General features: G+C 46.0%; 43 protein-coding genes (2 of these 43 only partly in view). 11 read left to right on the forward strand and 32 right to left on the reverse strand.

Annotated elements, in window-relative coordinates; genetic code table 11:
- Positions 1-795, reverse strand: partial view of a LacI family DNA-binding transcriptional regulator gene (locus CRO25_RS06775; RefSeq protein ID WP_079694427.1) — the 5' portion only. Its footprint begins 189 nt before the window's first position; 795 of the gene's 984 nt are visible here — the first part of the coding sequence; its start codon is at positions 793-795; the stop codon falls past the left edge of the window.
- A gap of 579 nt (positions 796-1,374) precedes the next feature.
- Here CRO25_RS06775 and CRO25_RS06780 point away from each other — a divergent pair.
- Positions 1,375-2,457, forward strand: a complete 1,083-nt coding sequence (locus CRO25_RS06780) for a bifunctional 3-deoxy-7-phosphoheptulonate synthase/chorismate mutase (RefSeq protein WP_063563501.1) — start codon at positions 1,375-1,377, stop codon at positions 2,455-2,457.
- A 142-nt stretch (positions 2,458-2,599) separates the two neighbouring features.
- Here CRO25_RS06780 and CRO25_RS06785 read toward each other — a convergent pair whose 3' ends face one another.
- From CRO25_RS06785 to CRO25_RS06865, 17 genes are all read right to left on the reverse strand, one after another.
- Positions 2,600-4,273: a ribonuclease J gene (locus tag CRO25_RS06785; protein ID WP_079694428.1), complete on the reverse strand. Its 1,674-nt coding sequence runs from the start codon at positions 4,271-4,273 to the stop codon at positions 2,600-2,602.
- A gap of 160 nt (positions 4,274-4,433) precedes the next feature.
- Complete coding sequence (gene rhaA, locus CRO25_RS06790; RefSeq protein ID WP_079694429.1) at positions 4,434-5,705, reverse strand: L-rhamnose isomerase; 1,272 nt, start codon at positions 5,703-5,705, stop codon at positions 4,434-4,436.
- 18 nt (positions 5,706-5,723) lie between these two features.
- On the reverse strand, positions 5,724-7,793 hold the full coding sequence (locus tag CRO25_RS06795; protein WP_079694430.1) for a bifunctional aldolase/short-chain dehydrogenase: 2,070 nt from the start codon (positions 7,791-7,793) through the stop codon (positions 5,724-5,726).
- 246 nt (positions 7,794-8,039) lie between these two features.
- On the reverse strand, positions 8,040-8,972 hold the full coding sequence (locus CRO25_RS06800) for a glycoside hydrolase family 5 protein (RefSeq protein ID WP_372828762.1): 933 nt from the start codon (positions 8,970-8,972) through the stop codon (positions 8,040-8,042).
- 429 nt (positions 8,973-9,401) lie between these two features.
- A complete protein-coding gene (gene treR, locus CRO25_RS06805; RefSeq protein ID WP_079694432.1) occupies positions 9,402-10,112 on the reverse strand; it encodes a trehalose operon repressor in 711 nt (236 codons plus the stop codon).
- Between the two features lie 134 nt (positions 10,113-10,246).
- Positions 10,247-17,791, reverse strand: a complete 7,545-nt coding sequence (locus CRO25_RS06810; protein WP_079694433.1) for a fibronectin type III domain-containing protein — start codon at positions 17,789-17,791, stop codon at positions 10,247-10,249.
- Between the two features lie 174 nt (positions 17,792-17,965).
- Positions 17,966-18,622 carry a prolyl oligopeptidase family serine peptidase gene (locus tag CRO25_RS06815; protein ID WP_063563494.1) on the reverse strand — a complete coding sequence of 219 codons (657 nt, stop codon included), beginning with the start codon at positions 18,620-18,622 and terminating at the stop codon, positions 17,966-17,968.
- Between the two features lie 9 nt (positions 18,623-18,631).
- Complete coding sequence (locus CRO25_RS06820; RefSeq protein ID WP_063563493.1) at positions 18,632-19,654, reverse strand: SDR family oxidoreductase; 1,023 nt, start codon at positions 19,652-19,654, stop codon at positions 18,632-18,634.
- A gap of 97 nt (positions 19,655-19,751) precedes the next feature.
- A complete protein-coding gene (locus CRO25_RS06825) occupies positions 19,752-20,177 on the reverse strand; it encodes a cupredoxin domain-containing protein (RefSeq protein ID WP_063563492.1) in 426 nt (141 codons plus the stop codon).
- 202 nt (positions 20,178-20,379) lie between these two features.
- The gene (locus CRO25_RS06830) at positions 20,380-21,333 is read right to left on the reverse strand and encodes a DMT family transporter (RefSeq protein WP_063563491.1); all 954 of its coding nucleotides are present in this window, start codon (positions 21,331-21,333) and stop codon (positions 20,380-20,382) included.
- A 335-nt stretch (positions 21,334-21,668) separates the two neighbouring features.
- Positions 21,669-23,882 (reverse strand): DEAD/DEAH box helicase, encoded by a 2,214-nt coding sequence (locus CRO25_RS06835; protein ID WP_079694434.1) that lies wholly within the window; start codon positions 23,880-23,882, stop codon positions 21,669-21,671.
- On the reverse strand, positions 23,879-25,222 hold the full coding sequence (locus tag CRO25_RS06840; protein WP_079694435.1) for an ATP-binding protein: 1,344 nt from the start codon (positions 25,220-25,222) through the stop codon (positions 23,879-23,881). The genes CRO25_RS06835 and CRO25_RS06840 overlap by 4 nt, the downstream gene beginning before the upstream one ends.
- A 7-nt stretch (positions 25,223-25,229) precedes the next feature.
- Entirely contained in the window at positions 25,230-26,870 is a 1,641-nt protein-coding gene (locus CRO25_RS06845) for a TerB N-terminal domain-containing protein (RefSeq protein WP_179800934.1), read from the reverse strand.
- 154 nt (positions 26,871-27,024) lie between these two features.
- The gene (locus tag CRO25_RS06850; protein ID WP_079694437.1) at positions 27,025-29,565 is read right to left on the reverse strand and encodes a diguanylate cyclase domain-containing protein; all 2,541 of its coding nucleotides are present in this window, start codon (positions 29,563-29,565) and stop codon (positions 27,025-27,027) included.
- Positions 29,566-29,610: 45 nt separating this feature from the next.
- Positions 29,611-30,216, reverse strand: coding sequence for a biliverdin-producing heme oxygenase (locus tag CRO25_RS06855; protein WP_063563486.1), 606 nt, complete (start codon positions 30,214-30,216; stop codon positions 29,611-29,613).
- 295 nt (positions 30,217-30,511) lie between these two features.
- A complete protein-coding gene (locus CRO25_RS06860; RefSeq protein ID WP_079694438.1) occupies positions 30,512-33,631 on the reverse strand; it encodes an MMPL family transporter in 3,120 nt (1,039 codons plus the stop codon).
- A gap of 78 nt (positions 33,632-33,709) precedes the next feature.
- On the reverse strand, positions 33,710-34,282 hold the full coding sequence (locus CRO25_RS06865) for a TetR/AcrR family transcriptional regulator (RefSeq protein ID WP_063563484.1): 573 nt from the start codon (positions 34,280-34,282) through the stop codon (positions 33,710-33,712).
- A 157-nt stretch (positions 34,283-34,439) separates the two neighbouring features.
- Between CRO25_RS06865 and CRO25_RS06870 the strand changes: the two genes are divergently transcribed.
- From CRO25_RS06870 to CRO25_RS06885, 4 genes are all read left to right on the forward strand, one after another.
- Positions 34,440-35,237: a Nif3-like dinuclear metal center hexameric protein gene (locus CRO25_RS06870; protein ID WP_079694439.1), complete on the forward strand. Its 798-nt coding sequence runs from the start codon at positions 34,440-34,442 to the stop codon at positions 35,235-35,237.
- Positions 35,238-35,405: 168 nt separating this feature from the next.
- The gene (locus CRO25_RS06875; RefSeq protein WP_024633836.1) at positions 35,406-35,831 is read left to right on the forward strand and encodes a DMT family transporter; all 426 of its coding nucleotides are present in this window, start codon (positions 35,406-35,408) and stop codon (positions 35,829-35,831) included.
- Between the two features lie 34 nt (positions 35,832-35,865).
- Positions 35,866-36,564, forward strand: a complete 699-nt coding sequence (locus CRO25_RS06880; RefSeq protein ID WP_063563482.1) for a Crp/Fnr family transcriptional regulator — start codon at positions 35,866-35,868, stop codon at positions 36,562-36,564.
- Positions 36,565-36,582: 18 nt separating this feature from the next.
- A complete protein-coding gene (locus CRO25_RS06885) occupies positions 36,583-37,068 on the forward strand; it encodes a DMT family transporter (RefSeq protein WP_063563626.1) in 486 nt (161 codons plus the stop codon).
- Between the two features lie 94 nt (positions 37,069-37,162).
- Here the strand turns inward: CRO25_RS06885 and CRO25_RS06890 are convergent, their stop codons facing one another.
- From CRO25_RS06890 to CRO25_RS06910, 4 genes are all read right to left on the reverse strand, one after another.
- Entirely contained in the window at positions 37,163-37,879 is a 717-nt protein-coding gene (locus tag CRO25_RS06890) for a YebC/PmpR family DNA-binding transcriptional regulator (protein WP_064640900.1), read from the reverse strand.
- Between the two features lie 209 nt (positions 37,880-38,088).
- On the reverse strand, positions 38,089-39,810 hold the full coding sequence (gene cysI, locus CRO25_RS06895; protein WP_063563481.1) for an assimilatory sulfite reductase (NADPH) hemoprotein subunit: 1,722 nt from the start codon (positions 39,808-39,810) through the stop codon (positions 38,089-38,091).
- A gap of 54 nt (positions 39,811-39,864) precedes the next feature.
- Positions 39,865-41,706, reverse strand: a complete 1,842-nt coding sequence (locus CRO25_RS06900) for an assimilatory sulfite reductase (NADPH) flavoprotein subunit (RefSeq protein WP_079694440.1) — start codon at positions 41,704-41,706, stop codon at positions 39,865-39,867.
- A 213-nt stretch (positions 41,707-41,919) separates the two neighbouring features.
- Positions 41,920-42,309 (reverse strand): helix-turn-helix domain-containing protein, encoded by a 390-nt coding sequence (locus CRO25_RS06910; protein ID WP_064638784.1) that lies wholly within the window; start codon positions 42,307-42,309, stop codon positions 41,920-41,922.
- 177 nt (positions 42,310-42,486) lie between these two features.
- On the opposite strand from CRO25_RS06910, the gene CRO25_RS06915 reads away from it, so the two are divergent.
- Positions 42,487-43,047: an NAD(P)H oxidoreductase gene (locus tag CRO25_RS06915; protein ID WP_063563477.1), complete on the forward strand. Its 561-nt coding sequence runs from the start codon at positions 42,487-42,489 to the stop codon at positions 43,045-43,047.
- An 89-nt stretch (positions 43,048-43,136) separates the two neighbouring features.
- Here CRO25_RS06915 and CRO25_RS06920 read toward each other — a convergent pair whose 3' ends face one another.
- The gene (locus CRO25_RS06920) at positions 43,137-44,693 is read right to left on the reverse strand and encodes an ABC-F family ATP-binding cassette domain-containing protein (protein WP_063563476.1); all 1,557 of its coding nucleotides are present in this window, start codon (positions 44,691-44,693) and stop codon (positions 43,137-43,139) included.
- A 245-nt stretch (positions 44,694-44,938) separates the two neighbouring features.
- Between CRO25_RS06920 and CRO25_RS06925 the strand changes: the two genes are divergently transcribed.
- Complete coding sequence (locus CRO25_RS06925) at positions 44,939-45,412, forward strand: SET domain-containing protein (RefSeq protein WP_079694911.1); 474 nt, start codon at positions 44,939-44,941, stop codon at positions 45,410-45,412.
- Positions 45,413-45,610: 198 nt separating this feature from the next.
- Here the strand turns inward: CRO25_RS06925 and CRO25_RS06930 are convergent, their stop codons facing one another.
- The 6 genes from CRO25_RS06930 to CRO25_RS06955 all read right to left on the reverse strand — a co-directional run bounded on the left by CRO25_RS06930 (position 45,611) and on the right by CRO25_RS06955 (position 51,947).
- Positions 45,611-46,219, reverse strand: a complete 609-nt coding sequence (locus CRO25_RS06930) for a DUF1349 domain-containing protein (RefSeq protein WP_079694442.1) — start codon at positions 46,217-46,219, stop codon at positions 45,611-45,613.
- Positions 46,220-46,248: 29 nt separating this feature from the next.
- Positions 46,249-47,592 (reverse strand): NAD(P)/FAD-dependent oxidoreductase, encoded by a 1,344-nt coding sequence (locus tag CRO25_RS06935; RefSeq protein WP_079694443.1) that lies wholly within the window; start codon positions 47,590-47,592, stop codon positions 46,249-46,251.
- A gap of 39 nt (positions 47,593-47,631) precedes the next feature.
- Entirely contained in the window at positions 47,632-49,146 is a 1,515-nt protein-coding gene (gene opuFB, locus CRO25_RS06940; protein ID WP_079694444.1) for an osmoprotectant update ABC transporter permease/substrate-binding subunit OpuFB, read from the reverse strand.
- Positions 49,139-50,182 (reverse strand): ABC transporter ATP-binding protein, encoded by a 1,044-nt coding sequence (locus tag CRO25_RS06945; protein WP_079694445.1) that lies wholly within the window; start codon positions 50,180-50,182, stop codon positions 49,139-49,141. Before CRO25_RS06945 ends, opuFB begins: the two co-directional genes overlap by 8 nt.
- 199 nt (positions 50,183-50,381) lie before the next feature.
- A complete protein-coding gene (locus tag CRO25_RS06950; RefSeq protein ID WP_372828756.1) occupies positions 50,382-51,233 on the reverse strand; it encodes an NAD(P)H-binding protein in 852 nt (283 codons plus the stop codon).
- 129 nt (positions 51,234-51,362) lie between these two features.
- On the reverse strand, positions 51,363-51,947 hold the full coding sequence (locus CRO25_RS06955) for a TetR/AcrR family transcriptional regulator (protein ID WP_079694446.1): 585 nt from the start codon (positions 51,945-51,947) through the stop codon (positions 51,363-51,365).
- Between the two features lie 167 nt (positions 51,948-52,114).
- On the opposite strand from CRO25_RS06955, the gene CRO25_RS06960 reads away from it, so the two are divergent.
- Entirely contained in the window at positions 52,115-52,477 is a 363-nt protein-coding gene (locus CRO25_RS06960) for an iron-sulfur cluster biosynthesis family protein (RefSeq protein ID WP_072732612.1), read from the forward strand.
- Positions 52,478-52,723: 246 nt separating this feature from the next.
- A complete protein-coding gene (locus tag CRO25_RS06965) occupies positions 52,724-53,500 on the forward strand; it encodes a D-alanyl-D-alanine carboxypeptidase family protein (protein WP_064638795.1) in 777 nt (258 codons plus the stop codon).
- A 163-nt stretch (positions 53,501-53,663) separates the two neighbouring features.
- On the opposite strand, the gene CRO25_RS06970 is transcribed toward CRO25_RS06965, so the two are convergent.
- Complete coding sequence (locus CRO25_RS06970) at positions 53,664-53,903, reverse strand: hypothetical protein (protein ID WP_079694447.1); 240 nt, start codon at positions 53,901-53,903, stop codon at positions 53,664-53,666.
- 130 nt (positions 53,904-54,033) lie between these two features.
- Here CRO25_RS06970 and CRO25_RS06975 point away from each other — a divergent pair, with 130 nt between their 5' ends.
- Both CRO25_RS06975 and CRO25_RS06980 read left to right on the forward strand, forming a co-directional pair.
- On the forward strand, positions 54,034-54,666 hold the full coding sequence (locus CRO25_RS06975) for a nitroreductase family protein (RefSeq protein ID WP_079694448.1): 633 nt from the start codon (positions 54,034-54,036) through the stop codon (positions 54,664-54,666).
- A gap of 211 nt (positions 54,667-54,877) precedes the next feature.
- On the forward strand, positions 54,878-55,342 hold the full coding sequence (locus tag CRO25_RS06980; RefSeq protein ID WP_079694449.1) for a GyrI-like domain-containing protein: 465 nt from the start codon (positions 54,878-54,880) through the stop codon (positions 55,340-55,342).
- Positions 55,343-55,433: 91 nt separating this feature from the next.
- On the opposite strand, the gene CRO25_RS06985 is transcribed toward CRO25_RS06980, so the two are convergent.
- The gene (locus CRO25_RS06985) at positions 55,434-56,678 is read right to left on the reverse strand and encodes an aminopeptidase (protein ID WP_079694450.1); all 1,245 of its coding nucleotides are present in this window, start codon (positions 56,676-56,678) and stop codon (positions 55,434-55,436) included.
- Between the two features lie 50 nt (positions 56,679-56,728).
- Positions 56,729-57,671 carry the 3' portion of an acyl-CoA synthetase MbcS gene (mbcS, locus tag CRO25_RS06990; RefSeq protein WP_072732607.1) on the reverse strand. The gene runs 668 nt beyond the window's last position, so the window shows 943 of its 1,611 coding nt (coding positions 669-1,611); its start codon lies beyond the right edge, outside the window — the gene reads right to left on this strand; its stop codon occupies positions 56,729-56,731.

The following is a 57,671-nucleotide window of genomic DNA, read 5'->3' on the forward strand; positions in this document are numbered from 1 at the left end:
AACCGATAAATCCTGCGGGATTTGTATCTTATTGGAAAAAGCAATCTTCATCACACCCAGTGCGATGTTATCTGTTGCGCCCACAATAATGGTCGGTTTGCTTTCTTTCAAAATCGCTTCTGCGGTAATGATAGCCTCGGACATTTTGAAGCTTGTCTCGTAATACGTCACATCACATCCGCCACATTCGTCGATCGCACGCTTGAACCCCTGTTTGCGATGGATACCCACCGCCTGATCTCTCTCGGTAACACCAATATAGACAATTTTCCGATGGCCCTTTGTCACAACATGCTTCCCCATCTCATACCCCGCCTGATCATCATTATGAACCAGACTGTGTAACTGTTCATGCTGCTGCCCTACCAATAGCACCGGAATTCCGATGTCTTCAACAGCTTTGAGATGTGCATCGGTCACTTCTGCGGCAAGCAGAATAATGCCGGATACCTTCTGTCTGGCAAAGTCATATATGGCATCAATCTCGCGCTGCATATCCTGGCTCGTATTCGCGATCAGCATCTGATACTGATTATTTCTTAATTCTTCATCGATGCCGATCAATGTCTGAGAGGTTGCAAAGGAATCCAGACGAGGAACAACCGTTCCAATAATACTGGTTTTTTTGGCTTTAAGACTCTGTGCGAACGTATTGGGTACGTAATTGTATTGTTTAATAATGCGCTCAATTTTCTGCCGTGTATCGTCACTAACAGAACCACCATTCAGGAAACGAGAGACGGTGCTCTTCGCCACGCCTGCCATTTGGGCGATATCCGAAATCGTTTTATTCATAACTTCTCCTCTTATTCTCATTCGCTTGAATTCACTTATATTACCTTTTATTATACTTCGAATGGCAAACCCTTGCGAATACTATTCCCACGGAGATATTAGTAAATCTCACGCAACTCTGAACGTGCATGTTCAATGTGTCACGGTAAAGCGTTATTGATGCATGGCATTAATTCAGCTTCTTGCAGACATGGAACATGAGATGCTAGTATAACTTCAATTCATAACGTGCATCATGAAATACAGAACCGAATATCATTATTCATACAGGCTATGACGGAAAGAGTACGCGGAGTTATCGTTCATTACAGGGACGCGGTGCCGAAGACTGAGAGCACCCGAAAGGAACATGCCGCCGAAGTTCACTCCCGAGCCGATTGCTGAAGAGCTGCTCCTCATGGATATAGCTTCTAGGACAATCCGTTCCTTGCGTTAAAAGGTCAAAGTGAGAAACAGATCGGCTGTATTCAATCAGCAGGACCGTTTCTAATTAGGGTGGTACCACGGCTTCTTCGTCCCTTACGGATGAAGGGCCTTTTTGTGTTTTTTCATAAATTTAAATTAAAGGAGTGGATCAGCATGGATCAAAGCATGAACTTGGAACAATTAAGAGGCCGATTGAGTGAGATTAATCATAACCTTCTGCACTTGTTGTCAGAACGGGCCCAAATTACACAGGAAATTGGTCAAATCAAGGAAAAACAAGGTGTACCCAAATTTGATCCGGTTCGCGAAAAAGAAATGCTGGAGGAACTGACAGCCGCCAATCCGGGGCCTTTCCAAGACGATGCCATCAAACTTCTGTTCAAACAGATTTTCCAGGCTTCCCTGAACCTTCAGGTCGACGAACATAAGAAACAACTGCTCGTTAGCCGCAAAAATCAGCAGGAAGATACTGTCGTCTCCATCGGAAACGTCAAGGTTGGCGCAGGCAAACCCATTATGATCGCTGGCCCATGCTCGGTTGAAAGTTATGAGCAGGTACGCGAGGTCGCAGCAGCGCTGAAAGCGGCCGGCATTACCGTAATGCGCGGAGGTGCATTTAAACCTCGTACTTCTCCATATGACTTCCAGGGACTCGGAATCGAAGGATTGAAAATTCTGAAGGAAGTTGCCGACGAGTTCGGACTGAAGACAATTAGTGAGATTGTGCATCCAAGTCATATTGAATTGGCTGGCCAGTATATTGATGTCATCCAGATCGGTGCCCGTAACATGCAAAACTTTGAACTGCTCAAGGCTGCCGGGGATGTTAAGATTCCTATTCTGCTGAAACGTGGTTTGGCGGCAACCATTGATGAATTCGTTCATGCTGCGGAGTACGTTGTCTCCCGCGGGAACAAACAAGTTATGCTGATTGAACGCGGCATTCGCACCTATGAAAAAGCAACACGAAACACACTAGACATCTCTGCTGTGCCGATTCTGAAACAGGAAACCCACCTTCCTGTGCTTGTGGACGTCACCCACTCTACCGGGCGCAAAGATATCCTTGCGCCATGTGCCAAGGCAGCTCTTGCTGCGGGTGCAGATGGCGTTATGGTTGAGGTTCATCCGAATCCGGCCGTAGCCCTCTCCGATAGCGCACAGCAATTAAATATCGAGCAGTTCCACCAGTTCCTCTCCTCTGTGAGACAATCTGGATTGCTGAAGGATCAATAGGTTAGTTAACAATAAAAGCCTGACTGAAATGTGTGGTTCATACGAAAAACGGTATGATCCTACATTTCTCAGGCTTTTGACTATCTTAATCTTAATTTTAATCCACATCTTAATCTCTATACATCGGCTCTGCTCCACTTTCTCAAACCTCAATAATAATGGGCAGAATCATTGGTCTTCGTTTTGTTTGGGCGTAGATGTAATGACCGATCTCGTCTTTCAGCTTTCTTTTGATCACATTCCACTGATTCGCTCCGCTTCCGGTTAACTCATCCATCTTGTTCTGAACAAGCTCATGAATCTCTTTCATGAATTCCTCGGAATCCTTCACAAACACAAAACCTCTGGAAATAATCTCAGGTGCTGTCACCATATGTTTCTCCGTTTTGCTCAGCGTAGTCACAATCACCAGCATTCCATCGGATGACAGTTGCCGGCGATCACGCAGCACGATATTCCCGACGTCGCCCATGATCAGACCGTCGACCAGACTGTTGCCTGAAGCAATTTTGGGACCAGGAGATGCCACGCCATCTTTGTACTGAATCATATCCCCATTGTTCACGATGAATACATGATCCCGTTCGATCCCCACGGACTCCGCCAGTTGTCTATGCTGATACAGCATGCGGAACTCACCGTGAACTGGAATTAGATAATCAGGCTTCATCAGGGTCAGCATCAGTTTGAGTTCTTCCTGGCTGCCGTGTCCTGATACATGCATGCCTGCTGCTCCGCTTGAACCGTAAATGACGCGTGCTCCGAGCACATACAGATTATCAATGACATGCGCAAGATTGCGTTCGTTCCCCGGGATCGCCCCAGCGGCAATAATGACGGTATCTCCAGGTGCAATCTTCACATGAGGATGTTTGGAGGCCGCCAAACGGGATAAAGCAGCCATCGTTTCACCCTGACTTCCCGTACAGAGCACAACGACCTCATCAGGTGGAAACTGGTCCGAATCAATGGCCTCAATGAGCAGCCCCTCTGGTACATCCAGGTATCCCAGTTCACTAGCTACGGACACTACATTAAGCATGCTTCTACCCAGCAGAGCCAGCTTGCGCCCCGTCTCGAATGCTGCATTTACAATCTGTTGAACCCTGCTTACGTTGGACGCAAAGGTAGAAATAAACACTTTTTGTTTGGCACGAATAAACGCGTCCAATATGTGGTCACCTACGACACGCTCGGAAGGGGTGAACCCCGGTCTCTCTGCATTGGTGCTCTCGGACAACAGCACGTGTACACCTTGTTTGCCAATCTCGGCCATACGGTGCAGATCGGGATACGGCCCATTTACAGGTGACATATCAAACTTGAAATCCCCGGTATGGACTACATTTCCTCCAGGTGTTTGAAAGAAAATACCCAGGCAATCCGGTATGCTGTGACTGGTCGCAAAAAAAGAAATCTGAATTCCACCCAGCGTAATGCTGGATTTGGAATCAACCGTATGCAGATCTGCTTTGCGCAGCAGCCCATGCTCTCTCAGTTTCAGTTCAATTAATCCTCGTGTCAGTCTGGATGCATACACCGGGATATTGATTTGTTTTAACAAATAGGGAATGCCGCCAATGTGGTCTTCATGTCCATGGGTAACCACAAGCGCCCTCACCTTGTCCTGATTTTCCAGCAGATATGTCACATCCGGAATGATGAGATCAATACCCGGCAGGGTTTCATCCGGGAATTTGGAACCACAGTCGATGACAATGATGTCCTGATTATATTGGATCAGATACATGTTCTTACCTATTTCATTCAAGCCGCCAAGTGCCGCGATATACAATTTGTTGTGGGCGAGATTCAAATCGGATGCATCCTCCTCTACGTTGCAGTACTAGCATTGAAGCTTTGCATTTTTCTATGTATTTTTAGTATGGAAATTCTGACCGCAGTTATGCATTTCGCAGCTGTTTCCATGCAAAAAAGCCACAGTGGAAAACTTCTCCACCGTGGCCTGCATCATCCTATACGAAAGATTTATCTCGTTGAAGTAAAACTTCCTGCTCATAGGTTTTGATCTCAGCAATCCACTGTTCGCGTACAGGTATTTGCTGCTGAGCGCAATAATAATCCCAGATCGCGCCGAAAGGATAGGACTTAAACTCTTCTGTCAAAGCAAGACGAAGGGTGTAATCCCCTTCCAGCTCCGCTGATTTCAGAGCATCCACAGGTTCCAACATCGCACGTAGCAACGCTTTAATCGTGTTGCGTGTGCCAACTACCCACGCAGCAACTCGATTGATGCTTCCATCAAAGAAATCGAGTCCGATATGTGTCGTTGGAAGCAGATCATGACGTACCAATTCGCGAGCAATTTCCAGCAGCTCATCATCCATAATGACAACATGGTCACTGTCCCAACGCATTGGACGGCTGACATGCAGCAGAATGCCGTTGGTAAACAGGGCCAGTGAAGATAGTTTGTTAGAAATAACTTCCGTTGGATGAAAATGTCCGGCATCAAGGCAGATTAACGTATCATTTTGCAGTCCATAGCCCATATAGAATTCATGAGAACCAACGACATACGCTTCGGAGCCGAGGCCAAATAGCTTACTCTCGACCGCATCCAGATGATACTTCGGATCAAGCTTCTCGGCAAACACCTCATCAAGTGAATCCTTCAGCCGCTTCCGCGGTGTCATGCGATCGACCGGATTATCCTTGAACCCGTCCGGCACCCAAACATTGGTTACACAAGTCTGGCCCAGCTGCTCGCCAAAGTAAGCGCCAATGCGGCGGGATGCTTTGCAGTGATCAATCCAGAACTTGCGAATCGCCGGATCGGAATGACTTAGCGTGAAACCGTCACTTGATTTTTCATGTGAAAAACAGGTTGGATTGAAATCCAGACCGAGCCCTTGTTCTTTGGCCCATTTCACCCAGTTCTCATAATGCTTCGGCTCAATCCGATCCAGCTCTACTTGTTCGTCCGTATCCGCATAGATCGCGTGCAAATTGACCTTATGTTTGCCGGGAATCATTGAGAAGGCTTGCTCCAGGTCTGCCCGAAGCTCTGAGGGTGTCGTTGCAGCCCCCGGATATTGACCTGTAACGGATATTCCACCCGTAAGTTCCCCATCTTTATTCAGAAAACCTTTTACATCGTCCCCTTGCCAACAGTGAACAGACACTTTGATCTCCGCGAGCTTCTTCAGCACTTCATCCGTATCAATTCCATGCTGAGCATATAATGATTTGGCTGCTTCATATGCTTGCTTGACCTGATTTTCCATGTGCGAGAACCCTCCTTATTATCGTGTAAATGCTGCTGGCACACCGCCATCAATCGTCATCATGCAACCGGTTGTTTTTTCTGATTTGGAAGAGGCAAAAAAGGCGATGCCTTCCGCAATATCTCTCGGATAAATATTGACGAGCAAAGTTGTACGTTTGCGATAGTACTCTTCCAGTTGATCTGGTTCGATACCATAGGCTGCTGCACGTTCATTTCTCCATGAACCGTTCCAGATCGCTGAACCTTGCAGGATGGCATCCGGGAGAATCGTATTTACACGAATACCGTATTCCCCACCTTCAGCCGCGATGCAGCGGGCCAAATGAGCCTCAAGTGCTTTGGCCGAGCTGTAAGCTGAGGCGCTTTTACCCGCATAGACTGAGTTTTTGGACCCGATAAATACCATACTGCCGCCAATCCCCTGTTGTTTCATCAACTTGAAGGCTTCGCGTGCCACGAGGAAGTACCCTGTACCCAGCACATTCATGTTCAAGTTCCATTCTTTTAATGATGTTTCGTCGAATGGACTGGAGGTGGCCAGGCCTGCATTGTTCACGATAATATCCACGCCGCCATATTGTACGGCAACTTCAGCATACGCAGATTGCACGGCCTCTTCATCGGTTACATCCATCTTCAATGCATATGCACGATTGGCACCATATTGGTCGTTAATTTCCTGAGCTACTTTCTGTGCTCCTTCAAGGTTGAGGTCCGCGAGAACGACATGTGCCCCTTCAGATACCAATCTGCGTGCGGTTTCACTTCCAATTCCACCGGCCCCCCCGGTAATAAACGCAACTTTGCGGGAAAACTCAGTCTCCGCCGGAGCCAGCGATAATTTGTAAAGCTCAAGCGGCCAGTACTCCACATTGTAGGATTCATTGGCGCTGAGGGATACGAATTGGCCCAGACTTGTCGCACCGCGCATCACGGCAATGGCTCTATGATACAATGCCCCGCTCACCTGGGACAGTGCCCAGCTCTTGCCTGTGTTGATCATGCCCACACCTGGGATAAGAATGACGCGAGGTGCAGCTTCGAACATCACGTCACCATCATTTTTGTTGCTCTCAAAATATTGTTGATATTGTTCTTTGTAGGCGGCTACGCCTTCCACCAGTTTGGATTTCAGCCCTTCAATATCCTCCGCGTCCGGTGTCCAATCGATGAATAGAGGTACCACTTTGGTGTGCACCAAATGATCCGGGCACGCCGCGCCTACCTGTGACAGCTTCGGCGAATCCACTCCTCCAACGAAGGCAAGCACATCCTCCTGATCGTCAAAGGACAAAATCATTTTTTTGCTATCCGATACCGCTCCCCGAATGGTCGGCATTACTTTGGATACGATCTGGCGACGCACTTCTGCCTCAAACGCAGGATGCTTCTCTCCGCCAAACAGGCTTCCTTCGTCAACACGTGCTTCAATGAAGGCTTCCGCTTCATTAATAATTTTGATCGTCTGGGCGTAACATTCTTCCGAGGTTTCTCCCCAAGTCACAAGTCCATGCTTCTCCATCAGAACCAGTTCGGCATTGGGATTCGAGAATACGCTTTCAGCAATCATCTTGGATAGTGTGAATCCTGGACGCACATAAGGAACCCATACAAATCGATCCCCGTAAATCTCTTTCGCCAGTTCTTTTCCGTTATCTGCACAACACAGACTAATAATCGCATCTGGATGGGTATGGTCCACATGTTTATATGGAAGGAATGCATGCAGCAACGTCTCAATGGATGCACGCGGGTGTTTGGAATCGATCATGCAATGACCCAGGTATTCGACCATCTGTTCATCCGACATGGATTCCCGTTCGATTAATGGACGAATATCTTCGAGTCCAAGGCCTGTAAAATGCTTCGCCTGCATAGAAGCCAGATCAGATCCGCTGCCTTTTACATACATCACTTCTATATCACGGCCGCGAAAATCTTTCACCGTCGTTTTGGTAGACGTATTGCCTCCGAAAATGTTACATACACGGCGATCTGACCCAATCAGATTGGATCGGTAGACCAGTTGCTCCAGTCCGGTTGTTTTCTCCGAAGCCTGTGATGAATTCCATAAACTCTGTACCATTTGTTCCCCTCCGATAATGTTTGTTTTATTCCTAATCAGAGTTTATCATCTTTGTTTTGTTTTGAAAACAAAAGATTTTAAATATAAACGGAAAAATTCAAAAGAATTCTGTTTTGATGATTTTTCTTTCAAAAAAACACCCTGACGTGTTGGTCAGAGTGTTTGGAAGAGATTTGTGGTCACAACAAGCTTAATGTCGCTAGTGGATTGGATGAATCATTTTAGCAAAACTAGACCCTATAGACCCTAGTAGATCCCTGCTTTTTTTGAAGTATTTTTGATTCCGTAATTGTCGTTGACGACTGTGTTTCCAAAGCTTGTCAAACTTCCGTTAGAACCCGTAGCCAAGTCCAAATAGTTCAAATCGGAACTGTTGCCATACCAGGACCATGCGAGCCAGCCGACCCCTTTTTCCTGACCATATTTCATGATCGCATATTCATCGACATCTCCGTTCGTGTGGTATCCGCCGAATTCACCGATGATCAGGGCCAGACCTTTGTTTAATACGCTTTCCATGTTGGCTTTTACGGTTGCCGCGTCTTTACCGGCATATTCATACATGTGAATCGAAAACACAGTATTTTTCTGTGTATCTGCTGCAAATACACTTTGTCCATAATCCACGATGGATTGTGGGTACTGCCCCCAGCCCGCTGCATCCACGATCAACGTATTGTTAATCCCGGCATTTCTCAGCTTCGGAATCGCTTTTTTGTATCCGTCAGCCCAAGCACTACCGTTCCATGTTCCATACCATTCGTTCGCGATATTTACGATAACTCTGTCTTCTTTGCCAATGAGTGCTTCCTTGATGCTAATCCAGTAATTCACTGCTGCATCCAACGAATTATAGTCATCCTTACCTGTTGCATCATGTACTTCAAGCACCGCAATCATTTTGTTTGCGCTCACAACATTAATGATGTTTTTAACGGAGTTCAGATCGTCTTTGGTGTACTGCACGCCATTGGAGAGCACAATCCGTACGGTGTTGGCACCTGTTTTGGCAATTGCAGGAATAGCCGTGTTCAGGTCGTTCTTAAACCATGAATGTCCATGATTGACACCTCTCATCACAAATGCCTTGCCAGTGGAATCGTACAATTTGCCTCCGCTTACATAAAATCCTGTAGCAGCAGACGCTTTGGGTGCAGCACTCCCCAGAATCACCAACATAAGTGCAGCTATTACGGTAAAGACTGTACACTTTTGCAACTTGACCATTCGCTAGAACCTCCTACATTTTTTATTTATTTCAATTAACCCTGCTCAAGGCAATAAGTTAACTAAAATCAAGAGTATCCCATAATTTTATAAAGTTATTATTTATAAATAAATAACTTTATGTAAGATACATAATTTAATTTTATTTACTTAATCGTTAAGGTTATGGACATATAATAAAATGAAAACGCTTACCGGTCAAGTTATTTTTTCCATGATAAGGAATTTATTTTGTACTCGCTACCTCCCCCATCAACACTCCTTATTTGGCAATCGACCCCCTAAACACTTCAAATCGTTTTCAAAACAAAGAGAGCACCTCGTTCACCCCTAAAAGAAGTGAATAGGTACTCTCTGTTTCATATCCATGGTCAATGGATATCATCTACGCCGGGCAAAGTCCACAAATCTGAACTTGTCCGGGCGATGCCTTGCCTCTGTGAACTGGAATTGACTTGCATCCTCCAGGTAAACCTGACTTCTAACCACAACTACATTGTGGAATCCTTCGAGATCAAGCAATTCCCTATCCTCAGCAGTAGGCTCCTCCACCAAAATTTCCTTTTTGGCAAAAGAGATAGTCAGCCCGAGCTCTTCCTCAATGTACTCGAAGATGGAGTCATTACATATTTCCTTGCTCAAACCGGGAATAAGCCTCTGGCTTATATGGTCCTTGTCGAGAATGACATGTTCGCCATCCACTTGCCGTACACGTCTGATCTCCCAGACCTTTTCATTCAGGCCAAAATTGATTTTCTTGAACAAGGCCTGATCAACCTTTTTTTCTTCAAAAACCTTAACGTACGTTTTGGCCCGATGTCCCATTTTTTTAGCCAGTTCCTTGAAGCTGACGAGGCCCGAAATAGGAAAATCAATTTTACGTATATCCAATACAATGGAGCCCTTACCTTGAATTTTCTGAATATAACCTTCTTCAGACAGCATTTTAAGCGCTTTGCGAATTGTCTCTCTAGACGTTTGATAACTTTCCGATAAATCAAGTTCCGAGGGAAGCAACGTACCTGCTTCAATTTCTCCAGTCCGAATACGAGCTGCAATATCTTCATAGATTCGGATAAATTTATTATTCATCATTCATCACCACTGTCCATTACCCTTTTTTATCATATTGGCAACCTATTATAACATTAAAAGTCGAATGACGGATAATGCGGCTACTGAGGATGATGAAATGATGAATTTCCATGTGATTCAATCTAAGTCTTTCAATCCGATTTTGACGTGTTAGCCTTACCGTCTATATCAATACTCGTTCCTTTATCATCCATAGTTCGGTTCTCTTCCTCCATAGTTTGACCTTCTTCTATAATACGGATCAGTTTGTTCAGTCGGAAGATCAGGGCTGCGGCCTCAGATCTGCTCAGATGCTGCATGGGTCGGAAACTGCCGTCTTCGTACCCGGTAAGCATGTACATTCCAGCAAGCTCTTCAACCTCTTCTTTGGCCCAATCGGACACATCCATCTGATCCGTAAAAGCACGACGTGAAGTTGCGGGTTCCGGCTTGATTTTGCGAATAACATTCGCAATGATCTTCGATGCCTGTTCCCGGGTTACCAGCGCATATGGAGCAAATTTACCTTTACCCATGCCATGTACCATACCAAGACTTACGGCCGCTTCTATCTCAGGAGCAAACCAATCCTGATCGTTCACATCCCGAAAAGCATGCTGATAAACGGCAGATGTATCCAGACCCATTAATCGCACAATAAGTGCTGTGAACTCAGCTCTTGTAATGGGACGACGGGGTTCGAAGCGGGTTTCACTCACACCTTGAATGATGTTTTGCTCTGCCAGCCATATAATCTGATCTTTATTGAATGTTTGACCAATATCAATGAACTTAACCTCTTTCTTGGCTGTTGTTTCCGCTTTGTCATTTTGCTCAGGTTGAGACAATCCGGACGACTGAACATCTTCCGGTTTAGAGGAAGGTGCAGGTGAACCAGCTCCACTTCCGCTTGGAAGTGGATATGGCAGAGTCACGGCAGTGGCCTGCTGGCTTTCACTTTTTTCCCCGGCTGAATTTTCAGTCCACAATATGACATCATAGCGCTGTCCGCCCGTTAGTCCTGTCCAGATGTAGCTTCGATCTTTTCCACGATAGATCTCCCGCCCACTACTAGAAAGCACGATCGTTTCATTCAAAGATTCCAATTTCCAGCTCAATGCAATGCTGCTTGTGCTCTTGGAGTTCGCTGAAACGGTGAATTCTTCTGAAGGCAATGTCTCGAACTCGGGTACATCGACTGTCTTTCCGTCTCCCGCCTCATTGAAAGGCACAATAGAAAAGTCGGAATAGACCTGGGCACTTTTCAATTCAGTCACATGAATCGACGTTTCCATTGTTGTCGCAATCAGCTCGTCTTCCTGATAGATGCGATAGCCTGCTGCACCAGGAATCATATCCCACATAATATCTGCACCATGCTGAGCGCGTTCTTCCACTTGAGGTGGAGAAGGAATTTTGCCAGGCAGCGTTACTGCTGTTATATTGAAACCGCCCTTGCTCTTACCGGAAGCATTTACGGTTTTGATGGTATAGACATAATTTACACCAGGCTCAAGCCTTTGGTCCTCGTAATAAGGCTCGTCAACAGACACTCGGCCAATCTCCGCACCGTCACGTTCAATGATGAATTGCTCAGCCCCCTTGACATGGCTCTTTTCGAACTGAAGTTGTATGCTCTCCTGTGTCGAACGATATTCCACTTCCTTGGGAGCTTCCGGTTTGGTCAACAACGTATAATTAAGCTTATGTGATGTATCCCCCTGCTCGTTCTCGGTATACAGTTCAATGGAGTAGTTCGTTCCGCCCTGAAGTTCCTTTACGATATACTCTTTTTGTCTGCCTCTATACAGCTCAATACCATCCATTAGAACCACAAACGTTTCGTTGAGGTAAGGAAAATCCCACTCCAGTCTGGCATGATCCGTCTCCGGATATAGCTTCATCTCAATAGAATCGACATGAGGCAGCGTGAAAAATGGAGCAACGACCATTGGAATTCCATTACCCGCTGTATTATAAGGAACGATCTGTACTTGATCATATTGGGCTGCACTGACTAGCCCCTTAAGGGTAACCTCAGTCAAATCACTCTCTGTAATGATTGTGAATTCGTCAGCCGCTATCATTACAATGTAACCCTCTGCACCTTGAACCTTTGTCCACTTAATCACTGCCTCCGTCTCTTCAATCACGTCTGGATGCAGCGTTTCCGTAATTGTTGCAGGCAGCGTACGCAATTGAACATCAAATCCCGTATCGCTATCGCCGGAAGCATTCGAAGTCTTAACCGTATAAGTGTATCTCTCTCCCGGCGTCAAGTCCTTGTCTTCATAAGAGATACTGTCAGCCGGAATACGGTCAATTTCAATACCATCTCGCAAAATGATCAATTGTTCTGTGCCTCGTGTGGCGCTGCCACTCAGATCCAGCGTTGCCGATTGATCGGTTACTGCAGCAATACTTGCTGTTTGTGGGGATATGGGTTTGGTCAACAAAAGAACCTGAATAGGAGAAGAGCGGTGACCATCCTCATTCATAACTGTAAGTTCAAACGCATACGTTGTGCCATCCAATAAACTGGCGAGATGGACCAATGGTTCGGACACAGTCTGAACTCCCCCCGTTGTCTGATTGCGAATTTCATATGCGGCTGCTCCCTTTACTGCTTCCCACGCCAGATCAAACGTGTGCGTTCCCTTGATCACTGTAATTCCATCTGGTGATAGTGGCAGAGTTTGAGTTGTTATTCCATAGACAAGGGAAGCACCCGAACCACTTGCATTAACCGCCCGGATCTTGTACGTATATTTCGTGCCGGGCGACAAATCCTCATCTACGAATCGGGTTTCACTCGCATCCATGCGAGCAATCTCTCGCCCATTGCGTTCAATGATGTATTCGTCTGCACCCTTTACCCCTGTTTTGGTAAAATCCAGACTAAGACTGTTTTCCGACACTTCCGTTGCCTTAATCTCAACTGGCTTCTCAGGCAATGTAAGTATGGATATACCCGTCGCTTCGGATGGGGTCCCTTGTCTGTTCACTGCAACAAGTATGTAATGATGCATCGTTCCATCCTCAAGTCCTGAAATAAAGGTCGTCAGCTCTGTTCCACGGTAAATCTCTTTGTTCCCCTGCTGAATTACATACTCCGAGGCACCTGCTACCGAATCCCATGACAAGGTGGCTTTATGTACTCCTGGTTCAACAACGATTTCTGAAGGGGCGGTCGGTTTGGATAATCGAATCAAGCTGGCGGACTGACCGACTCCAGACGTGTTCACGGCCTGTACTTCCACTAAATACTCCATACCTGGCAACAATTCTTTAGCCGTATAGGCAAGTCCCGAAGTTCGCCCCACTTCCGTCCCATTGATACTAACAATATAGGATTCGGCTGTATTTACAGATTCCCATTCCACCCCAATACTCGTTTCATCCGTACGTGTTACTTTGAGCCCTTTAGGTCTGGTTGGCAAAGTAAGCAGTTCACCGCTTGTGGGTGCACCATAACCAGCAGCATTTCCGGCCTCCACCTGATACGTATAGTGGCGGCTGCCTGATAACTGATGGACTTCAATCTGTGTATCTGAAATCTCATAACTCTGCCCCTCAAGAACGACCCGGTACTTCGTCGCGCCGGGGACTGCATCCCATCTGAGTGTTGCTCCAGTTTCAGTCGGTTGAACAAAGTGAAGACCTGAAGGACTCTCGGGAAGCGTCGTTCCAGATACTTGATTGGATTGACCTTGTCCACTTCCATTGCCTGCCTGAACGTCCACCTGAACCAACGTTCCTGCAGTCAATCCCGTTAGCAGATATTCATGAGTTCCAGCAAGCAGCGTCCCCCGCTTCTCCCCATTCACAAAGACTTCGTATCGCTCCGCGCCTCTTACAGGATCCCAACTGAGATGCATGCTCGTTGTTGTAGCATTATCTATACTCAAGCTTTCAATGGCCCCCGGCAATGTCAGCAGCTTCTGCAAACTTGTTACCGGACCTTCTCCTGTCTCGTTTGCGGCTAGCAATTCATAGCTATACTCTGTTCCACTATCCAGACCTGCGTCCACATACTCCGTTTCCAATCCTTCGTAGACTCCAGCTCCACTGCGTGAAAGGCTGTAATACGTAACTGAAGTTACCGTCTCCCATCCCAGAGAGATCTCATGCTCCCGAATCTGCACTGCCGCAAATTCACCAGGTGCTGCAGGCAATGTCAGGAATCCCACCCTGCTGCTTTCTCCCGTACCACTCTCATTCAGTGCTGTGACCGAAATCGTATGAATGCTCCCCGGGACCAGATTGGTCATGTACGGAATATTGGAAGAATCGGAGATCGTCTGGTCAAATACAATACTTCCATCCGAAGTTGCAGCCGTGATACGGTACGCAGTAGCACCTTGAACCGAATCGAAATGTACTTCTGCCAGCTCAGGCTGGGAATCGACTTTTCGAACTTGTAATGATCCCGGTGCCGCGGGGATTGTCAGTGCACGGACAGATACTGCATCACTTATGCCAGTATGGTTTCGAACTCTCACTTCGTAATCATAGACTTGCCCACCACTTAGGGAGTGATCAATGAGCGTATGTTTAGGATAATCCAGTGTCCAGGACTGGCCTGTCGTATGGTTTATGATTTCATACTGATACCCGTCGGTATACCATTCTCCTGTGGGCAGATCCCACGTAAGTTCTGCCGAAGTCTCACTGATCTGTGTAACGCTCGCATTTCCCGGCTGCTGTGGCTTGCGCTGGATCTGATAAGGTGCTGATACGGTCTCATATGTATTCCCTGCCATATCTATTGTTTTGGCATGGATATACCAAATGCCTTCGGATTCAATTGAAATTACAGGCTCATTCGAGCGGGCTTCATTCCAGTTGTCTGGCGATGCGGTACTGTTGGTCACACTGTACAATCGCGAATTCTCATTGATACCCGAATCAGAATCTTCATATTGAACGGTAGCAGATATATTAGTGTCAATCCAGCCTTGTCCATTCGGTGTAAATGTAATCGTTGGAGCAACCTGATCGACATAAGCCGTACGACTGACCTCCTTGCTAACGTTTCCGACAGCGTCTCTCGCTCTGGCTCGAATTACGTTGGGACCGTTTGAACTCACTGTACCTGAGTTTCCTACAATATACGGGGCCCCATTCAAACTATATTCATACGAAATGGCATGTTCATCTACGCTGCCAGCAATCGTAAATTGTATAGCTTCCTTGCTCCAGCCAGACTGACTTAATGTAATAACCGGCTCTGTTGGAGCAGTCTTATCCAGTCGAATGAGTGCTTTTGTAACAGTACTTACATTCCCTACCCTGTCAAGCGAGCGCGCATATACTGTGGTTTGTCCTTCTTCGGTAACCTTCACTTCTCCAGTGTAATCTTTCCAGGGGCCTTGTTCGTTTAGACGATATTGGCTTTTGGCAAGTCCACTGCCTGTATCTTCACCGCTGGTTATTTCAAAGGATACATCCTGATTCGTCCATTCATCAGCACTGAGTGTAATCTTTGGCTCATCAGGTCCTGTCTTGTCAATCCGGGCATTGGCTGAAGTTGACGCACTGACATTAGAGGCCCGATCCACACTTCGCGCCTGAATCTCGGTGATTCCTTCGGTATTGATGGTAAATGGCTCTCGATAATCGACCCAAGTTCCTTCAACTCCAAGTCTATATTGCGTAAGACCCACTCCACTTGCTTCATCCGTACCTGCCGTTAACGTCACTGTTACTGCCGAATGGGTCCACTCCGTCGGATTTAACGAGATGACGGGAGGTGTCGGAGCTGTACGGTCCACTCGTGCTGTAACAGAAGCCTCCTGTCCTGTATTGCCAAATGCATCTATGCTGCGTGCAATAATGAGTGTGTTTCCTTCAGAAGCAACCGTAATGGGAGCAGTGTATTCCTTCCATTCTCCCCCAATCCCCAGCTTGTACTCAGTCTTCTGTACACCACTTAAGGCATCCGAGCCTGCTGTAATCGTAACCAGGACATCTTCCTTGGTCCAAGAAGAAGGATTTACTGCTATCGAGGGAGCAGTGGGACCGGTTGTGTCCTTTGTGATCTGACCTGCAGAGGTAAATGCAGTCTGTATGCCTTCTCCATTCAGTGCTGCTACATATACGTTATATAATCCGTCTGCAAGTCCAGTTAACGCAAGTTCAGTCCGAGTTGATGAAGTTGTACCCGATGCAAGCACTTGTCCGACGGAGTTACGTATTTCCGTTTTGTAACTCGTTCCCGCAGGATTGCCATTGTTGTTCCAACTAGCCGTAACGGAGTTACCTGACTGGCTCACAGCTGCATCGCTTGGTGCATTGGCTAGTGTAAATTTGCTAGCTGGACTTGAATACCCCGTATACGAACCCACTGTATTTTTAGCGCGCACAGCAAAAGAATATTGAGTATTCGGTGTAAGCCCGGTCACCTGCCGACTATTTGTTGTACCCGTATCAAAGGTTTGATTCGTCGTTACATTTTTCAGTTCATACGTCACGGAAGCATCATTCGCCTTTTTGTCCCAGTTGACCGTCAGATTATTATTGTTAACAGATGTAAATGACGGTGTTCCCGGAACAACGAAACTTTTCACCGTGAAGTTGACAGTGCTCGCAGAGGAGACCCCTCCCTTGTCATCCATTACCCACACCTGCAACGTATGTACGCCATCTGCGAGCGTGTCTGGCAATGTGTAATTCGTGTTAAACGACTGATTGGAACCTGTAGCCGTCATCTGTGTCAACATGTTTTCGGAGCCTCCGTCGATTGACCATTTGACAGTCAGAAGATCTCCCACATCCGTATCCCGGGTTGTACCGGATATTTGAAGCTGTTCTCCTTTGTAATAGGTCTGGCCCGAAGACGGTGCCGATAGTGCAAATGAAGGCGGTGCATTTTTGGGACCAATCCCCACAATCGTCGAAAATTTGCGTGAAGCCTGGTTCGCGGTTGCTTTGCCGTTCCACCAAAACTGCGCAGCAGTATCCGTTGCGGTAACGGTCTGCCCTGGCGTAAAGGAAGATGGAGAAGAACCACCTATCAGCTGCGCATTGTCCGGGCTATTGTACTGCCCCATGAAAATGCGATCTGCGTCCACAACGTTATACGTGTTGGCATAAAAAGCAGTTACCTGAACACCTCCACTGTAATTGCGCCAGCCGTTCTCAATCACTTCAAACGGAGAAGCATCGTTGCCATTCACCATCGTATCCCAATAGAACGTACCTCCCAGATTCAGCGTAGAGCCGCTGCGGTTAACAGCCTCCAGCTCCACCTTCATATAACCGCCCTGAGATGTGGCATTAACGATGGACACGCGCAAAATATACTCTACGTTGTCTTTCTGCCTGGACATTTCGATTACATTATTATTGATTCGATAATAATTAAGGGGCAGCGACTTAAAATTAACGGGTGTTCCGTTATGATCAATAATGGTGGATACATTCCCGGTATCGCCACCGTAGAATACGTTTGTATTAGGAAGCAACACAATTCTATATTTGCCATCACTATTCATCTCCACTTTCACCTTGGAGGATTGAACAGCCTTCATGCTGGAAGTATCGGATACAATACTGATGGTTTCCACAGCTTCAGCCATAATGGCCGTTGAACCCCATTCGACCAGCAAGGCTTGGGGTGACAGCAGAGCAAATGCAAGTACCACTTTGGTAAGCTGCTCGGCCTGTTTTTTAATACGCTTCTCAGATTTCTTCAACGTCTGCTCTCCTTTTCTGCACACAAAAAAAGGAGGCACCCCAACAAAGGAACAAAGTCCTCTGTTGGGGTGCCTCCCCTAACAAGTGTCATTTTTTCTTGATTATAACGATTCGAATAACGAAAGTAAATACTTAATAATGCTGAATATTGTCAATTACGAACGATTGATTGATTATAACGTATGGCTGAGAAACCACTTGTACAATTCCGGGTTGTCATACGTTTCGGTCCAAGCATCATGATTACCTTCAGGATATATCGTCAGCTTCACATCCGCGTTCAACGCTTCAAGCGCATGAACAATTTTCTCGGATTCCGTAACATAAACGATGTCATCCTTGGCACCATGGAATGCCCAGATCGGTATATTATGCAGTTCTTCCGCTTTGGAAGGGTCTGCTCCCCCACATACAGGAGCCAATGCAGCAAATGTATTGGGGTAAAACAGTGGCAGATCCCAAGCACCATACCCGCCCATACTCAGACCTGTAAGATACACCCGGTTCGGGTCAGCAGCTTCGTTTTCCAAAACATGTTCCAGAAGAGCCATAACAGCTTCGCGATGCATACCCCAAAATTCGTCCACAGGACATTGCGGTGAAATCACGATAAACGGGAAACTTTTGTCCTGATCGGCAATAAGCGGAACCCCGTGTGCTTTAAGCTTTTCCAGATCATTTCCACGTTCTCCAGAACCATGAAGAAACAAAATGACAGGCCATTTCTGGTCCGCAGCAAGCGGTTCCTCCGTCTCGGGAATGTGCAGTAAATAGTCCAAAGTGACGGTTTTGGTGATTTCCTTTACCAGTCGATGCCCGGTTTGGGACATATGCTCGCCTCACTTCTCATCTCTAATTTTCAGCAACGCTTCATCCAATACTCCAACCACCTTGTCACACCATGCATCAAATTCGGGATCTTCGGTCTGCAATTCAGGATGTGCAAGAATATATTCTATGGTGCTCCGGATTCCTTGATCGGCCCTGATCGTTGCCACAAATTCTGGAACAAGCCTTTTTAGCTTACTGTTATCAAATACAACCGTATTCGCCTTGTCTCCCAGCAGACCGCCTCGAAGATCCTGATCACTGCACGCCGCCAAAAACTCGGAAGATACATGAACCGCATGAAGCTTGACACCAAGCACTCCTGCAATAATCTCATAGATCTGATTCCAGGTTACTGACTCGTCCGAGGTAATATGTACCGATTCACCAATGGCGTGAATATTGCCCATAAGGCCAATAAATCCTTTGGCAAAATCACTGTTATGCGTTATGGTCCAGAGAGATGTACCATCTCCATGAATGAGTACGGGTTTATTTTCACGTATGCGCTTGAGGACCTGCCAGCTTCCCTCTGCCCCGTGTACACCGAGAGGTACAGAACGTTCACTATACGTATGGCTTGGACGCACAATGGTTACCGGAAATCCTTCTTCACGATACTGTTTCATCAAATAGTCTTCACATGCAATTTTGTTGCGCGAATATTCCCAATACGGATTGGATAAAGGCGTACCTTCCGTGATCCGATAATCAGCAAGTGGTGTCTGGTAGGCAGATGCCGAACTGATAAATATAAATTGCTTCGTTTTGTCTTTGAACAAACGGTAATCTCTCTCCAGCTGGGAAGGTACAAACGCGATAAAGTCTGCGACAACATCGAACTCCAGGTCGGCAATCAGCTCCGCAACCCGCGCTTCATCGTTAATATCGGCTTGCAGCACTTTGATTTGCGCAGGCAAATTATCATTTTGATTACCCCGGTTGATCAAATAAAGTTCACAGCCTTGCTTCGCAAGCTGATCGGTAATTGCTGTACTGATGGTACCTGTTCCTCCAATAAATAGCGCTTTCATATTTGGCCACCTCCAGATGAAATTGATCACTAGTCCATGATATCACGCACACAAAAGAGGAGCAAAGATTCAATTGAAGAATCTTTGCTCCTGTCCACTATATGACCTTAACCGTTCCGTAAATCATGTACATGCCACAGTGAATTTCATATTCCCCAGGCTGGAGATCTTTGTCCAAGGTGTAGTAATTATCACCCTTTTGCATGTACATATCCATGCCAAGCTTACTTGATGCCACCGATTTAACGTGTGTGACCTGCCGGGTAAGAATAAAGTTGATTTTGGTAGGGACTCCGGATTTAACTTCAATAACATCAGGTTCAAAACCGTCATTGCTTACGTTAACATTAACAACTTCATATCCCTTCAAGTCCTCCGGCGTCTCGGCTTTGGCCGTTACGGCACTTCCCGAGCCTGGGGACATGTCCTTGCCCATAAAATACACCATAAAAGATCCAAGCAGCACAACTACAGTAATTCCCAGCGTAAGCCAAGGCCAGGTTTTGCTAATCCAGCTTTTCATCTCAACGCTCCTCTGTCTATGTTCCCATTCTATTGCAACTCTTCTTCAGCATACCCCATCCGGTTAAAATTGAAAATGACTCGAATGGGCCATATCGATGGGACGTCACTTAGCCCAATAAATATATTCATCAAAAAAGAGCCTGAATCCCTCAGGCTCTTTCAGCTATAGTTCTTGTCTTTATCATTCTATCTAATTCCACTCAGGAATATAGAGGTGTATTTCGACTTCGTCTCATCCGCAACTTATAAATCTCTGGTAGCGCTACACCAATTAGCACCACAATAACCCCGATCCATTGCAATGGGCTCACATGCTCGTGAAGCACAATGGCTGAGAGCAGCACCGCGATTGGGAGCTCAACTGCACCAAGAATTCCGGCCATGTCGCCCCCAATATGAGGCACACCTACTGCGAACAGTACTGGTGGGATAAAAGCTCCGAAGAAGCCAAGCAACAATCCGAAGACAAGCAGCTGGCTCCAAATCAATCCGTTAAACAGGAACGTCGGCGGGAACAGGATACACAGCAAGACCAGACCTCCGGTCACCATCCATGCACTGCGAAAAGCCGGATGTGCTGATGGAACCGCTTTACCACTGAACATTACAAACAGGGAGTAACTTACAGCCGCCATTAAGCCAAGCGCTATGCCCAAGCCGTTAAACTCTCCGAGTCCCTGTTCCAGGAAACCTGCTGCCAGCAATGTTCCGCCAAACAGGATAATCAAAGTCAGGAACGTTACTTTGTCAGGACGCTGACGTTTGCTCACGGCCTGAATCAATACGCTAATCCACGTAAATTGGAACAAAAGAATAATGGCAAGTGACGCGGGAATGTATCGTAAAGACTGATAATAGACAAGACCGGTAATCACCGTCGGCGTCCCTGCAGCCATCAATATCAAACGTTGCTTCCACGTTAATTTCTGGAATGCTTTTGCCACGGTTGCTGATGTTTTTCCATCTGCCTGTGATTTCCGTTTCATTCTAAACTTCGAGTATAATGCCAGCATCCAGGAAAGGATGAAGCCCGTGATCAGCTGTGTGCCCACGACCTCTCCAAGTTTGTACCCTTCGCCGTAAGCCAGAACCACAATTGTGGATAATATGCCATAGCTCATCGCTCCTGCGAGAACGGACAGATAATATTTCATTGTAGATAAACCTCCTGATGATCGAAAAATGCGTCCGCATGTTTGATCCATGCCAAGGTCACAGACACCATCCAAATGCAAAAATCCTAACTACGAGCAAGGAATACAATGATTCCTGGCATCGTAGTTAGGAAGTATAGGCTTCCCGTAGAGACCCTCGCCCTGTGTACACTTTCGGCCTGCGAGGTTATACGAAATGAAATATGCATTTGTTGTTTGCGATTCGTGTGTGACGACTTTTCATATATTACATGGCAGGTGAGGTGGTGTCAACCCTGATTCACAATTTAAATTTTTTTAATTCAAATTAAAAACAAAAGACATACGTTATTACGTCATTTTATAGATGAAGAATCCCATGTTAACGTTTGCTGCAATCCTTCTTTGAGACCATTTAAATCCAATCCATCCACTGCAAAGGCCTCTCGGATCAAAGGAGGAGCCACAAATTCATCGTATTTACCAAGATACGGTGCTTCATCTTCTGAAAGTAACGCAGATGCGTCTTCCGCTGTTCGACATTCACTCATGATCTCGGCCAAAAGTGTGCGACCATCCACTTTGCCTGACACGACAAAATAATAAGGCTCCATAGGTACAACAGATCGCAAGGCAAGTTTGTCAGACAAATTGTGCTTCATTAAACGTTCCAGTGTGCGGAAAGACTTGCTTCCCACCCAAGGTAATACATACAAGGAATCTCCTCCAGCTGGAATGACAACCTGTTTCAGCAACCCACTTTCACGTGCAAGTCGACGGGCGCGTTCCAATCGATTTACCGCTTGCGGAGACAGATACGGATATATCACCGTGTCGGACAGTACTTCACGCATTTTCTGGACGACCGTCGTATGAATGTCCCCACCCGCACCCAGCCATAACGTATCCACTTTTCCTTTGGCTGCCTTCACATACACAGATTTATGCTTGTGATCGACCTCTTCCACTTTCCACAGTTTCCCGGCAAGAGAGAAACAGTATCCAGGAGGCGGCACGGTTGTAATCGACCCGATCTCCTCGGAACCGTTCAGCACTTTGTGCTCTTCATCATCTTTGAACACCGCATAAAAGCGATAGTTATTGACGGTTTTCTCACCCGTAAGCCCGATGATTAAAGTCCGATCTTCTGTCCATTGCAGATGATCAGTCTCAATCAGATAATTTAGAAAAATCTGATATTGATCTGCACGAATCTCCTTGAATGGTGCGAGCGAAAGCATGGCCTCAGCCAATTCTTTGGGTTCAGCCTCCCCCATGCTTTTCAGTATGCTCATAGTCTGATGATAGAGCACACCCATCGGCATCTTCCGGGCCTCAAGTGGTTCAACCCACTTGGTCTTTACATACAATTCAATAACAGCAATAGCCCGCATGAGTGTCCATGGCATCCGAGCAGGAAATTGAGCTTCCTCATCCTCTTCTTCCGGACATACAAATAGCATCTCGGAAGCCATATCCTCACGCCTGCCTGACCGTCCAAGGCGCTGAACAAAGCTCGATGCACTATAAGGTGCTCCAAGCTGCACAACTCGCTCCAGTTCACCCAGGTCAATCCCCAGTTCCAACGTTACGGTAGCCGCAGCTACTGCTGGCCCTGATCCGGTTCGTAAGGCGGCTTCGGTCTCTTCTCTCAACATGGCGGAAATGCTCCCATGATGAACATGGAATACGTCCCGCTCCTGTCTCCGTGCGGCGACACGCCGCATCTCAAGTATAGTGACTTCGGCATCCGTCCGACTATTGGTGAATATCAAAGCTTTTTTGCGATGTGTACTCTCATATATGAAGTCGTAATAGACTTTACGTGCGTTATGCAGATGTTCCGCCTGTTCTTCATCCCGTGCATCCGGAAACGAAAAATGCTCCACCCGCAAACGCAGCTTGCGACCACCGGGGGAAGAAACCACATCCACCCCCTGATTAGTTCCAGCAGCGAGCCAGGCTGTAGCAGCATCATAATCACTTAGTGTCGCAGATAATCCCACTCTTCTCGGTTTACATCCAGCCATACGTTCAATTCGCGCCAGCTCACTCAATACCTGAATGCCTCGATCCGCTCCCATGAATGCATGAACCTCGTCAATGATGACATATCGCAGATCATGAAATAGCGCCGGGATGGCATTGGGACGATTCATCAACAGACCTTCGAGCGATTCAGGCGTAATCTGAAGCACACCGGATGGACTTCGCATGAGACGTGTTTTCTCTGCCTGAGGCACATCTCCATGCCAGTGCCATACCGGAATATTGCCCTCTGACAGTAGGTCCTTTAGTCGCTCGAATTGGTCATTAATCAGTGCCTTAAGTGGCCCGATGTACAAGATGCCCACGGATTTGGAGGGACGTTCATGCAGCTCGGTCAGTGCAGGAAAAAAAGCCGCCTCCGTCTTGCCGGAGGCTGTACCTGCCGCAATCAGCATATGATGTGGGGTATGAAAACAAATATTACAAGCTTCAATCTGGGCAGGCCGAAGTGATTCCCATCTTTTTTTATAAATAAATTCCTGTACAAAAGGGGCCAGTCGATAGAAAGGGTTCTCACTCATAATTCAAACTCCGCCAGAAAATCATCCAAATCATCAGCAGATGATGAAGAATCCGTTCCTTTTCCTGCTTCCTGCGGTTTGACTGCTCGCTCACCAAGTAATTGAACATAGGCCACTTCAGGATTCTGATGGAGCGTGTGCAGCACATCCATGAAGTCCCGTACCACTTCACGCGTGGTCAGTAACTCATCCGCGCCGAGCCGGTTGACCGCTGTTTGCATAAAATCAACTAAATCCTCGTCTGTTAGACTAACACTATATCCAAAATGCAGGGCATGTATCTGACGTAGCTTCTGCAACAGAATCAAAATCTCTTCATGGGACAACATCGAAAGTTTCAGGATCGGTCCGGTGTAATTCGCATATTCTCTTGCCGCATAGCGGCCATCAATGAGTCTCGAACGAAGTGCTTCATAACTGAAGAGTCCGCGTCTTTCATCTTCCACAAATTGTGGTGTGCCGCCTACAAAGATACCCAGGTGTTCTGCTTTACCCTGCATCGTATCATTGAACATGGTAAGCAGCTTCTCGTAGTTGCTTTGCCGGGATATGCTGTTTGTAATTTTGTACAGATTCACCGCTTCATCTATGAACAACAGCAGTCCTTTGTAACCGATCCGTGCCGTAAATTCGGACCATAATTTGAAGTAGTCATACCAGTTATCATCATCAATGATGACGCCGACAGCCAACTCTTTCTTTGCTTCCGTCTTGGTTGCAAATTCGCCTCTCAACCAGCGCAGAGCCGCCTGTTTGCGGTCATCATCCGCCAATTTATAGCCGTTCCAGTACGAAGCCAGCACCTTGGCAAAATCGAATCCATGCACCATATTCTGCATTTCGTTCGTCACCGCATAGATTTGCTTCTCGACTTCAGCAGGAAGAGCAGGATCATCCGGGCGCAAGCCCTGACTTTGCATCGCTTGCTGCTGAAGACCAGCGATCCATTTTTGCAAAATCGGTTCCAGTGCCCCGCCATCCGGACGTGTACGAGTAGACAGACGAGTCATCAGCTCACGGTATGTTGCAAGCCCCTGACCTTTGGTTCCCACCAGTCTGCGCTCAGGTGACAAGTCGGCGTCCGCCACAACAAATTCCCGATCCATCGCATAGTTACGAATCATCTGTAACAGAAAACTTTTTCCGCTTCCATACCTTCCTGTAATCAGCTTAAAAGCTGCCCCGCCTTCCGCAATGTTGTCCATATCCCGCAAGATCGCGTCCACTTCAGACTTCCGACCAACAGCAATCTGCTCCAGTCCGATTCGTGGCACAACGCCAGCTGTCAACGAATTCACTAGTGCGGTAGTCAGCCGCTTTGGTATTTTAAGTTCTGCCACTGCCCAATCACCTCTTCACATGTTCAAACACATTTATATAATCCGAAACCATCCGATCACCTTCAATCAAAAGGTCACCAATCGTTTCCATGGCCATATCATTAATTTCATCCAACAGGAGTGTAGGCATCGTGCCGTATTGCTCAGCCACCCGCATCAGCTCCGTATCCGGGTTGACGCCAAGCAAGGCGTGAATTGCCTGTACATGCTGCTGAGATAGCATTTCAGAAAACTGTATCCACTCTTCATCCAGATCAGCAGAAAAATCCGCCTCCCATTGTAATGATAATGGCTCGTTAATCCCGTTTTCTTGTCCTCCATCAGTATTAAGCGCTCCCTCAACGTCAACCTCCTGTTGGTTAGACTGCTTAGCACTTTCAGCTTCTTCCGTTGAATTCTGGATCACGGTAGTGGGTAGGCTGCTCACATTGTTTGCATCCTCATCTTCGGAGGTATGATTTTCTTCGATCATGAGTGCTCTGCGCACATATTCGCTTTCCTTTTGCAGCGAAGCAAGTTTCTCTGCATCAATCCGGACTATCGGTTGCTCTACAACTGGCATTTGCTCGACTGCAAATGCCTTGTCCAGGTAACGTTCAATCACTTTTGCAAGCTCAGGTTCAAGCGTCTTTCCACGAAGTCGCCCTCTGAAACCGAGCAGTTCACGGCATTTATTTTCCGTGCATCGAAAAACTCGGGTTACAAACTGGACAAAATCTGCATGCTCTCCAATCGGAACATATGTCATTTGAACCGATTTTCCATAAATGGATTCGTCATATACAGCTTTTCGAAACAGCGTACGTTCGATAGTCCTTTCATGATTTAACTCAAACTGATCCAATATGCCTGCCTTGCGTGTACGCAGTAGATAAGAATCCACCAAAACCATAACTCGGGGAATGTACTGTTCCAGAACCTTCATACCGCCATCTCTGTAAAATTTACTGAGCGTAATGTCGTAGTCATAATATCTTTGTAACAACTTCAGCGAGATATCCGATATATTGCTGCTCAATAGCCGTTGCAATTCCATATCCAGAATCTCCGGTGGAAGATAACCACTCGAAAGCTCCACCATCTCGGATAATGACATGTTCAACTCATGGACTAGATCATAATCAATAATCCAATCCTGCATGTACACATCCAACTGCGGAAGCCGTTCACGATAGTTGATCCATAGTTCTTTTAATTGGTCGTAACCTTCCTCAGGTTCCTGCCAACCAATTCCGTTTATCAGTTCATAAATATGAACAAACAGATAGGACAGATCCGTATCAGGGAAACGTCCTTGCCGGACTTCCGTCCTCCAATACATATACCACTTGCGCTGGGGTTCGTTCATTACACCATAAGTCGGCCAATAACTCATAAAAGGAACAAAGGGAGCCTGCTCCCCTTCCACTTCAATGAGTTGCCTTGCTTCCTCTACAAACCTTTTCTCAGAAGACAATATGCCGCCAGGTAATCTTATATCAAAATCAGCACGGACAATCGTTGAACGATCAGGAACCGGGACTGCCGCTGTGATAGGCTCTTCGCTCAGATCTATCTCCATAAATTCCAGTTGTCTTGAATCCTCTTTCATTGAATTCCGTTTCACCGTCCTCTGCGTGTGAATACGAACAAGTGTATCCATATTCATCATTATAACACTTGTCCTGTGCCTGCGGTGATGAAAATAATACTTTCCTAATTAGCAGAAAAAAGAAAGACATTCAAACTGATATCCAGTTTAAATGCCTTCCCTCTATACCATTTTGCTGCACCCTTTACAGTAAGGCTAGTAAAACCTCGTATCAAACCATGATAGCCCGATTTTTCCCGTCACTCTTGGCTTGAGCAAGGGCCTGACTGGCTTTTTCAATCAGATTCGACATCATCAGCTTTTCTTCAGGAACCATTACCGCACCGCCAACGCTAACAGTGACCACGTCACTCGGGCTGGACAGATCTCTCTGAATTTGAAGTGCAAGCACATGTTGTCTGATTTCTTCGGCAAGCTCCGCTGAACGTTCTGATGTTGCATTCTTCAGTTTCAACATGAAGGTTCCTCCCCGAAGACGGGAGATGATGGCATCATTCTGCTCACTGACCACCGCCAGCACTTCTCCAATCCACTGCAGGCAAAGATCGCCACCTTGAAGTCCATAAGATGCATTATATGAACGGAAATCATCGATATCTATAATAAACAGTCCCAAACTGCATTTCTCCTGCAAACATTCATTCCAATCATCCTGAAGTTGAGATTGGAATATGGTTTGAAGCGGCATGTCTGTTAACGGATCTGTATTGAGATAGTTCTGGAGCTGACTGGTTGTCTCCGTATAATGATCCTGATCATGATTCGATGCGCCACCGTTCAGAAGGACCATCACTGAGGGTTTGCCTGCATGTGTAACAGAAGCCAGTGTAATCTCAAGCAGCAGGGACGTGCCCGTTGCTGTGGTGAAGTACGCCTGGTTAGTAAACAGACGCGTATTATTGAGCTTCAGTTCCTCCAGGTTTTGCTGCAAAATCGTTTTCGTCTTATCAGGCACAAATTCCCTGAAATCCTTGCCGATGAGATGTTTGGAGTTTTCATAGCCAAGCAATTCAGCTGCCTTGTTATTGCAATAAATAACGAACCCGTCCGTCAACGTAAAAAACGCCACCGGGGAAAACTCCATCAACTGTAAGTAGCGCTGCTCATTTTGTCGCAAAATACGTGCATTCTGCAACGCCTGCTCCTCTGCCTGAACAAGCTGGTTCTCCGTTTGACGGCGTACGATGCTTTTGAGCAATGGAAGCACATTCAGCTCCTTCGTTGTCCACAGGTAGGAGGTCGATTGGACAATCTCTCTCCATTTCTCGAAGGATTTCCGGGGGGACAGACGCATGCCATCATCGGTTTTGATCACGGCTTTGGCTGGATCACCTGCCCAATCCACAAGCTGAACCACTTCAGGCCGGAACCAGATGATATAATGATGCTGCCCAGGGGATATGGCCACATAAACAATACCCGATGCTTTTTCCTTGTAAGCTTTAGCAGGATCATACTCCAAACTCAGCTTGGAGGTGTGATAACTGTAATCTTCCGACTTGCCCGCTAGCCATGCTGCCAATTCACGTACTTGCTCTCGTGCCGGTGTATCGCCATATAACAGCAGCTTGTCCTGATAACAGATCGCAGCTCCCGAAGCATCCATCAAACTCAATAAGGTCTGCTCTTCGCCCTGCAATTCCTCAATAATCCTCACTGGACTTGTATTCCCAATGAAAATATTGGAAATTTGGGTAGCCGCTTCACGTGACCTGATCTCAGCCTGATATTCATCCAGCTGCTGACGTTGAAACAGTTCACTTGAGAAGAATGAACCCAAGAAGTTACACAAGTTACGAACACGATGGGGTATATATCTGGCTGAATAATGATGACATGTAATCAGGCCCCATAGTTGGTTGTCATGAATCAGAGAGATGGTTACGGTTGCTCCGACACCCATGTTCTGCAAATACTCAATATGCAACGGGGATACACTCCGCAGAACCGACAAGCTCAGATTAAGCGGTTTGCCCGTCAAAGGTTGAAGCAGGGGAACGATCTCCACAGGTGTATAATTCACGTTCACGATGGTGCGCAACCAATTACGCAGGTATAACTCGCGTGCCTGTTTGGGAATATCTGACGCTGGATAATGGTGCCCGAGAAACGGTTCGAGCTCTTCCTCACGTGCTTCTGCGACGACCTTTCCATTCCATTGTTCGTCAAATTCATAGATCATAACCCGGTCATACCCGAGCATTTCCTTCACTTGTTCGGCTGCTACTTGACTCGCTTCCACCCGATTATCAGTACTTTTAAGTCGGCTGAAGAAGCTGGAAATCCACTCAAAATCATTCCCTTCCATATTTCCTTTTTCATAGGAAGGCTCCATTTCCAAAATTAACAGGCCTTCACTCTCATGAATGACAGAAGTGAAGACCTGCTCATTTCCAGATACGTTAATCGTGAGATCCATATATTGCAGGTCTGATGTTACAGATGCACTGAAGGTGCGTGCCAGTACCTGCCTTATATTATCCTTGCCAATCAGATGTTCGAGTGGAAGGCCCAGCACCTCTTGCGTAGTAAGACCGAGATGTTCCTCCGTATTTTGGCTGCATTGTACAATAGTCGGTATATTGTTGGTGCTCACAGCCAAGAGCACACCATGAGGTTGAATGAAGCCGGGGATATGAATGGGTTCTTTGTCGCAATTGTTTAGATCAATTGGATCATTGGTGTACGTACCTTGATTGAGCAATGTACGGTTAAGCAAATTATTTTCTTTCTTGGACTTCGATTCGGGCATAGCCTGAAAAATCCCCTCTCATGATGTGATAACTCTATTTTCAACTTACAGATTATCCGTATTTGTATTGATCCATTGATCAAGTAATCGGAATGTTTCCGAAGCCGTGTGCACCATGATGTCGTGATCTTCTTCCCCCGTGATGGATTGACGCAGTAGTTCCGTGAACTCTGCCCATCTCGTTCTGGTTTCCGTACCGTAGGCATTAAAATATTCCAACCCCCGATCTGCTTCAATCGGCAGGAACTGCGACAAACGTTTGGTCATGATCTGACCTCCGTTCGTAGATCCTTCAATGACATATAAATAACCGAACAACCTTGCTGGTGTCGATATATCAGGAAGATCCTTACATAAAGGAACCTGTCTGATTTCCTCTTCACTGGCGCCCAGATTCCGCAGGTCATTTTCAAGCAAATTTGCTTTTCCTCTAATCCCGATATCCAGTCCCGTGCTTTCCCAGAAAGGCTGCTGTACAGCTTGTTCTTCCAATGGTTTCAGGAACCCGTAAAATTTCTCCAGATATTTCTTATACTCTCCCAAGCTAACGGTTTGATTCATAATAGCCTTGGCATACTCGTTCTGTTCCACTTGTCTGTGATAATGAGCTGTCTCACTCTTCAGACGTTCCATAATGGTACTGGCTGTCATGTAATCATCGCCCTTCTAAGTCGGATCTCTTCATCAGAATTAAGACTTATACTTAACTGAATGTTCAGTGTAGGTTAGAATGGATACTCCATTTCATCTAGATAAAGACTCTATGTAAGTATACTTTTTCTTGTACGAGAAAACTATATGAATCCAGCATCGTTACATCTTTATTACGTTTGTTCGATTATACTAACCAGCTTGAACTCTTTAATTCTATTTTATAGGAAATAGTAAAGACGACCCCTGACATATATTGATCAGGAGTCGTTAGCTAAGCATAGATTAATATTAATTATTTATTTTCATCTGATTTAGATCCCCAATTCGCTAACTTATGCAATAGACTGATCAAAGCGGGTAACAAGATTGGGAGCATCACAAAACTGAGTAATACCAATCCAATGATCACAGATATAGCAACTTCAATCAATGTAACTACACCGGAAGGAATCAGGGCAGCAAAGGTACCTCCCAAAATAACAGCGGCAGAGATGACGACTCCTCCGATATTGCGGGAAGCCTCCGTGATTTTATGAACCGGATCACCTTCAATCTCGCGATATCTCATCATGAGGAAAATGCTGTAGTCCACGCCAAGTGTAACGATCATAATCAGACTGAAGAAAGGAACGTTCCAACTCAGATAATCCACGTTAAGCGGCCCCACTACTAACAATTCATTCAGACCAAGCGCAACGTAATACGTCAGGAACAACGAGCCAACAATGATTACGGACTGCCAGAATGAACGAATGATTACCAGAAGAATAAGCCCAATCCCAATCAACATAATCATGGAAGTTCTGCTCAGGTCACCTCCAGCTAATTTTTGTAGATCAAGATTTTGTGAAGGCACCCCACCAAGCGCCACTTTGGCTTCGCTCAAATCCGTACCAACAAGGGCTGTGTTCAGTTGGTTGCTCAGATTTTGGACAACATCCATCGCCTCTTTAGAGTAAGGATTGTCTGTTAAAATGATGGATATTTCCGCAGTCTTCCGGTCATCAGACATATAAGTATCTAGCGATGCTTGGAACTCCTCTCCTGTTAATACCTCTTCAGGAATATAGAAACTTTTGGCTGCATCGGACTGTCCCAGATTGCCCAAATACTCCTCTGCATCCCCAAGACCTTTGGAAACATCTGTAAGCCCTTCTGTACTTGCGGTGAGTCCCGATTTCAGTTCACCCATCTTCGCTTGCAGATCGTTCAGACCGGTTAATAACTGATTTTGTCCTTGATTAATTTGTACAAGTCCTTTTTCAACTTCAGACGTTTTCCCAGCGATCTGCTTGCTGCCACTTGCACCATTAACCAGACCTGCAGATAACTCCCCTGCTCCACCTTCAAGCTGACCCACACCCGAAGTCACCCGAGTTAAACCTTCGTTAACCTGAGCCAGGGCTTTGTTCGCTTCCTTGAATGAACCCAGAGCACCATTGTACTGCACCATCAGCGGGTCCATCTGTGTGTATAATTTGTTCAGATCGCTTTGAGCCGCCTGGGTAATGCCGATGATTTGTACCGCATCTTCTTCCTGCTGTAACTCAGGATGATTCGTAATGAGTCTTGTTATACTACTTTCGATTTGAGCGTAGGCATCTAGTGCACCCTGAATTGCTGTTTTCATACTATTAAAAGTATCTCTGAACGAACCTAGTCCCTGTTCAAGATCAGCATATCCTTGATGCAACTCAGTTGTACCTTTAGATAGTATATCTACTTTTTCTCTGAGGGTAGCCAGGCCATTTTTCAATGTATCTGCGCCTTTCCTCCCATCGTTCAACCCAACTGTCACCTGATTCATGGCTTTTCCCAGAGCTGACACTCCTTCTTGCAACTGGCTTGTACCATCAATCAGCTGCTGCACATCACTCAGATCATTGGAAGATTGCAATTGGCCTGCAGCAGAAGATAATCCTTCGTTGATGGTGCCTAATCCATTGTTCGCTTTCCCAATACCTTGATTAAGCTCATCAGCCTGATCATTGATATACAATTCATTAATTTTTGTTCCGGTTGGTCGGGTAACGCTATAAACTACGGACACACCATCCATTTTGGATACTTTATCCGTCAGATCATCCAGTGCTTTTAAAAACGTTTGGTTATCCATCGACTGCTTGGATTGTACAACCAGTGTGGTTGGGGCAGAGAAACCTGGTGGGTAATGATCCATGATCAGATTAATTCCCTGTTTGGATGTATAATTGTTATTGACCTCAAACAGATCATTATAACTAAGTCGGTTACTGTAGCTGAATAAAAACGGAATGCTGATTACGGCAACAAGAATGATTGCAAGAACAGGTCTACTTGACGCGTTCCGAGACAAAAATCCCCATAAGCGGCTATCTGCGTGACCTTCAAATTTCTTCGATGGCCAGAACATCTTTTTGCCTAATACAACCATGAAGAATGGATTCAACGTATTGAGGACGAAAATGAGAACCGCTACTGCAAATGCCACTGAAGAGGTTGCCTGGTACAACTGAAACTTGGCGAGCATCAGAGCAAGGAATCCAATGAATACAGCAATACCACTATATAACACAGTACGTCCTGCCGTTCTAAACGTCGTTTTGGTTGCGAGAAGTACATCCCCGCCCTGTTTGCTTAACTCTTCCTTAAATCTGGTGTATAACAAAATATTGTAATCCGTACCGATCCCAAACAAAATCACAACCATAAACACTTGGGTAAAGTTAGAGAACGGAAAGTTAAACATGTCTACAAGATGACCCACAATCGCTAATGAAACAACATATGATATACCCACCGTAAGCAGTGAGATAACGGGAATGATCGGTGATCTGAAAATAATAATCAAAATAACGAGGATAAAAATAACCGCGATAATTTCTGTTTTCTGTACCCCATCCTCAATCGATTTGCCAAAGTCATCACCAATCAGATCTGCTCCTGTCAGATATGTATTCACATCTGAGATGGCTGTCGCCTCATTTAACTGACTCACCACTTCCGAAAGGGGAATATCCTCATCCTTAGTGACTGTGATTTGGGTTAAAATCGTGGTTTCGTCCTCGGATATAAGTCGATCAGCTTGCTCTTCACCATCCAGATGGGTTGTGAGCGTCTCTATATTCAGTTGTTTTTCCTGATTTTTCAGGTTGGACAAAACAGATTCGATTTCCGTCTTCTGCTGCTTAGTTAATGCCTGTGCACCTTCTCCACTGTTAAATACAGCGATGATTGAATAGGTATTCCCACTATCCTTATCCATGTCTTTCATCATCGTAGCTGCAATTTGGCTCTGAGCCGTTTCAGGAATTGAAATTTCTCCTTTTTCTTTGACCAGCTGACCAAAATCAGGCATCGTCATTACAGAAACTACGGTAATAAGTATCCATAAAATCAAGGAAAGCGTTCTGGGGTTTCTAAGTTTACTCATACTTTATCCTCACACACCTTATGTCTAGTATAGGAATGAACGTTCATTCCGTTTATGTTGTAAAAAAGGCCAATAGAATCAATGGACTCTAATGGCATTCCACAGGCACTCCTCAAGCTGGTTCATTAACTCCGGCGTTGCTTCCAAAAGACCTTTGTTAAAGTGTTCAAACAAATGCATAGAAGCACCGTAGACAATGTTCATTAACGCTTCTGTCGGCAACATAAGAATAGCTCCCTGCTGCTGCCCCTTATGGATGCATTCATTCAGAAACCCCATAAATTCATTGACGCTTTCCTTGCTTTCATCGTGAAAATGCAGTGCATTACCAGTAGAGTTAATAAACTTTAGCCGATCCGGGTTGGACTCAGCGAACTTAAACAATCCACGGAATATATGATGAAACTGCTCACGTACGGAAATGGGTTTATCCGGAAAGCCTTGCCTCAAGGCATCAAGGAACTCCCTGATACTTTTCTGAAAGAGTTCATTCAACAATACTTCTTTGTTCGTAAAATATCGATATATGGTTCCCGCTCCTACCTGAGCCGAATCCGCAATCATAGGCATGGTTGTTGCATCGAACCCCCTTTGGGCAAAAAGCGTTAAAGCAGCTGCATAAATATCATCTTTTTTGCTGCCTTTAGCCATGAATCTATCCCTCCTTATTTCAGGAATGAACGTTCATTCCGTTTCTTTTGGTTAGTATAACCTCTTTTCCCCCATCTAGCAAGTCTAAGCTAAAGTGCCGTTCTTGCTTCAAAATGGTAAACTAATCCTATATCCTGTCACTGGAGGAATTATACTTATGAACATAACGATTCAAGACATTATACAACATCTCACGGAAAATGTTGAGTTACCTGAACACACCGTGGATCAACTGATTACGGGTTCACCCCACCAAACGGTCACAGGCGTTTTTGTAACTTTTATGCCTACACAACATGTGATTGAGCACGCCATACAACGTGGAGCTAATCTAATTATCGCGCATGAACCTCCCTTCTATAACCATCATAGCCATACCGATTGGCTGGCTGATGATCCGGTCTATGAAACCAAAAGAACGCTAATCGACAACGGTGGAATCGCGATCTATCGTTGCCATGATGCAATTCACCGCTTTCAACCGGATGGCATTACGGAAGGATTGGTTCAGGCATTAGGATGGTCCCCTTATGTGGTACAGCATAAACCGGAAGCTGACATTCTATCCTTTCCGGAAGGAATGACAGTTCAGCTTATTGCAGAACATATTAAACGTTCGCTTGGAATCGAATATATACGCCTGGCTGGTGATCCAAGGTTGGTATGCAGACAAGCAGCAGTGCTTGTAGGTTTTCGAGGCAACGGCAATCTGACCATTCCCCTGCTTCAACAGGAAGAGCTGGATCTGATTATCGCAGGTGAAGGATTCGAATGGGAGACACCGGAGTACATACGAGATGCTGTGCAGCAAGGAAAACAAAAGGCTCTTCTTATGATCGGCCATGCCGAGAGTGAGGCTTCCGGGATGAAGCTTTTGTCTGAAAGGTTAGCTACAGCTTTCGCGGAATTGCCTGTTCATTTTATTGGTGAGCAACCGGTGTTTCAAGTATTGTGATCTTCAGAATGACGAGCCATCCTGAGTCCTGTCTGGATTTTGTAGAGGGTTTAATGTACTCTAAATGCTATAACTTCTGAGCTGAGGACATTTGTCCTTGGCTTTTCGAGTGGATATATCATTTAATAGAAATCGAAGAAGTAATGACGCGACAAGGAGAGTACAACCATGAGAGGAATTATTTTTGCACTATTAGGCGGTGCATGCATTACCCTGCAAGGGGTTGCCAATACCCGAATCAGTACGGACATGGGCACCTGGCAAGCCGCAACCATTACCCAACTCACCGGGTTCATTCTGGCGGCTCTGATCCTTGTATTCGTGCGGGACATCAACCTGCAAGGATTGAAGCAAGTGAAGCCCATGTACCTGGCGGGAGGCGCGTTTGGTGCAGTGATTATTTTCAGTGAAGTCACAGCAATCCAGCAAATTGGGGTAACTTTTACGATCTCCGCCCTGTTGATTGCACAGCTTTTCCTGACCTTTCTGGTCGACAGTAACGGATGGTTTGGTGTTGTGAAGCAGAAAATGAAACTACCGCAATTTCTGGGTATAGCATTAATGGTTACGGGCGTCATTATTATGAAGCTGTAGCTGGTCGAGTATATAGTCGGGGGTGAAAGACGTTATGGAAGAGTTTCAGAATGAGCATCAATTATTGCACTATTTAAAACAATATCAACTCGAATCGGTATTTCACCAGCCCCTGCGTCCGCATATGACGTTATGCCACTTCGAGAAGTGCGAATTAATCTGCCGTGAAGGCGAAACATCCGAATATTTATATGTGCTGGTCGAGGGGAAAGTCAAAATCTTCACGACCTCACCACAGGATAAAACACTCGTTCTTTGTTTTAAAACACCGCTTGAAGTGGTTGGTGATATTGAGTACGTTCGGGAGAGTAACATCGTGAACACCGTACAAGCGGTCTCACCTGTCGTGATGCTACGCATTCATTATCAATGGTTAGTTGAACTCGCTAGCGATTACGCACCCCTGTTGAAATTTTTACTCAAAATTATTTCCCACAAGTTTTACATTGATTCGAACTTCTCCAACTTCAACCTGATGTATCCGGTCGAGGTTCGATTAGCCAGCTATCTGCTCTCCATCTCTACCGAAGAAGCGGGGACTGTTGTCCACGAAGAACTGGACGCCTTTAATTTGACAGATATCGCGAATCTGATCGGTACGAGTTATCGGCATTTGAATCGGGTGATTCAGAAGCTGTGTGCAGATGGATTAATCATGCGGGATCAGGGCTTTATTATGGTCAAAGATCGGGCAGGTCTGGCAGAAGTGGCGGGTCACAACATCTATGAATAAGGAGATCTCTATCCTATGATCATTACAGGTATTTTACTAGCGTTACTGGCAGGTTCTCTTGTCAGTCTGCAGACCATCTTTAATAGTAAGGTAAATGAACGTACCGGCTCGTGGTCCACGACAACGATGGTGCTTTTCACCGGGTTTATTGCATCGTTTCTGATTTCTCTAGTGGTGGAGGGCAAAAATACGTTCAGCTTCCAACATATGCAGCCCTGGTATTGGCTTAGCGGAGCCATCGGTGTTGGGGTGGTCTTCTGTCTCGTTCAAGGGATGAAGCTGCTCGGTCCCACATTTGCGATCTCCATCGTACTTACATCCCAGTTAAGTTTCGCCTTGCTGTTTGATTCCATGGGATGGCTTGGACTGGAGCAGATCCCATTCTCGTGGAACCAGCTTCTTGGCGTTCTTGTCATCGTGGGCGGTATCGTGTTGTTCAAGTTTGGCGGTAGCAAATCGGCAAAATCGAAAAAATCTCCTGGTGCATTGCAATCCGATTCATAGGAGAACAATAAAAAGAGTGTCTGTCCAATCCGTTGATTGGCTAGACACTCTTTTTGGCAATCGAATCACGTTTCGCTTAATTCGTGTAATTCGCTTAAACGAACTCTACGTTGTGATACACTTGCTGAACATCTTCAAGGTCTTCAAGCGCATCAATCAGTTTCTCGAACTGAGCTTGTGCATCCTCTGGAAGTTCAATATGGTTTTGCGCAAGCATCGTCAGCTCGGCTACGGTAAACTCAGTAACACCGGCAGCTTTAAATGCTTCCTGTACAGCGTGGAATTGATCCGGTTCTGCATATACGATCACAGCATCGTCTTCGTCCACGATATCACGTACATCCACATCTGCTTCAAGCAGAAGTTCCAGTACTTCCTCGGAGTTTTTGCCTTCTACCCCGATTACCGCTGTAGGATCAAACATATAAGCAACTGAACCACTCACACCCATATTGCCCGCGTTTTTGTTAAATGCCGAGCGCACTTCCGGTGCAGTACGGTTCACATTATTGGTGAGGGCATCCACGATAACCATGGCACCATTGGGCCCGAATCCTTCATAACGCAGTTCTTCATAATTTTCGTCCCCGCTGCCTTTTGCCTTTTCCATGGCACGGTCAATAATTGCTTTGGGTACGTTATACGTTTTGGCACGTTCCAGCACGACTTTCAGTGCGCGGTTCGCTTCCGGGTCCGGTTCGCCCTTCTTGGCAGCTACATAAATCTCAACGCCGAATTTAGCATAGACCCGGCTAGTATTTGCATCTTTTGAAGCTTTTTTTTCTTTAATATTATTCCACTTACGACCCATATCGTTTCCGCTCACTTTCAACATATAATCTGCTTTCTACTTTGTCATTATATCTTGTTGGGCGTACTTCAACAAGTTTAGACTCACGAAAAAATGGTAAAAGACAAGTTGATTTCACCTTACCACGTTCAGAAATCCCAAAGAGAAACGATCCAAAAACGCCAAAGAAGCATTCCCTAGGGAATGCTTCTCTTCACGAATTCATCTAATTAGGCATGAAACTGTTGACCGTCCAGCACTTCAGGCACATAACCGGCACGAATGACGAAATCTCCAAAATGCTCACCATCATTGCGCTCTTTGGCATATTGATTCACCATTGGAGTCAATGTATCCAAAATTTCGGTTTCGCCAATATTTTCTTTGTACAACTTGTTCAAGCGATGCCCGGTAAAACTTCCACCGAGATACATATTGTATTTTCCCGGAGCTTTGCCGATAAACGAGATCTCAGCCAGCATCGGTCTCGCGCAGCCGTTCGGGCAACCCGTCATACGAATGACAATCTCTTCGTCTCTCAGCCCCGCTTCGTCCAGTACAGGCTCCAGCTTGTCGATCAGTGATGGAAGATAACGTTCGGATTCCGCCATGGCAAGACCACAAGTCGGAAGCGCCACGCAAGCCATAGAACTTCTGCGAAGCGCCGAGTAATGAGCACCATCGGTCAGATTGTATTGCTCAATCAGTGCCTCAATCTTTTTCTTCTTCTGGCTGCTGATGTTCCCGATCATGAGATTCTGATTGGCTGTGAGACGGAAATCTCCAGTATGGATTTTGGCAATTTCACGCAGACCTGTCATGAGCGGATAACCGTCCACATCCTTCACACGTCCATTTTGAATGAACAAGGTGTAGTGCCATCTGCCGTTGCTGCCTTTCACCCAACCGTAACGATCTCCATTATGTTCAAAATGGAACTCGCGCGCCGCATCCAGCTTCCAGCCGAGACGACTCGTCAGTTCTTCCACAAACCAGGCGAGGCCGCGGTCATCGATTGTATATTTGAAACGGGCATGCTTACGTACTGCACGATCCCCATAATCACGTTGAATCATAACCGTCTTCTCCGCAACATCAATCATTTGCTCTGGTGTACAGAAACCAATGACTTTGGACACCTGCGGATAAGTCTTCGGATCACCATGAGACATGCCCATACCACCGCCGACAGAAACGTTAAAGCCTTGCAGCTTGCCGTTCTCTACAATAGCGATAAATCCGAGATCCTGCGAAAACACATCTACATCATTGGATGGTGGAACAGCAATCCCAATTTTGAACTTACGCGGCAAATACACTTTGCCATAAATCGGTTCTACCTCTTCATCTGTGTCTTGTGAATCGATAATTTTCTCTCCATCCAGCCACAACTCATGATACGCACGAGTCCGTGGATCCAGGTGATTACTCACCTGGCATGCCCATTCATATACTTCAGCATGAATGTCCGATTGGTCTGGATTCGGATTACACATGACGTTCCGGTTCACGTCGCCACAAGCAGCTAGGGTGCTGAGCAACGAATCGTTTACTTCACGAATGGTATTTTTGAGGTCCCATTTGAGCACACCATGCAGTTGAAATGATTGGCGCGTCGTCAGACGAATGGTCTCATTCGCATATTTATGCGCTACACGATCCATCATCAACCACTGTTCGGGTGTAACAATTCCTCCGGAAGCACGCACACGCAACATGAATTGATAGGCAGGCTCCAGCTTGGATTTATTCCGCTCATTACGCAGGTCACGGTCGTCTTGCATATAACTGCCGTGATGTTTCATCAGACGGTTATCGTCCTCAGGAATCGCACCACTGATCCGATCCGCCAGCGTTTCAGTCAGACTTCCACGCAAGTAGTCACTTTTGATCTTTATATCTTCCACATCACTGTTCGTGCGCTGCGGGTTAAGTAAGTTATTATAAGTCATGCTGCTTTCTCCTCTCGTATCTCCGGGATGCCTTATCCGGCATATGATCTGTAATTAATACACATCCCGCTGATAACGTTTTTCCTGTTGCAACCGTGTCAGATATTCCGCTGCCTGTTCAGGTGTTAGGCCACCCTCTTGTTCAAGAATGGTCGCGAGTGCAGCATGAACATCATGTGCCATTCGTTTCTCGTCACCACAGATATATATAACTGCACCTTCCTGTAACCATTGATACAGCTCTTTGCTATGCTCCAGCATCCGATGCTGCACATATACTTTCTCTTCTGCATCACGGGAAAAAGCGACATCCATCTTCGTAAGAACGCCGTCCTTGAGCCAGCGCTGCCATTCGGTCTGATAGAGGAAATCGGTGGAGAAATGCTGATCGCCATAGAACAGCCACGTCTTGCCTTCTGCACCCGTCTCTTCACGCTCTCCAAGGAAAGATCTGAACGGAGCTACACCTGTACCTGGTCCAATCATGATGATTGGAGCATCCGTGTTATCCGGCAGTTTGAAGTTTGGATTTTGTTGAATGAATACAGGCAATGTATCACCTAATTCGACTCGTTCAGCCAGATGAACAGAGCACACACCATAGCGCTCTCTGCCCCGTGACTCATAACGTACTGTACGAACGGTAAGATGAACTTCATCCGGGAAAGACTTCGAACTGCTTGCGATCGAATATAAACGTGCTGGGATTTTACGAAGCACAGCTACGAACGATGCAGCCGGAATACCTTTAAGCCCATAATCCTGTACCAGATCCAGCAAATCACAACTGTTCATGGCTTTCCGGAATTCCGAATCATCTGCGAGCAGAGCGGGCAACCCGCTACCCGGACTCAGCTTTGCCAGCTGCTCCACAACGGGTCTTGTGACAGCAGTAATTTCGAAGTAACGCAATAATGCTTCACGTACAGAAACCTGGTCTCCACTTTTATTAACCGTAACGCGCTCATCTGCATTCCATTCCATGGCTGCAATCAGCTCATCGACCAGGCGTGGATGATTCTCAGGGAACACACCCAGGCTGTCACCCGGTTCGTAGTCCAGATTGGAACCTTCCAGAGACAATTCGATATGACGTGTCTCTCGGTCCGATCCTCTGCCGTTCAAATTGAGATTTTCCAGCACTTCTGCCTTGAATGGATTCGTCCGGTTGAACTCGGAATCACCGCTGCTTACTGCGGCTCCAATCGCTTCACTGGTTACTACTCCCGCGGCAGTAGGTGTACTGCTGAGTGAAGCAAGCACATCATTCATCCACTCTGCAGCCGCTTCATCAAAATCAACATCACAGTCCACACGTGGTACAAGCGCTGTACCGCCAAGTTCCTGCAAACGAATGTCAAAATCCTTTCCTGTCTTACAGAAGAACTCATACGAAGTATCTCCCAAAGCCAATACGGAGTAACGCAATCCCTCGAGCTTCGGAGCCCGTTTGCTATGCAGGAATTCATGCAATGGAATCGCATTATCCGGCGGCTCGCCTTCTCCATGTGTGCTGACAATAATGAGAAGATTCTCTACTTTTTTCAGTCCGTTCGGTTTGAAATCTCCCATTGACGACAGGGTTACCTGAAGACCCTGCTCTTCCAGCTTTTTCGCCAGTTTCTTGGATAGTCCACTGGAGTTCCCGGTTTGTGATCCAAAGAGTACCGTAACTTCCCTGGACACCGCAGCAGGTGCACTTGCAGGAGTAATACTTGCTGAAGATGCAGACTGTTGTTCCACACCAGCAGGTGCAGCTACAGCCGCAAATCCCTGAATGGCTGTCAGATATCCGCTAAGCCACGTTTTCTGTCCATCGTTCAATGTAGGAATAAGGCGATTGAGCAGCTCAACCTGTTCCTGATTAAAAGGGCTGTTTGTCACTTGAAGTTCCACCATTTGCCACCTCGCGCATTACGTCAATTTTAATTCCTACTAAAATGATCATATTAATTTCTACTCTCTTGAAGCTACCATACCCGATGGTATGGGTCAATTTCGATGATTTTATGGTATTTATCAGTTTCACTGATAAAGGACAAAAAAACAACAAATACCCTCCTCCTCAATTCAGGAAGGTTTTTGTTGTTTTTTAAATCTGGAAGCAGTTTAGTTCGAAGTCGAAAGCGGAATATATTCGCTAAAATGATTCTCCAGCACTTTGTTTTTATCACCATATACTCTGTCCAGATGATTCTCTCCCCACAGACAGATGCGGTCGATGATTGCCTGCAGTGTCAAGCCATACTCGGTCAGCTCATACTCGACCTTGGGCGGAATCTCGGGATGAATAATTCGATGGATGATTTCATTCTTTTCAAGATCACGCAGCTGCTGGGTAAGGACCTTCTGAGTAATGCCAGGGATAGCTCTGCGAAGTTCGCTTGTTCGTTTTTTACCTGATATCAGTTGATGTAGAATAAGAATCCTCCATTTTCCACCGACCAGTTCTAACATTGCCTGCACACCACTCTCATATCTTTTCAGTTCCTGTTCCACTGGGAATCCCCCTTAAATCACATATATGTATACCCATTATTAAAAGTAACCGAAGAACCTCAAAGTATCTACAGCACTCGAAGGTGCGTACTTCTCAATAAGATGTCATGAAACTTATAATAACATTGGTCAGAACGTTAAACCAAAAAATGAAGGAAAAAGGATGGTCACTCATACATGAAAATTAAACTGGTCGTTACTCACCCAAGACAGGATTCTCTAACATTTGCCGTGATGAATCGTTTTATAGAAGGTCTGAAGGAGAATCACCATGAAATTGATATCCTTGATCTGTACCATGATGGATTCGATCCGTTATATAGCGTAGAAGATGAGCGAGATTGGCAAAATCCCGATAAGCAGCATGCCCCTGTAATTCGCAAAGAGCTGGATCGCGTGCTCGCGGCTGATGCCATTGTCTTTATTTTCCCGGTATGGTGGTACAACGTTCCTTCCATGCTCAAAGCTTATCTGGACAAGGTATGGAACATGGGGCTGCTGAACAAAGCAAACTCCAAAAAGGCACTCTGGATTGCACTAGCTGGAGGAACGGAGGCTTCATTCCATAAGTACGATTATTACAACATGATTTCGAATTATCTGAATAATGGGATCGCTGGTTATGCAGGATTGCAGGAATCCCGAGTCGAGTTTCTCTATGAAACCATATCCGAATCCAAAACGCATATTGAAGGCTTGCTGGAGCAAGCGTATCAAATTGGCAGACATTACAAGTAACCTCTGCAACGCAAAAAGACAGCGTCCATTTAACCTTGGCGCTGTCTTCTGTATGCTTGTTCATGTTTCTTCTAGTGCAGGCACTAAAATTAAAATACCTTCGTTGTCCACGACTCACAATTCCATGTCTCCGTAACCACATCACGATAGAATTCAGGTTCGTGAGAGATCAGCAGAATGCTGCCTTTGTATGCTTTGAGTGCGCGTTTCAACTCTTCCTTCGCATCAACGTCCAAATGGTTCGTCGGCTCATCGAGTACGAGCAGGTTTGTTTCGTTATTGATCAGTTTGCAGAGACGAACTTTGGCTTTCTCGCCACCGCTCAGTACCGCAACCTTGCTCTCAATATGCTTGGTAGTCAGTCCGCATTTTGCGAGTGCAGCACGCACTTCAAATTGGGTATAGGAAGGGAACTCCTGCCAGATCTCTTCGATACAGGTATTGTAGTTGGCATCCTTCATCTCTTGTTGGAAATATCCAATCTCCAGATGTTCACCGCGCTGAACGGTTCCTTCCAAAGCTGGAATCTCACCCAGAATGCTGCGCATCAGGGTTGTTTTACCGATACCATTCGCACCAACGAGAGCGATCTTCTGACCACGCTCCATACGCAGGTCCAGTGGTCTCGACAACGGCTCATTGTATCCAATGACAAGGCCTTTTGTTTCGAAAATGAGCTTACCGGACGTTCTTGCATCACGGAAGTTAAACTGTGGTTTCGGTTTTTCCTTGGCGATTTCGATGACATCCATCTTGTCCAATTTCTTCTGTCTGGACATCGCCATGTTGCGTGTAGCCACACTTGCCTTATTACGGGCCACAAAATCCTTGAGATCAGCAATTTCCTGTTGTTGACGCTTATACGCCGACTCCAGTTGCTGTTTTTTCATCTCATGGACTTCCTGGAAATGACTATAATCGCCCACATAACGGGTGAGATCCTGATTTTCCATGTGATAGATCAAGTTAATTACACTGTTCAGGAACGGGATATCATGCGAGATCAGAATAAAAGCATTCTCATATTCCTGCAAATAGCGTTTCAGCCATTCGATATGCAATTCATCCAGATAGTTCGTAGGCTCATCCAGGAGCAGAATATCCGGTTTTTCAAGCAGCAGCTTGGCGAGCAATACCTTCGTACGTTGTCCACCACTAAGGTCGTTAACATCCTTATCCAGACCGATATCGGTCAGACCCAGACCGCGTGCTGTCTCGTCGACTTTGGCATCGATCATGTAAAAATCCTGGTTGGTCAGCGTATCCTGAATCGTACCTACATCCTCCAGCAGCTGTTCTAATTCCTCCGGAGTTACATCGCCCATCTTGCCATACATATCATTCATTTCTTGTTCCATGTCAAACAAATACTGGAATGCTCCACGAAGGACATCACGAATGGATTGTCCCTTGCTGAGCACAGCGTGCTGATCCAAATATCCGACACGCATGCGTTTGGACCACTCCACTTTACCTTCATCTGGCTGGAGTTTGCCCGTAATAATGTTCATGAAGGTAGATTTCCCCTCACCATTGGCCCCGATCAGACCAATATGTTCGCCTTTCAGGAGGCGGAAAGAAACGTTGTTAAAGATAGCACGGTCACCAAAACCGTGACTTAATTTTTCGACATTTAATATGCTCATTCATGACACCTTTTCTATATAGACTTAATTCTTTGTATATTATAAGCGTTATATCATGTACAACTCAACGCCCTATTGTAAATTTAGCACCATTTTTCGATGAAATGTCCTTCGTTTTGACCCCTGATCCACTCAAACTGATATCAATGGCATTTGCCTTATAGGTATGGATGAGTTAAAATTTTTCCTTAAACGACTTACTACTATAAGAATGGAGCTCTCTTGGAGAGCATCAGGTGAAAATCATGATTGAAGTGAAACAATCCAAATTGGGTGATGGCGAATTTAACCGCGGCGTATTTGCGACCGTAGACATTCCAAAAGGCCAGCTGATCCATCAGGCTCCGGTTGTCCCTTATCCCAATGAAGACCACGAACATGTTGAGAAAACAATTCTGGAAGATTACGTATTCGAATACGGAGCCAATCATACGGCTATCCTGCTGGGCTATGGCAGTTTGATCAACCATTCCTACGAGCCTAACGCCACCTATGATATCAACTTTGAAAACCACACTTTTGACTTCTATGCTTATACAGATATCAAAGCCGGCGAAGAAGTATTGATTAATTATAATGGCGAGGAAGATAACATGGACCCATTATGGTTTCTGGATGATTACGAAGAACGTATGCGTGAGTTGAACGAAGCAAGTGATGGTGAAGAGGATGCTGATGGCATCGAAACTGACTCCAATGACACGGACTCAAGCAAATAAGACCTTGAGGATAAACGACAACAGTAGTGCAACTTCATGTGGACAAAACTTTAAAAAATTCACCATAATCCGTTGTAGGCTTGGTAATTCAACCTATGCCGCTGCTAATGCAAACGAAAACAAGCAAGTCCTCCACCAAGGAAGACTTGCTTGTTTTCGTTTGTTTCGATAGCGTCACATTTCCCAACCAACCCCATATTAATCGGCAATGGGAGGGTCAGTGTGCAGATCCTGATCCGGTTCAGTCAATTTCCATTTGGTAAACGCAACCTCGAACCCGGCACGCTTCGGAGAACAGAGAAACGGGCCTGCTTGCTTGTTCGTCGGATAGGCAAACCTCGCGACCCGAATGGTACGCCAAGGATGCTCATCCGTGCGGGCACGAATAACTACGGCTTCGTCATGGTATGAAGCCCGAATGGTAACGATGCGTCCACCCCACTCCGGTACAGGAGAAAGCGACCAATCGGAAAAGCGATCCGTTACGACCGCTCCTACATGAGCCACGCCGTCATTTACTTCAACCCCCGCCTTGATCCATTGATCCTGTCCATGCCAGAGCATTAACCCTGCCTGATCATACAATTCCGTGAATGAACTCAGATCAAATGATACTTCGATTGCCTTGGTTCCATCCCATGGAGCAAGCATGGCATGTCCATTCTGATGACAGAAACCATAGAAGGTCTTCTCCCAGAAGTCACTGCCCTCTTGTGCCTCCACAATTAGACGGTCACCTTCCGTTCGCGCTTGAACCGGTTCGGTTGTCCACTCGGCTTCATGAATCCGATGAAAATGAATTGACATGATTCTTCCCTTCCTTCCACACCATCACATTAAAATAAGGAGCCCATATCCGATGCGGCTGTAGGATATGCAAAATTCATGGTGTTTAACTGATCGGTCGTCAAATCGAACTGAATTGCCATGGCGAACAGGTTAATCAGTTCTTCTGTTTTGCCACCCAATACATGGGCACCCAAGATACGTCCTGTTGACTTGTCGATTACAACTTTGGCCATGGCATATTTTTCATTCGTACGTTTATAAGTATACCATTTCGACATGTCATTTACCTTCACCTCATAGCCCTCTTTCTTGGCCTGCTCCACATCAAGGCCAACAGAACCCAGGGATGGCACGGTAAATACAATGGAAGGCATTACTTTATAATTAGGTTTGTTATGATTGCCTTCAAGCAGATTCAAGGATACTGCGCGTGATTCCTGGCCTGCGAGCGGAGTCAACGGAAGTCCTTCCGTTGCGGTAACATCGCCTGCCGCGTAGACTCTTGGATTGCTTTCGCTCTGCAAGTACTCATTAACGGAGATGCCTTTTTTCGTATAGCTGACATTTCCCTTCTCCAGTTCAAGCCCCTCTACATTCGGAATACGCCCTGCGCCGTGAACGACAAGTCCACATTGCCATTGATGATCAGCCCCATTGCGGGTTCCACTGACCACATATGTGTTTCCCTGCTGACGAATTGCCTTCACTTCCGCATTCAAGTGTACATGAATGCCTACTTCTTCGGATTTTTGCAGCAGCATGTCCACCAGTTCCGAATCAAACTGTTCCAGCGGCTGTTCACCTCGATGAATAATATGGACTTCCGTACCAGCTCTGGCCGCAATATGTGCAAATTCAAAAGCAATGTAACCTCCACCTACCAGAACCAATTTATCTGGCAGCTGTTCCAGATCAAGAAAATCATCGCTGTATTTCAGATGCTCTACACCATCAATAGAAAGTGGTGCTGGACGCGCTCCTGTTGCGATGAGAATATGTTTCCCCTGCAGTACTTCGTCCCCTACACGAATATGATCTTCGTCGACAAAAGAAGCCTTGCCATGGAACGTATGCATTCCGGCCTGCTTGAACTTATCCTCACTTGCTCTCGGAATACTCTCCGTAAATGTTCGCTTGAACGCCATAAGTTCCGACCACTGAATAGAAGCGTTACCTTCCACTCCTTTGCCCTTCATTCGTTCATTCCAGTCGATCAGTTCAGCCGCTCCTGCAAGTACTTTCTTGGGATCACAGCCCCTTAATGCACAGGTTCCGCCAAACTCTCGTTCATCAATCACGGCAATTTTCCAACCGGCTTCGGCGCAGCGGGATATAACAGAGCTTGCAGCGCTCCCGGTTCCAATCGCGATCAGATCATAAGGTTGTGTCATGTTAGTTCCTCCTCTTCATGTATAACCGTAAATATCAAGCTACAGTAACCCTGCTTTTTGCAGATAATCCGTTGCCACTTGCTCTGGAATCGCTCCATTAACGTTCACTTCGTAATTCATTTGACGCATCTCATCGTCCGTGATCCGACCTGCAAGTTGATTCAGTACCTCCACAAGCTGCGGATATTGGTCTGCCGTTTCTTTGCGGAGCATCGGCGCCCCCTGATATGGCGGGAACAATTCCTGATCATCCTCCAACACAACGAGTTTATACTGTCTCAGTTCACTGTCTGTGGAGTAAGCATCCAGCAAATTGATATCTCCACGCTGTACGGCTGCATAACGCAGTTTCGGCTCCATTGTGGCCACGTTCGGGAATTTGATGCCATACTTCTTCTGAATACCAACATATCCGTCTACCCGATCAGAGAATTCCAGTGTGAATCCTGCCTTAATCTGCTGCTGTACCGATTTAAGATCCGATATCGTCTTCAGATTATACTGATCGGCAACCTTCTGAGGCACGGCCAACGTATACGTATTGTTGTAATCCATCGGGTTCAGAAGAACCATATCGAATTGGCTCAACATCCCGTCTCTTGCCTGTTCATACACTTCTGTACGATCAGTGCTAACTGCGGTTTCCTTCATAAATTCCGATATGGCGGTACCCGTAAATTCTGGATAAATATCAATATCACCTGATTTCAGTGCATTGAACAGAAATGTGGTTTTCCCCAATCCTGGTTTCAATTCAACCTTCAGATCGGTATCTTTTTCAATGAGCAATTTGTACATATTAATCAGAATCTCTGGTTCGGCACCCAGCTTGCCAGCAATAACCAGATCTTTTTGCCCTCCACGGGAGAGCCAAGGAATTGTAATTACCAGAACGGCCACCAGAGCGAGTGTTCCGAGAGTGACCAGCGTTTTCTTGAATGATAAACGTTGGAACTGGCGGAGCAGCACATCAAACAAAATGGCAAGCAATGCGGCTGGGATGGCTCCCAGAATAATCAATGCCGTATCATTTCGATCAATACCTAGCAAAATGAGTTCACCCAGACCTCCTGCGCCAATCAGGGCTGCAAGCGTTGCTGTACCTACAATCAGAACCATTGCGGTACGAATGCCTGCCATAATGACAGGCATCGCGAGTGGCAGCTCCACCTTGGTGAGACGTTGACGACTGTTCATGCCCATCGCATTCGCTGCCTCGACCATGGAAGGATCGACTTCCGATATGCCCGTATACGTGTTGCGGAGTACCGGAAGCAGGGCATACACTACAAGCGCAACAATCGCAGGAAATGTACCGATGCCGAATAAAGGAATGAGCAATCCGAGTAGGGCCAGAGACGGGATCGTTTGCAGTACGGCTGTTACCCCAATTATCGGCTCAGCCACTCTTGGCTTGCGTGTCAGATAAATGCCAAGCGGGATAGCGATCAGAACGGCAAAGAACAATGCGATAAATGAGATCTGAATATGCTCAAGGAGAGCGGATAATAACTGTCCTTTGCGCTCACTGAACACCTCTGTAAATCTACTCATGTGCTTCACCTCGTTCCTGCAACTGCCCGGACCAGTACTGGATCAGATCAGCTCGACTGACCTGGCCTATAATCTGGTGGTCCTTCTCGACCAGTAAATGATCATGAGATGCCATGATTTCCACAAAATCAGGCAGCGTAATTGATACGGGAACAGCCGTTTTGGCCGACTTCGGCACATGCCCGGGTGAGAGCGGGGACATGATCGATTCAAGATCAAATATTGAAGTCAGTCGTTCTTGTTCGCCGGAGCCCGCTCTTAATTCATACATTGGGTCGTCCCCATCAGATACAGGCTGTGAACTCCTATCCGAACCAGAACCGCCAACAAAGTCACGTACAAATTCATTAGCTGGCTGCTGGATTAGTTCTTCCGGGGTGCCTACCTGTAACACTTGCCCATCCTTCATGATGCAGATACGATCACCCAGCTTCATCGCTTCCTGAATATCATGGGTAACAAATACAATCGTCTTCTTCATCTGACGCTGAATATCCAGAATATCGTCTTGCAATTTCTCGCGGCTCATCGGGTCAAGTGCACTGAACGGTTCATCCATCAGTACAATTTCGGGATCGGCAGCGAGTGCGCGCAATACACCGATTCTCTGTTGTTGTCCACCAGATAGCTCAGCAGGCTTGCGATCACTGTATGTGGTACCTTTCAGTCCGACCATGTCCAGTAAAGTATGTACGCGATCCTTGATTTGCTCTGACTTCCACTTTCGGAGTTCAGGAACAACCGCAATATTTTCGGCAATCGTCATATGTGGGAACAACGCAATCTGTTGCAGCACATATCCGATATTCCATCGCAATTCATGAATGTTGTATTCATCGATAGGTCGTTCATTAATTCGTACGGTCCCATCTGTCCGCTCGATCAGACGATTGATCATTTTGAGCATTGTGGTTTTGCCGCAACCGCTCGGACCAATCATGACGAACAGCTCTCCCTTGTTAATGTTGAGATTAACCTGACGCAGAGCATGGGTTCCATCAGGGTATTGCTTGGATACATTTTCGAACTGAATCATCCGTTCTCTTCTCTCCTTTTATCAAACATTCATTCTCATCTATTTCCCCAAAAGCGTACACATATAATCACCATGCTGGATTGGGGTATAGTTAAAGGTTGAACAATCAGCAAAAAAGACAGGCCTTCCAGCACCGTCTTCTTGTTATTCAGCAGAATTTGCTTCCAATATTTTTATAAAAATCCCTCTATCATTTCCCTCATTGCATATACTGCCTAATATATTGCTCCAGAGAAACCGGGCTTTGCCCTGTGACTTTCAATACCGTCTCCGTCGTTTGATCTTCTCTTCCTTCCTCACGGATGAATACATCCAGTCCTGCCAGAGCCGTGGCGTAATCTTCCGGCATTCCCGCCTGAATCAGGCTATTTCTTAGTTCTGCATCCGACAATGAATCATGCTCAATACGCTGATCCAATAAACGACTAATGATGTCCGCAACTTGACCATAAGACAATGTCTCCGGCCCCGTAATGATATGAGCTGTATTATGGGGGACAACATCTGTCAGAGCATAGAAGGCAACTGCTGCGATATCATCTGCGCTGACAAAACCAATTTTACCTTCACCAGTAGCACTGTAGATTTTACCCAACTGCTTCATCGTCTCCCGATGCGGTCCCTCTGTAAAGTTCTCCATAAAATAGGAAGGCTGTAGTACAGTCCACTCGGGAGCAAGCTCCTTCAAGCTTTGATGTACTTTGCCAAATATAGGTCCGTCTTCATCCACAGAAGCACTGCCAAGCAAGACAAATCGTTTAACGCCGCTCCATAACGCTTCCTTGATGAACGGAATCATTACGGCTTCTGGGTGCATGTCCATGACGGGCACGACAAGGTATACTTGATCCACATTTTTCAGCGCTGGACCATAAGTGGTTGAATCGTACCAATCAAAAAAAACATAGTTGTCGGCAGAATCAGAAGAAGCTGGTTTCTTTCTCCCTGCCAGACGCACCGGATAGTGATGCCTCTGAAGCATTGCCGCAACGCGGCTTCCTGTCTTTCCATTCGCTCCTGTAATCAGTGTTAAAGGTTTATTGTTGATCATTTTCACTTCCTCCTTCGGTTTGCTTGGTGTTCATTTTCCAGACTAATCAGTCTGGAAAGGTGAAAAAATAAACGCCCTAAGCGTTCATTTTCAGAAATCCAACAAGAATCCTTGCTCATACTACTGCCATTAATTCAATACCCTTAATGTTGTACGCACTAGCTCCCGCAACACTTCTGTACTGGCACCGCTCTTGGCGGTGAAGGTCAATGACAGGCGGGAATAATTCAGAAAACGGGCAATACCGAGCAATTCATCCTCGGCATGGTTAAATTCACCATTTTTATGTCCACGGATAAGCGCCGCAAGAAAAGTATCTTCCATTTGCTTGTTGCTCGCTTGAATAAAGTCGGCAATCTCATGATTTTGGGGTGCCTGTTCGACGGCGCTATTGATGATAAAACATTCATTGCGACGCCCCTCGTCACTCAATACATTAACGGCTTCGTTGAAAAGCTGTTCCATCCCCTGCCGCACACTGGTGCATTCATTTAACAGCCGAATACCCGCCTCTGTTTTCTGCTGAATATAGAATTTCAGGGCAGAGACAAATAAATCATGCTTGGTTCCATAAGTGTCATACAAACTTTGCCGTGCAATACCGAGCTCATTCAGCAGTACGGTTAACGAAGTACCTTCATAACCATAAGCCCCGAATACAGCCGTGGCTTTCCTTAGAACACTTTCGGTGTCAAATTCCTTGGCTCTTCCCAATTTCAGACCTCACCTCCCGCTTGCTTAAGTCAAGAATACACTTTTCCAGACTGATCAGTCAAGAAAATAAATGCTTTGATTTTTGCCAAAGTGGTATAATGACAGTAGAAGTTGAATTAATCCATCTACCATTACAATCGTGCCAACATATAAAGGAGTGTAGCGATATGCATATTCAAATTACAGATTTGGCTGCTGCGCGATTAACTGAAAGCCTGAATGATCAGCCCGGTTATTTCAAAGTGATCTATGATATGGAAGGTTGTGGCTGTAACGGAATTATCGCCATACTTATCGTGGATGAACCCGAAGCTCTAGATGTACAAATTGAAACCAATCTGGTGCCATTCTATGTCGATCCGAAACAACAGTTAAACCTGGAGCAGCACATGAAGCTGGACACGGAACTCAACTATCCTTCCTTCAAACTAAGCAGTGATTCCGGTGTACTCAGCAGCAATGTCCGTGTTCGGGATGCTCGCGCTGTGGCTGCTGGAAGCTCCGGCAATTCTGTTTCATGCGAGCTGTAATTCAAAAGTTTGTGGCTGAAATAATGAGCATTTGATTCGCCTATCTATGTATACAGAAAGACTTTGCACAAAAGGTGCAGAGTCTTTTTGTATGCTCTTTTTCTCGTCAGACAATTAAAAGCTATGAATCTCGCAAACTTTGTTTACAACTCGGAAACAATTGGAGAACCTATGGATATAATCCTCTAGTATACTCGGTATATACCAAAGAACGAGATTGATATAACCCGAGGAGGAACACACATCATGAAATCTTTTACACGTAAATCCATCGTATCCACGATACTTATAGGTTCTGTCGTAGCAGGCTCAGCATTCACAACGCTGCCCTTCACTAAGGAACTGAATCCGGTCGCATCTGCTGCCAGCTCCAGCTTCACTCAATTCCTGCACGATAATGCACCTGGACGCACAATCAAAACGAGCAGCAGTGGCCTGGCAACGGTAACGAATCTATCAAGCACGGTTGTGCTAGTGAATAAAAAGAGAAACTTGCCTTCAACCTATGCCCCTCAGGATCTGGTTGTTCCTAACATCCCATTTAGCTTCTCCGGCTCCAGTCCGAAAAAGCAAATGCGTAAAGTAGCCGCTACCGCAATTGAGAACTTGTTCGCAGCAGCAAAAAAAGACGGCATTGATATCAAAGCCGTGTCCGGTTATCGCTCTTATGCTACCCAAAAATCCATTTTTGACCGTAATGCAAGTATCAAAGGCGAAGCCGTTGCGAATAAAACCAGTGCTCGTCCTGGACAAAGTGAACATCAGACGGGTCTTGCGATGGATATCTCCAGTGCATCAGCGGGATATGATTTGCAACAAAGCTTTGGAAACACCAAAGAAGGCAAATGGCTGAAAGCCAATGCACATAAATACGGATTTATCATTCGTTATGGCAAAGATCAGGAGAAACTGACAGGCTACTCTTATGAGCCATGGCATGTGCGTTATGTTGGCGTATATATTGCTGGGGAAATTACGAGCCAGAACCTTACACTCGAACAGTATCTGGAGCGCGCCAAATAAACACAAGGAATCTGTACGACAAAAACGTTCGTTCCGCTCTTATGACTATAGTATGTAAAAAAGCAGACTGAACTATACAGGAGGGGGCCCGTTATTCGGGCCTTTCATTCCTGCATCACATCAACACCTACAAAACCCATCAGCAATAACACTCTGTCATAGTTTAAGGACCTACAATTTTCCTGAAAACGACTGGCAGCCTCTTCACACTCTCCGTCCCGGCCCAGGAACCAACGCCAGCAAGAAGTGCATTATGAAACCAAAAAAGTGCAACATTATACGCGATGGTTCCCAGTACCATCTCCACCACCAAAAAACGTTTCAGCGTGGAGGATTCGATGACGTATACCTGAAATTCATTTCGCGACTTTCCAGCTCTGTACCTAGTGATGAATGTTTTCATGAATCACCTCTTCTGTTTTATTTTATCGTATGGCAGGCAGATCTTGTCTTATTCAAAAATAATACTTACATAAAGTAACTTAGTGTGTTATAGTCAGTTTATAAACCATACATAAGCGAGGGAAACTACCATGAGTGAATTGGAGAATCTGGTCAAAAACCGTAGATCGGCCGTTATTTTTGAAGAAGGAATTGAGATTCCAGAGTCAGAATTGCAAGAGATATTTGCCTTGAACAAATTCGCACCTTCCGCCTTTAACCTCCAGCATACGCACTATCTTGTGCTGACGGACCCGGCTCAGAAAGAAAAAGTCTATGAAGCTTCCCAGCAATATAAAGTAAAAACGGCCTCTGCGGTCATTGTTGTCCTCGGCGATGTCAACGCACACCATCACATCCGCACAATCAATGAGGGCCTGCTGAACCTTGGTGCGATGACTCCGTTTCAATACGAGCAAGAATCACAGAGTGTCATCGAATTTTACGAAACGCGGGGAAGGTTCTTCCAGAGAGAAGATGCAATTCGTAATGCCAGCCTGTCAGCGATGCAATTGATGCTGATCGCTCAGGATCGTGGTTGGGACACCTGCCCCATGATTGGCTTCGACGCGGAAGAGTTGCAACGCAGTCTGGATATTCCCGACCATTATGTACCTGCCATGCTAATTACAATCGGCAAAAAGTCCGAAGCCAAACAACGTCCGCGCGGATACCGCAAACCGATTAACGAATATGTAAGCTTCAACAAAATGCATGCAGAATAACTTGGGAAAGTGATATCCGTAACTTTTCACTGATTCCATTACAAAAGAGAGGCCGATGATCAGATCATCGGCCTCTTTCCTATTTCCCCAGAATAAACAAATCGCACGTCAAACCAATCTCTCTTTCGCCAAAAATACATATGAATATTTTTTTATACCATGATAGCATTCGAGATGTAACCCTTAATCGTAACGAAAGGAATGAACTCCAATGGAATTCCACATCGAAAACCTGACAACCTCCCGAATTGCTTATGTACGACAAGTCGGTCCGTATGGTCCTGCTAACAGTCACGCGATGGAAACATTAAAGACCTGGGCAAGATCCAAAGGCCTGCTTACAAGGTCGACCATCTTGTTCGGCATTCCGCAGGACAACCCGGAAACCACGCACCCCTCTCAATGTAGGTATGATGCTTGTATTGTCATATCAGAGGATTACTCCTTGGATGAGTCGACTTCCCAACTTGAAGAAGCTGAACTTCCTGGCGGGCAATATCTGGTTTGCAAAGTCAATCATACAGCAGAAGATGTGAAGCAAGCCTGGACCGAGATTTTCCCGTATTTGCAGAGCAATGGTTGTATCATGGACAACAAACCCATTATGGAAAGGTATGCGGGTGATCTGCTTCTTCTGGATTTTTGCGAAATATGTGTACCCGTTAAGCCGCTATAAATCATTTAAAGTTGTGGATGCCAAAAACAACAAAAGCGACTTCAACGTTGAAGTCGCCTTTGTTTCTAACTTATTGCCTTGTTTTCACCAATTAAAATGCCCAGTTCCCTTTGCGGAATACAGGTTCCACCGTTCCATCCTGCAACTCACCATCAATGTCGAGCCCTGCGGAGCCGATCATAAAGTCCACATGGGTCAGACTAACGTTGCATTCATGTTTCAGCAATTCCTCGTTAGACATCGTCGTACCATCCTTCATGTTGAACGGGTATGCACTTCCTACGGCGAGATGGCAGGATGCATTCTCGTCAATACCGGTATTATAGAAAATACGATTCAAGTTGGAGATTGGCGAATCATGCGGCACGAGGGCAACTTCGCCAAGATAACGTGCACCTTCATCGGTGGCAAACAGGTTTTTCAGATGCTCTTCACCCGAAGCTGCTGTAAACGCAACAACCTGTCCATCCTTAAACGTAATTCTCATCTGATCTACAAGTTGTCCATTCAGATTCAGCGGCATCGTGCTGCTGACAAATCCGTTGACTCCACTGCGCTTCGGCATTGTAAATACTTCTTCTGTCGGCATGTTCGCAACGGTATACACACCTTGCTTGTTTTCGCTACCGCCGCCACCCCAAATATGGTTGTTCACCAGTTCGATTTTCAAATCCGTTCCGGGTGCGCGGTAGTGCAGGCTTTTATAATTTTTCTTGTTCAGCAAATCACTCATGGCATTCAGGGTGTCCAGATGTTTTTTCCAGTTCTGTACAGCATCCCCGCCATCGACACGGTTCATTTTGAAGATGGTTTCCCACATCACGTTAATGCGATCTTCCTCTGGAATGTCGGCAAATACTTTGTTCGCCCACGCCTTGGTTGGCGCTTTGATCAGACACCAGCTAATTTCGTGGTTACGTGTATATTTCGAAAATCCGCGACGTGCATGAGCCGCCGCTTTGGTTGCACGCGAAACATTGTGAGAATTGATGCCTTTGTATAATTCAGGGTCAGGTACTTTGATCGTGAGCGTAGCGCCGCCTGCTTCTGCAAACTTCTCCATCATTTCCGCCTTCCAGGCCGGGTAATAATCGAAGCTATCATCAGAGCCATGTTCAAAACGGCTGCGTGTAATATCGTCATCATCAAAATCAACCTGTACATACTTGGCGCCAGCCGCATACGCTTTTTGCACGATCAGACGTGTGAATTCCAATGTTTCGATGGGTGCCGTTACGAGCAGATCCTGTCCCTTCTGAATATTTACGCCGACTTTGACAACCAGCTCTGCGTATTGTTCCAACGATTTTTCAAAGGTTTGTTCAAAATTACTCATGGTTGTGTTCACACCTGTTTCATATTTGAATACTATTGCTGCACAATCATTTAAGCCTTGCGTTTCTCCTGCTCACGCAGCTCGATCCGGCGGATTTTTCCTGAGTTTGTTTTCGGCAGATCGGCTACAAACTCGATTTTACGTGGATATTTGTAGGGTGCTGTCCATTCCTTCACATGGTTTTGCAGTTCGCGCGCCAGTTCTGGTGATGCGAGAGACTCGTCTCTCAGCACTACAAATGCTTTCACTACGTTACCACGGATCTCATCAGGACTTGCTACGACCGCACATTCCTTCACGCTGGCGTGTTTCATCAGCGCTTCTTCCACCTCGAACGGTCCAATCGTGTATCCCGAACTGATAATGATATCATCACTTCGACCTTCAAACCAGAAGTAGCCTTCTTCGTCTTTGCGTGCGCGGTCACCTGTTACAAAATAATCCCCACGCTGATTCGCTTCCTTCCGTCCCTCATCCTGGTAATAGGCACGGAACAAGGCTGGCATATCCTTATGCACTGCGATATCTCCTACTTCACCAGCAGGTACAAGTTGTCCCTCTTCATTGACGATCTCAATAAGGCCTGGTGTAATGGACTGCCCCATAGAACCAATTCGTACGGGAGCATCTTTTAAGCTGCCGATCAGCAGCGTGCTCTCGGTTTGTCCATATCCGTCCCGGATCGTCAGGTCAAAGTGACGCTGGAAAATTTCAATTACTTCCTGATTCAACGGCTCACCAGCAGACACGGCGCTGCGCAGTGCGGACAGATCATGGTGACCCAGATCGTCTGCTTTGGCCATTAACCGATATTCCGTCGGCGTACAGCACAAGACGTTGATCTGATGCTCCTGCAACAGTTCCAGATAACGTTTGGGTTGGAATGATCCATTGTAGACCAGTCCGGTAGCCCCTCTTCCGAGTACAGACAGGAATGGACTCCAGATCCATTTTTGCCATCCCGGTGCTGCCGTTGCCCATACCGTATCCGAA

The organism is Paenibacillus sp. RU5M, assembly GCF_900221055.1.
In the GTDB taxonomy this organism is placed as follows: domain Bacteria; phylum Bacillota; class Bacilli; order Paenibacillales; family Paenibacillaceae; genus Paenibacillus; species Paenibacillus marchantiae.

Excerpts from the sequence above, each read along its gene's own strand:
- CRO25_RS06780 (WP_063563501.1), top strand. The coding sequence starts at position 1,375 with ATGGATCAAAGCATGAACTTGGAACAATTAAGAGGCCGATTGAGTGAG.
- rhaA (WP_079694429.1), bottom strand. The coding sequence starts at position 5,705 with ATGGAAAATCAGGTCAAGCAAGCATATGAAGCAGCCAAATCATTATAT.
- CRO25_RS06795 (WP_079694430.1), bottom strand. The coding sequence starts at position 7,793 with ATGGTACAGAGTTTATGGAATTCATCACAGGCTTCGGAGAAAACAACC.
- CRO25_RS06800 (WP_372828762.1), bottom strand. The coding sequence starts at position 8,972 with ATGTTGGTGATTCTGGGGAGTGCTGCACCCAAAGCGTCTGCTGCTACA.
- treR (WP_079694432.1), bottom strand. The coding sequence starts at position 10,112 with ATGAATAATAAATTTATCCGAATCTATGAAGATATTGCAGCTCGTATT.
- CRO25_RS06815 (WP_063563494.1), bottom strand. The coding sequence starts at position 18,622 with ATGTCCCAAACCGGGCATCGACTGGTAAAGGAAATCACCAAAACCGTC.
- CRO25_RS06820 (WP_063563493.1), bottom strand. The coding sequence starts at position 19,654 with ATGAAAGCGCTATTTATTGGAGGAACAGGTACCATCAGTACAGCAATT.
- CRO25_RS06825 (WP_063563492.1), bottom strand. The coding sequence starts at position 20,177 with ATGAAAAGCTGGATTAGCAAAACCTGGCCTTGGCTTACGCTGGGAATT.
- CRO25_RS06830 (WP_063563491.1), bottom strand. The coding sequence starts at position 21,333 with ATGAAATATTATCTGTCCGTTCTCGCAGGAGCGATGAGCTATGGCATA.
- CRO25_RS06835 (WP_079694434.1), bottom strand. The coding sequence starts at position 23,882 with ATGAGTGAGAACCCTTTCTATCGACTGGCCCCTTTTGTACAGGAATTT.
- CRO25_RS06845 (WP_179800934.1), bottom strand. The coding sequence starts at position 26,870 with ATGAATATGGATACACTTGTTCGTATTCACACGCAGAGGACGGTGAAA.
- CRO25_RS06850 (WP_079694437.1), bottom strand. The coding sequence starts at position 29,565 with ATGCCCGAATCGAAGTCCAAGAAAGAAAATAATTTGCTTAACCGTACA.
- CRO25_RS06855 (WP_063563486.1), bottom strand. The coding sequence starts at position 30,216 with ATGACAGCCAGTACCATTATGGAACGTCTGAAGAGTGAGACAGCTCAT.
- CRO25_RS06860 (WP_079694438.1), bottom strand. The coding sequence starts at position 33,631 with ATGAGTAAACTTAGAAACCCCAGAACGCTTTCCTTGATTTTATGGATA.
- CRO25_RS06865 (WP_063563484.1), bottom strand. The coding sequence starts at position 34,282 with ATGGCTAAAGGCAGCAAAAAAGATGATATTTATGCAGCTGCTTTAACG.
- CRO25_RS06870 (WP_079694439.1), top strand. The coding sequence starts at position 34,440 with ATGAACATAACGATTCAAGACATTATACAACATCTCACGGAAAATGTT.
- CRO25_RS06875 (WP_024633836.1), top strand. The coding sequence starts at position 35,406 with ATGAGAGGAATTATTTTTGCACTATTAGGCGGTGCATGCATTACCCTG.
- CRO25_RS06880 (WP_063563482.1), top strand. The coding sequence starts at position 35,866 with ATGGAAGAGTTTCAGAATGAGCATCAATTATTGCACTATTTAAAACAA.
- CRO25_RS06890 (WP_064640900.1), bottom strand. The coding sequence starts at position 37,879 with ATGGGTCGTAAGTGGAATAATATTAAAGAAAAAAAAGCTTCAAAAGAT.
- cysI (WP_063563481.1), bottom strand. The coding sequence starts at position 39,810 with ATGACTTATAATAACTTACTTAACCCGCAGCGCACGAACAGTGATGTG.
- CRO25_RS06915 (WP_063563477.1), top strand. The coding sequence starts at position 42,487 with ATGAAAATTAAACTGGTCGTTACTCACCCAAGACAGGATTCTCTAACA.
- CRO25_RS06920 (WP_063563476.1), bottom strand. The coding sequence starts at position 44,693 with ATGAGCATATTAAATGTCGAAAAATTAAGTCACGGTTTTGGTGACCGT.
- CRO25_RS06925 (WP_079694911.1), top strand. The coding sequence starts at position 44,939 with ATGATTGAAGTGAAACAATCCAAATTGGGTGATGGCGAATTTAACCGC.
- CRO25_RS06930 (WP_079694442.1), bottom strand. The coding sequence starts at position 46,219 with ATGTCAATTCATTTTCATCGGATTCATGAAGCCGAGTGGACAACCGAA.
- CRO25_RS06935 (WP_079694443.1), bottom strand. The coding sequence starts at position 47,592 with ATGACACAACCTTATGATCTGATCGCGATTGGAACCGGGAGCGCTGCA.
- opuFB (WP_079694444.1), bottom strand. The coding sequence starts at position 49,146 with ATGAGTAGATTTACAGAGGTGTTCAGTGAGCGCAAAGGACAGTTATTA.
- CRO25_RS06945 (WP_079694445.1), bottom strand. The coding sequence starts at position 50,182 with ATGATTCAGTTCGAAAATGTATCCAAGCAATACCCTGATGGAACCCAT.
- CRO25_RS06950 (WP_372828756.1), bottom strand. The coding sequence starts at position 51,233 with ATGATCAACAATAAACCTTTAACACTGATTACAGGAGCGAATGGAAAG.
- CRO25_RS06960 (WP_072732612.1), top strand. The coding sequence starts at position 52,115 with ATGCATATTCAAATTACAGATTTGGCTGCTGCGCGATTAACTGAAAGC.
- CRO25_RS06965 (WP_064638795.1), top strand. The coding sequence starts at position 52,724 with ATGAAATCTTTTACACGTAAATCCATCGTATCCACGATACTTATAGGT.
- CRO25_RS06970 (WP_079694447.1), bottom strand. The coding sequence starts at position 53,903 with ATGAAAACATTCATCACTAGGTACAGAGCTGGAAAGTCGCGAAATGAA.
- CRO25_RS06975 (WP_079694448.1), top strand. The coding sequence starts at position 54,034 with ATGAGTGAATTGGAGAATCTGGTCAAAAACCGTAGATCGGCCGTTATT.
- CRO25_RS06980 (WP_079694449.1), top strand. The coding sequence starts at position 54,878 with ATGGAATTCCACATCGAAAACCTGACAACCTCCCGAATTGCTTATGTA.
- CRO25_RS06985 (WP_079694450.1), bottom strand. The coding sequence starts at position 56,678 with ATGAGTAATTTTGAACAAACCTTTGAAAAATCGTTGGAACAATACGCA.